This is a genomic window from Xanthomonas cassavae CFBP 4642, from assembly GCF_000454545.1.
Classification (GTDB): Bacteria; Pseudomonadota; Gammaproteobacteria; order Xanthomonadales; family Xanthomonadaceae; genus Xanthomonas; species Xanthomonas cassavae.
This window is the reverse complement of the sequence record NZ_CM002139.1, coordinates 3642723-3700393: the sequence shown is the minus strand read 5'-3', so window position 1 is coordinate 3700393 and position 57671 is coordinate 3642723. Positions and strand designations below refer to the sequence as shown.

Sequence of the window (57671 nt, the reverse complement as noted above, 5' to 3'; positions counted from 1 at the left end):
TTCGCGGGTGCGCCGGGTCGCCAGTTCGATCGCGTCGCGCCATTGCGGCTGCAGTTCGGTGCCGACGATGCGGTAGCGGTACTGCGTCTGCTCGCGTTGGATGTCCTGCGCTGACGGCGGCGATTGCCTGATGGCGGCGATCGCCTGCGCCTGCGCGGCCAATGCCGGTTGCAGCAGTGCGCGCATGGTCTCCAGCTCCAGCACGCGGTTGCCATCGGGTGGGGCGCCGTGGCTGGTCCACTGCCCATCCATGTTGCGGCAGTAGCGCTGGCCGTCCGAGGCCGTCAAGGCATCCGGGTCCGGCAGCGCCTGTTGCACGGCCGGCGACATCGGCAGGCCATCGGCCGCCCAGCCGTTGCGGTGGTGCGCCAGCTCATAGCGCGCAGCGATCGCGCCGGGACTGTTGGCGATATCTGTCTGGATATAGATGGCGCGGTTGTCGAGCAACGCGGCGGCCTTTTCGCCAGCGACACTCAAGAAATACGCATCGGCCGCGATCAGCACCATCGGCCCGGCGCCGGAGCTGCCTAATGCGTAGGCAGCGGCGGCACCACCGGCCCAGCCGCCGAGGTTGCGGCCGGCGAAGTGCGCCAGCTCCGATTGCGCGGCGAGCGGGTTGTCCTGGCCAAGAAGCTGCGTGGCGCGTTGGCCGGCAGTGCGTCGCGCTTGGCCCGCAGATCGGTCGCCGGCCAGCAACTTGGCAATGACAAAGCCGCGTTGCCAGAGCGGTATTGCGACGGACGCGAAGCTGCGCTGGCGCCTTGGCGAATTCACAGCTGTGCCTGCCCATCCCCTGCAATGACGAAGATCACATGACAGTCACCGCCGGCTGTGGTGGACTCCGGCGGTTACCCTGACCGGAAATGCCGATGCGCCGTCTTGCCTGCCTGCTTGCTCCTTCCCTTCTTGCGTTTTGCTGCGGCACGGCACTGGCGCAATCCTCCGGCGAGCCGGTGCCCAATGGCCGTCTGCCGACCTGGGCGGTGCCCGAGCGCTACAGCCTGGCGCTGAAGATCGACCCGGACCAGGCGCAGTTCAGTGGCCGCACCACCATTCGCGTGCAGCTCAAGCAGGCTTCCGACCACGTGTGGTTGCACGGCAAGGAGCTGAAGGTCAGCAAGGCCACGGTCAAGCCCGGCAAGGGCAAGGCGCTGACCGCGCGTTATGTGCAGGCCGATGCGCAGGCTGGTGTGGCGCGTCTGGAGTTCGGTCGCACGCTCAAGCCACAGACCATCACCTTGGACATCGCCTACAGCGCACCGCTCAATCAGCAGCTGCAGGGCCTGTATCAGGTGAAGTACCAGGGCAATGCCTATGCGATGACGCAGATGGAACCGATCAGTGCGCGCTACGCGTTTCCCGGGTTTGATGAGCCGGCATTCAAGACGCCGTTCGACATCAGCCTGACCGTGCCCAAGGACGACCAGGCGCTGGCCAATACCATTGCCACCTCGACCAGGCCGGCCGGCAAGGGATGGAAGACGGTGACCTTCGCGCCCACCGTGCCGTTGCCGACCTATCTGGTGGCGTACGCGGCCGGTCCGTGGGATGTGGTGGATGTGCCCGCAATGCCGGGCACGCCACAGCGGCCCGCGGCCACGCCGTTGCGCGGCATCGCCGCCAAGGGGCAGGGGCCGCGCATCACCCCCGCACTCGACCAGACGCCGGCGATCATCGCCGCGCTGGAGGATTACTACGCATTCGGCTATCCGTTCGATAAACTCGATCTGGTGGCCGCTCCGGATTTCAGCGCCGGTGCGATGGAGAACCCGGGCTTTGTCACCTTCCGCGACTGGCTGCTGTTGCTGGACAAGGACTCGCCAGCGGTGAACGTGCAGCGCTCCTTCAACACCAACGCGCATGAGCTGGCGCACCAATGGACCGGCGACACCGTGACCATGGCGTGGTGGGACGACCTGTGGCTCAACGAGGCCTTCGCCACCTGGATGCAGCAGAAGATCACCATGCAGCTGCATCCGGAATATCACGCCAACCTGGATCGTATCGACGGCGCACAGTATGCGATGGACAACGACAGCCTGATCAGCGCGCGCAAGATCCGCCAGCCGATCACCGGCAATGGCGACATCGAAACCGCTTTCGACGGCATTACCTACCAGAAGGGTGCGGCGGTGCTGGGCATGTTCGAGGCCTTCGTCGGCGAAGAGGTGTTCCGCCAGGGCATGCGCGCCTATATCGCCAAGCACAGGTTCGCCAATGCCACTGCCGATGACCTGGTCGATGCGATCGCCGAAGCAGCCGGCAAGGACGATGCGTTCAAGGCAGCCTTCCGCAGTTTCCTAGACCAGCCCGGCGTGCCGTACCTGCAGACCCAGGTGGCCCGCGCCGGTGGCAAGACCGTGGTCAACCTGCAGCAGCAGCGGTATCTGCCGCTGGGCTCGACCGGATCAACCGCGCAGCAGTGGGGCGTGCCGGTGTGCGTGAAATACGGCAAGGGCAAGAACCAGGTCGGTACTGCCTGCCAGCTGCTGGACAGCGCCAGCGGCAGCATGGTGCTGGAAGGTGCCGGCAAGAACACCTGGGTGTTCCCGAACGCGCGTGGTGCCGGCTACTACCGGTTCAGCCTGCCGAAGAAGCAGCTGGACGCACTGGGCAAGCAGATCGACCAGCTCGACGACAGCGAGAAGCTCGCCTATGCCGATGCGATCGATGCGGCCTACCGGCATGGCGATGCCGACAGCGATGCGGTGCTGGCAGCGATCAAGCAGCTGGCGCCGTCGACGTCGGCCGATGTGTCCACCGCGCTGGTGGACCGCTTCGTGTGGATCTGGCAGCACCAGGCCAGCACCGACGCGCAACGCGGCGCATTGCGCAAGGTTGCCGAGCAGGCCTACCTGCCGCGCCTGCGTCAGTTGGGTTACACGCGGCGCAGCGGCGAGTCGGTTGACGACGTCGCGCTGCGGAGCTCCCTGGCCAGCCTGTTCGGCTTGCGCCTGCACAATCCCGAAGTGCGCAAGGCCTTGCTCGCCCAGGGCGATGCCGTGCTGGCCGGCGGCAACGGCGCGCTGGGCTTTTCGGCGGCCAACCCGGACCTGCTCGGCAACGCACTGGCGGTGACCGTGCAGGAGCGTGGTGCAGCCGCGGTGGATGCCTTGATTGCGGCATTGCGCACGCATGCCGACCCGGCGCAGCGCAACGCGATGATCGACGGGCTGGGCACGGTGCAGGATCCGGCACTGCTCAAGCAGGTGCGGGACTTCGCGCTCACCGATGCGATCAAGGTCGGCGAGATGACGAGCCTGCTGCGCCGCGGCCATGCCGAGCAGGCATCGCATGCGTCGATGTGGCCGTGGTTCACCGCCAACTTCGATCGCATCGTGCAGCGCAGCGGTTCGTTCGATGGTGGCGGCTTGCCGGCACTGGGCGCGAGTGGTGGCTGCAGCAGCGAAGAGGCCGACCGCCTGGAGGCGTTCTTCAAGCCGCGTCTGGCCAGCCTCAGCGGTGCCGATCGCGGCCTGGCCCAGACCGGCGAGAGCATCCGCCTGTGCGCCGCGCTTCAACGGGCACAGACTGCCAAACGCTGAGGTTTTTCTGTGCAACAGGCCAGCAGTATTCGATGGACGACGCTGACCCTCTGTCGCCAGCATCGAGATCGGCGGCGAGCGGATCTGCTGCCGTATGCGGGTGGCGTTCGCTTCCACCTGCATGTCGCGGCACGGCGGCGGCAACACGCGCGCGGCAGCGCACTGGCTTACCATCGTCGCCACTGCGACTGCAGCGATGGCCCCGCTGGCGCTGCGGGGCGGTGAACGCCGTGAGCCCGAACGGCCAACCGGCTCGGGCGACACGGCAATACATGCGAACTTCTGGATACACCAATGACACAGCACGATGGACGCGGCCGACGGCCGCCACGCGATGGCGGCAAGCCATCAGGCGGCCCGCACACTCCCTGGGGCCGCGCCGCGCCGCGCGCACCCGCACCTAACCCGTCCGCGCAACGGTCGCCCGATGCCGGCCCGTTGGCAGCGCAGCCGCCGGGCGGCAATGCACGCGAGCTGCGCCTGTACGGCATCAATGCGGTCCAGGCCGTGTTCAATGCGCGTCCCCAGGCGCTGCGCAAGCTCTACCTGACCCAAGCGCGCATCCCGCAGTTCAAGGCCTTGCTGGCCTGGTGCGTGGCCCAGCGCATCGGTTACCGCGTGGTGGAAGAGGCCGACCTGAGCAAGCTCGCCGCCAGTGCGCACCACGAAGGCGTGGTGGCCGACGTGCTGCGCGTGCCGCCGCAGCCGCTGCAGGAATGGCTGGCCGCGCTGCCGCCAGGCCCGGTGCTGGCGCTGTGGCTGGACGGCGTGGGCAATCCGCACAACTTCGGCGCGATCCTGCGCTCCTCGGCGCACTTCGGTGTGGCCGGCCTGCTGCTGCCGGCCGGCTCCACGCTGGGGTTGTCCGGCGCGGCGGCCCGCGTGGCCGAAGGCGGAGCCGAAGCGGTGCCGCTGGTGCAATTGCCAGAGACCGCGCAGGCGCTGGCACAGTTGCGGCACGCCGGGTTTGCGGTGGCGGCCACGCTCGTTGATGGCGGCCAGGACGTGTTCGCCGCCAGCCTGCCGCAACGCCTGGTGTACGTGATGGGGGCGGAAAGCGAAGGCATGGACCGCCGGTTCGCGCGCGACTGCGATCTGCAGTTGTCCATCGGCGGCAGCGGCAAGGTCGAAAGTCTCAACGTGGCCTCGGCCACCGCTGTCTTCCAGGCCGCCTGGCGTGCCCGTGTGATCACCGGAGATCTGTAATGCGTGTGTCTGCCTGGCTATTTGCTGCTACCTGCGTTGTCACCGGCAGCGCTGCCGCTGCCACGGCGCCCATGCCCGCCGCGCTGCCGGAAGTGCGCACCGATCACGGTGCGGTGCGCGGGCAGTGGCAGGACGATGGCAGCGCAGTGTTCCGCAAGATTCCGTTTGCCGCACCGCCGCTCGGCGCGCTGCGCTGGCGACCACCGCAACCGGCCGCCGCATGGACGCAGTTGCGTGACGCCACCCAGGCAGCCACGCCGTGCGTGCAGCCTGCGCTGGGCTGGAACAACGCCATGGCCGGCCGCGGCAGCGAAGACTGCCTGTATGTGGAGGTGCAGACCCCGCAGCTGCATCCGGCCACGCCGTTGCCGGTGTTCGTGTGGATCCATGGCGGCGCCAATGTGGCCGGTGGTGCGGACGGGCATCTGCCCACCAACCTGGTTGCGCAGAACATGCTGGTGGTGACGCTGCAATACCGGCTGGGCGCGCTGGGTTTTCTGTCGCTGCCGGAGCTGCGCGATGGCGAGAACGAGGCGGCCGGCAATTACGCACTGCTCGATCAGATTGCGGCCTTGCGCTGGGTGCGCGACAACATTGCGCAGTTTGGCGGCGACCCTGCGCGGGTCACCATTGCCGGGCAATCGGCCGGTGGCCAGGACGTGGGCCTGCTGATGCTCAGCCCGTTGGCGCGCGGGCTGTTCTCGGCCGCGATCGAACAGAGCGGCACCGCCGGATTCGGCTTGCCGGCGCGCAGCCTGGAGGACAATCGCGCAGTGGGTGTGAGCATCGCCAAGCGCGCCGGCATCGACGATCCGGCCACGCGCCTGGCGCAGTTGCGTGCGCTGCCGGCAGACCAGCTGCTCAAGGCCGGACAGGGCGTGGATGTGCCGGCGCTGGACGATGATGGCTATATCTGGCTACAGGCGGTGGTCGATGGACGCGTGCTGCCGCGCGCGCCGGCCGAGTTGTTGGCAAGCGGCGCGCAAGCCAAGGTGCCGTTGTTGATCGGTTACGTGGTGCAGGAGCTCACCTATGGCGGCGAGCAGGGAGCGCAGGCGCGCTTGCGCCGCGACTATCCCGATCGTGCCGATGCTGTGCTGCAGGCGCAACGCGCGCACGCCGAACAGCGTGCGGCGCGGCAGGGCAATGCCGCCATGCAGCTGTCCACCGACCTCACCTTCCGTTGCCCGGCGGTGACGGTCGCCCAGCACCAGGCCGCGCTCGGTGTGCCGGTATGGCATTACGTGTTCGACACCGCCGCGCCAGGGGGGCAGGTGACCCATAGCGCCGAGCTGCCGTTCCTGTTCAAGAACCTGCCCATTGGCACGCCACCGGTGAGCCTGCAACGGTATTGGGCGGCATTCGTGCAGCGTGGTAATCCCAATGCCAAAGGCTTGCCCGCGTGGCCCGCCTTTGCACCGAAACATGCCGCACTGCAGTTCGATGCGCGGGGTGCGCAGCAGATCAAGGATGCCCGCCCGGCCGTGTGCGCAGGCGTGGATTTGCCCTAAGAAACACCTCCTCGCCGAGGCGAGGGGGGGGCGTCTGGTAGAGCAATTTGCGTGGCCGTCACTGCACAAAAGAAATTGATGACACTCCCTTCTCCCTTCGGGACATTGTCCTCCTTGATGGGGAGAAGGTGCCCCGACGGGGCGGATGAGGGTGCGCCTCAAGCGTCTGTCAGTGCAAGCAGTGATAAACGCGTCGCCACGCGCCTCCAGAAGTGACGTTAGGACTGCTTTGCCGCCAACTCCCACTTCCCGTCCCCAACCCGCGCTTGCAGCGCGGGCTCTCCACGGCACGCACGCCGATGGCGCACACCCCTGCCTGTTCGCCCCGGCGGGAGAGGGGCGCTAACGCTTCGGATGCTTCCAGACCTCCAGCCACGCAAGGTCCGGGGAGTGACTGGTTGCTTATGCATCGACATACGCCCTGATGGCATGGCGGTAGCCGCGATGCACCGTGGATGCTGCACGGCTACCAACATCCAGTTCCGCTGCGCCGGCGTATCGGTGGCCTGGGATACGCCGGCACGATGCCCGCGCCACTGCGGTCATCGTAGGGCGCCACGCGCACTGCAGCAGTGCGCGCAGGCACATCGTGTGGCTCAGCGCGCGCAGCCGGGGCCGCCGAAGTAGATGCCGCCGTTGCTCATTTCGGGCGACAGGCTGATGCGTGAGACGCCTGCACCCAAGGCATACGGATAGGTGTAGCCGGCAATCGCCAGGGTGTAGCAGGCGGGCTGCTCCACATTCATCGATGACAGGCGTTGCGCGGGACGGGTGGTCATGTTTGCGTCGCGGTAGAAATGATTGGCCTGGAACGCCGCCTGCCGATAGCCGGCCGAGGCGAACTTCCCACTGCCCATCGGTGCGCTGGGGCGACCGTCCCAGGTAGAGATTTCGCCACCGGCGGAAATGAAGATGTCGGCACTTCCTTCGGCGATGTCGCCCGCATAGAGCTCGGCCTTGTAGTACCCGATCCATTCGCCGTTCAAGCCGAACCACCAATAGCCCTCGGCATTGCGCTGGAATTCCACATGCAGCAGCGCCTGCTTGCCGCCGGCGGTGCTGAAGCCGCCTGCCGGCGCGGCGCCGAGCACATTCGCGCTGCTGGTCTGCACGAAGTCGGCGCAATCTAGGTTATGGCAGCCGGTGGTGAGGTAGCCGTCCTGTGTGGAGTAGATGAACAGGATGGGCGTAGTGCCCCAGCCTGCACCGGGCTGGGTCTGCCATCCGGCTTCCAGGGTCTGGATCCGACCCTGCGGCGTGTAGCCGCCCAGCCAGATCTGGCTGATCGATTGCGCATCGTTGGCGCGTACCGCTGGCACCCAGGTATTGAGATCGGCGCCGGCGCCGGTCACTGGCGAGCCGGCGGTGTCCAGAGAGATGGTGGAGTAGTAATGCACCACCGAGGCAGCGTCCTGCGCGGCGGTCATGCGGCGTGCGGTCGTCGGTTCCGGGACGCGCGGTGTGGTGCCACGCAGATAGGCCTGGAGGGTTGGGTGGCGGGTCAGTTCGGTCAGGCCAATGCGTTGCAGCGGCACACTGCCGACATCGCAACGTTGCGCCGCATCCAGTGCGGCACTGGTGCGCAGGCCAGGCGCAATGGCCGGTGGCAGGGCAGGCGTGCTTCCATCGCGCAATGCAGGCTGCTGCGCGCGCGGGATGCAGTCGAACACGGTGCTGCCTTGCCGCACGCTGCCCAGCACGGTCAAACCGTTGTAGCGATTGAACAGATAGCGCTGCATCTGAGCGAATGCTGTGGGGTCGGCAACCTTCGCCGCCGCATCGCGGTTGGCATAGCTGGCGTGCGTCTGCATCTGCAGGAACTGCTGGAATTCAGCTGTCACCTGTGGAGACGCAAGTGATGCCTCGCCGGCGAGGCGCGCGCGCGCCGCCTGCGCCTTGGCGATGCGCGGCGTGGCCGGTGTCTGCCGCAGCGGTGGCATGAGTTGGTCGATGCGCTGGTCGCTGGCTGGCGACACGGACGCTGGCAGCAGGGTGGTTGCATGAGCGGAAGCCGCCACGCAAACGACGAACGCAGCGAGGGGGCCGCGCAGCGGCAGCGATCGATGGAAACGAGTGGGCATGCAGAATGTCCTGGGGGCCGGAACGAGGCGGCGGGCACGCGGCGAACCGTGCCCGCCGCGCCATCAGGTCGTAGCGGCGCTTGCAACAGTGTTCGAACGCGCGCGTCCACGGTGAGGGCGTGCGCATCCTAAGGTTTCTCTCTCTGACATATTCAGGAGAACTGCCATTGCGTGACAGCAGACACACGCCATGCGCAACCGGCTACGCGGATGCTGTGACGTACCTGATGGTGTGCAGGGCGTGGCATGGAGGCCGTTGCGCAACAGTGCGCGTAGTCACGCGTGGAGGTTGCGCAACGAGGTGATCGTCGATCCGGTCATGTTGCTGCAGGCGGTGGGGTGCGGATGCGAGTGGGGTATCAGCGGCGGCGTTGCTACTCGCCACCGCGGCGATGGCCACCTCCCAGCGTCTGAGATCACAAGGCGCATTGATCGCTGCGCACCGATCAATGCGAACGCATCGAGTCAAGCGCACGCGATAGAGGCTTACACCTGCGTTGGCTGGACAATGCCTGTGGGCGCTGGTGGAAAAACTGACTTGCGCTTGGCTTCTATGCACGAATCCCTCGTGGCGCTCGGCGTTGTGCCGCCTGTAGGAGTCTGGGCGCGCATGGCAATTCTTGGTGACCCATTTCCGTTCGTTGGAGAACATCTCGGCCTGTGCAGCCGGTTTTTTGGTTTCGCATGTGATTCGAGACGACTTGCGCATGGGCGAACGATTGCCTTTGCGATGCCAGGCCAGTCGTTCAAAGAACAAAGGGTGCGAAGCGGCTGAATCCGGCCGCTGCGCACCCCAACATTCAGTTCTTCTGCAATCGCACCGCTGCACCGCCGTTTGCGGCCAGCGTCAGCTGCAAGGTGTCAGCGCCTTTGAGCTTGCGCGTGTCGATGCGTACCTCGGTGGGCGCTTGCCCATCCGCGTAGATTGTGGCGGTCCAGCGGCCCTTGCCGAGGAACGCCAACGGGACTTCCAGGGTACGCGCCTGTTCGTTGGTCATCGCACCCAGATACCAGTCGTTGCCGCTACGTCGCGCCAGCACGATGTGCTCGCCGATCGCGCCGTCCAGCGCACGCGTCTGGTCCCAACTTGCAGGCACATCGCGCAGGAACTGCGCCGCCGGCACGTTCTCATACTGCTCCGGGCTGTCGGACACCACCGCAAACGGGCTTTCGTACACCACATACATCGCCAGCTGTTGCGCACGCGTGGTCATTACCTGCGGGGCGATGTGCTGCATCTTGAATTCGGCCGGGCGCACGTTGCGGAAACCGCCCGGCGTGTAATCCATCGGCCCGAGCAGCATGCGCGTGAACGGCAGCGTGAGATTGTGGGTGGCGGTGATGCGGGTGGTCCACTTGTTGTACTCGGCGCCCAGGACGCCTTCCTGGGTCAGATAATTGGGATAGGTGCGGGTCAGCCCGGTCGGGTGATAGGCGCCATGCAGGTCCACCAGCAGTTTGTGCTCGGCCGCCTTGCCCAACAGGCGATGGTAGAAGTCCACCATCTGCTGGTCGTCGCGGTCCATGAAGTCGACCTTGATGCCCTTGATGCCGAGCTGCTGGTACCACGCCAGTGCTTGATCCATGTGCGCATCGAGCGCGCGCCAGTGTGCCCAGAGCCACAGGCCGACGTTGCGTTCGCGCGCGTACGCCACCAGGCCCGGCAGGTCCAGCTGCGCCACCGGGCGGCGGATATCCGCATCGGCGTTGTATTGGCCATCGCCGGTGCTGCCGTGGTACCAGCCGTCGTCGATCAGCATGTACTGCAGCTTCAACTGCTGCGCATGGTCGATGTAACGCTGAATGGTGGCGCTGTTCATGCCCGGATGCTCCACCCCGCTGGCCAGACTGCCCGACCACCAGTCCCAGGCCGATTTGCCTGGCCGCACCCAGCGCGCATCGAACGCCGGCGGCGGATTCAATGCGGAAATCAGGCTGGATTCGATCAGGCTCGCCGGGGTATCGCCCAACATGATCACGCGCCAGGGCGTGGCGAAATCGCGGCCCTTCGCATCGATGCTGACCGCCAGCTTGGGGTCGTCCAGGCGCGGCGACAGTTTTGCCGACACACCCAGCCCGCCGTCGGCGCGTCCGGCGAGGTACAGGCCGGCGTAATCGCGCAGGTTCGCCTCGCCGATCGCCAGTGTGGTGCCCTTGGCATCGGTCTGGCAGACCAGCGGCAACTCGAGCAGATTGTGCGGGCGCAACTTCGACGCCGCGATGGCGTCGTACTCGCCCTCGTGGCTGGTGCCGAAACGGCCAAGGTTCAATGTCCAGCATGCGTAATCATGCGGAAAGGCGAAGCTGGTAAGCTCATCGCGAATGCGCACATCGCCTGCATCCGGCAATACGTAACGCAGCGCCACGCCATCGTCGTAGGCGCGCAGTTCGACGTCCAGGCGTCGCTGTTGCGGGTCGGAGAGCTGCACGCGCAATGCGCGGTAATGGTCGCGCGCCTGCCGGGTCTTGCCTACCGGCAATGCAAATCGGCTGTCGTGCGTATCGGTCGTACTGCCTTGCAAGGTCATGCCGCGACCGAGCTTGCCGGCCTTGCCAAGATCCAGTCCAAGTGGCGCGTCGTCTAGCACGATCGTGTTGCGGTACAGCACGCGGTAGCTCGGCACGCCGCCCTCGGCCAGAGTGAATTCCACCTGGGTGCGCGCATCGGGCGATTGCACGCTCAGGGGCTGCGCCGATGCGGGTGCAGCGGCAAAACACAGCAAGGCGCATGCCACGGGTAGTACGGACTGGATCAGGTTTCGCATGGTTCCCTCCTCCTGGGAGCGACAACCCTAACGCAGAACGGTTGTCGTCGATATCGCCTTGGGTTAACGTTACCTCGCACCATGGCCGCTGAAACAGGGGCGGCAGCCACGGGCGGCACGACCGAACGCAACGCGCAATGCGTCTATTGGACGATTGGCGATTGCATGTTGGTGGTGTGCTCCGTTGCTTGGCAGTAGAGCTTGGGAGAGGCCTCTAATGCTGATGGTTCGCAAGGCGTTCCGCCGTGGAGCGCTGTGGGTGTTGTGCGGTTGCATGGTCTGGGCTGCAGTGGAGGCTGCGCCCGCCGATGTGCCTTCGCCCGGCCCGTACGATGTCCGCGTGTTGGCGGGCGGAATGGGGTTGGCGAAGAAACTTGCCGCCGATGCACCGTCGTTGGCCGCCGACGCAGACTGGAGCGTGTCGGGCTGGGTGCGTCCCTCGCGTGCGACTGCCGGCCCGGCATTGATCGCTGGTATCGGTGAGCCGCAAGCTGCAGGCCGCTATTTCACCATCGACAACGGCAGGCTCGGCTTCGTGCAGGATGCCGACACCGTGCTGCGCAGCACGCAGGCACTGCGTGCCGGTACCTGGACACAGGTCGCGGCGGTGGCGCAGGGCGGGCGGTTGACGCTGTACGCCAATGGCCGTCGGGTGGCCAGCGGCGCGCTACGCCAGCGTGCGGTCGCGCCGGTTCTGATGTTCGGCCCACGCGAACAACCTGCTGCATATACGCAGCACTTCGGTGGCGAGATTGCCGGTTTCGTCGTGCAGGCCGGCGCACTGGATGCTGCAGCCGTCGCGCAGCTTGCGTCCAGGGCCCCTGACGCGGCCTTGCAGCGTTTCGAAGACGCCTCGCCGGCCTGGCAGGTGCAGGTCAAGCAGATGGCCGGCCAGATTGCACCGCAGGCGCCGGCCACGCTGCCACGCAGTGCGGCGGCCTTTTCTGCACCAGTGGCCAAGCCGGTCCCACAGACGCCCGCGTTGCAGCCGCTGGATGCAGCGGCGTGGCAGGTGGGTGCGTGGCAACTGGCTGCCGCCCCGGACCTGGGGCAGGCCACCGGCGCCAGCCTGTCGCGCGGTGACGACACCGGCGGCGCTGCCTGGCGCGTGGCCACCGTGCCGGGCACGGTGCTCACCACGCTGGTCGATCGCGGCGTGTATCCGGATCCGGATATCGGCCTCAACAACATGGCCATTCCCGAATCGCTGAGCCGGCAGGATTGGTGGTATCGCAGCAGTTTCGAGCTGCCCGCGGCAGCGCGGGGCAAGCGGCTGGAACTGCTGTTCAACGGCATCAACTATGCCGGTGAGGTCTGGGTCAATGGCACGCAGGTGGGGCGCACGCGCGGTGCCTTCGCACGTGGGCGCTTCGATGTCAGCAAGCAGCTCAAGGCCGGCCGCAATGTGATTGCGGTACGCGTTTCCCCGCCGCCGCATCCGGGCATTGCGCACGAGCAGTCGATGACCGCAGGCGTGGGCGAGAACGGCGGCGTGCAGGCGCTGGATGGGCCAACCTTCATCGCCAGCGAAGGCTGGGACTGGATTCCGGCGGTACGCGATCGCAACGCCGGCTTGTGGCAGGACGTGCAGCTGCACGCTATCGGGCCGGTGGCGCTTGGAGACACCCAGGTCGTCACAACCCGGCTGGCCCCGGATCACCGGCGTGCCGAGCTTGAAATCAATGTGCCGCTGCGCAACGACAGCGCCACGGCAGTGCAGGGCACCGTGCAGCTGAGCATGGGCGATGTGCGCATCCAGCGCCAGGTCAAGGTACCGGCCGGTGGGACCACGCTCACGCTCACCGCGGCCGATACGCCGGAACTGGTCATCGCCAATCCCCGTCTGTGGTGGCCCAATGGCTATGGCGAACCGGCGCTCTATACCTTGCAGATGGGCGTGGATGTGGCCGGCACCCGCTCGGACACGCAGCAGCTGCGCTTTGGCATTCGTGAAGTCAGCTACGAACTGTCGTTGTTCGACCAGGACGGTGCGCTGCGCCGCGTGCTGGTGGATTTCAACAAGGCCCGGCAGCGTGGCGAACGCATCGTCGATGCGCGTCACAGCGCAATTCGTCCGGTGCCCGGCGGCGATGCGCAGTCGTTCTACCCGGGTGCGCAGGCCTCGCCGGCGGTGACGCCACTGAGCGATGACGCGCTGGCGCCTTACCTGGCGATCCGCATCAATGGCGTACGCATTGCCGTCAAGGGTGGCAACTGGGGCATGGACGATTGGCGCAAGCGCGTCTCGCGCGAACGGCTGGAGCCGTATTTCCGCCTGCAACGCGACGCGCATTTCAACGTGGTGCGCAACTGGGTGGGACAGAATACCGAAGCCAGTTTCTTCGAGCTGGCCGACGAATACGGCATGCTGGTCTTCAACGACTTCTGGCAATCCACCCAGAACTACAACATGGAGCCCGCCGATGCGGCGCTGTTCCTGGACAACGCCGCCGAAGTGATCAAACGCTTCCGCAATCATCCCTCCATCGTGCTGTTGTTCGGGCGCAACGAAGGCGTTCCCGCACCCATCCTCAACGAAGGCCTGGACAAGCTGGTTGCCGAGCTCGATGGCACGCGCTGGTATACCGGTAGCTCCAATCAGGTCAACCTGCAGGGGAGCGGGCCGTACAACTACCGTGAGCCGGTGGCCTATTTCAATGCCCTGGCACAAGGCTTTTCAGTGGAGGTGGGTACGCCATCGTTCTCCACCCTGGAATCGTTCAAGGCCTCGGTTCCGGCAGCGCAGGACCAGTGGCCCATCAGCGACGCCTGGGCGTATCACGACTGGCACCAGTCCGGAAATGGTGACACCGCCAGCTTCATGCGCTCGCTCACCGACAAGCTTGGTGCGCCGGCCAGCCTGGACGATTTCGAGCGCAAGGCGCAGCTGCTCAACTACGACACCCACCGCGCCATCTTCGAAGGCTTCAATGCACAGCTGTGGACCAAGAACAGTGGGCGGCTGTTGTGGATGAGCCATCCGGCATGGCCCAGCAACATGTGGCAGATCTACAGCCACGATTACGACACCCATGCGGCGTATTACGGGGTGCGCAACGCGGCAGAGACCCTGCATGTGCAGATGAACCTGCCGGACCACGAGGTAGTGGTGGTCAACAACGCCAGCACGCCGGTGCGTGGGCTGCGCGTGCGCGCAGAGGTCTATGGCAGCAATGGTGCCCTGCTGCAGCAACGCGAGCAGGCCGTGGACGCGGCGCCTGTTGCGGTCTCGGCGCCGGTGCTGCAGCTGGCGCCGTTGCTCAAGGACACCAACGGCCTGGGATTCGTGCGGCTGCAATTGCTCGACCGCGATGCGATGGTGCGCTCGCGCAATTTCTACTGGGTGGCCGGAGATGCCTCTGCCATGCGCGGCCTCAATGCGCTGGCCGCGGTGCCGGTGCAACTTGCCACGCGGCTGCAGGAGGGTGCCGAACCGGTGTTGCACGCCACCGTGCGCAATCCATCGCAGCAGGTCGCACTCAACGCCAAGTTGACCCTGGTGGATGCGCAAGGCCAACGCATCCTGCCGGCGTATTACAGCGACAACTATCTGAGCCTGGTGCCAGGCGAACAACGCGAGATCCAGATCCGCGGCCCATCGGCGGACACCTTGCGTAATGCCACGTTGCAAGTACGCGGCTGGAATGTCGAACCATCGAGCGGCGCGGTCAGCGGGTCCCCGTAACCGCGCCAGCAAGTTGCCACGCCATGCCAGTGCATGGCGTTCTGCAGTGACGCGCGATGTCGCGCGTCAGCCAACACCGCAGTGCCCCCCGGCATTGCCATTCGAAACGGTCGTGGAGTGTCGCCATCCCTGGGAGGGGACCATGAACAAGCTGCATCGCAGTACCCGTCATACGCCACTGGTCGCCGCGCTCGCGGCAGCACTCACCCTGGTGGCCGCACAGGCCGCCGCGCAGGACGCAGGCAACACCGCCGGCGTCACCGAGCTGGACAAGGTCATGGTCAAGGGCGTGCGCGGCGCGCAGGCCGAGGCCATCGAAAACAAGCGCACCGCCGCGCAGATCATCGATTCGATCTCAGCCGAAGACATCGGCAAGCTGCCCGATGTCACCATCACCGATTCGCTACAGCGCGTGCCGGGCGTGCAGATCCGGCGTTCGGCCGGCGAGGGCTCGCAGCTCAACATCCGCGGAATGCCGCAGGTGCAGACCACGATGAATGGCGAGTTGTATCTGAGCGCCGGTGGCGGCGACCAGTACGGCCAACCGAACATCGGCCGCGCGCAACCGGATTTCGTCGACATCCCGCCGACGCTATTCAGCGGCGTGGACGTGATCAAGTCGCCTACCGCCGCCGACCTGGATGGCGGCATCAGCGGTACGGTTTCGCTGAAGACCCGCCGCCCGTTCGACCTACCCGAAGGCTGGACCTTCAGTGGCCAGGCCGAAGGTTCCTACGGCGATCGTGTGCAGGAACTCAACGAGCTGTACTCTGGCCTGGCCAGCTTCCGCACCGAACGGTGGGGCGCGTTGCTGGCGGTGTCGTATTCCGATGCCACCCTGGAAAACAAGCACCCCAGCGTGTATTCCAACGGTGCGCAGAAATCCACCGAGCAGAATGTGGGCTTCGATTTCAACGGCGACGGCCGCATCGGCAGCAATACCGATCCATCCAACCTGCCGCGCGATTACTTCTACAACTGGGTTGCCACCGAACTGGATAACCGCAGTACCGACCGCCAGCGCACCGGCATCAACGGCTCGTTCCAGTTCAACATCAACGACTCCTGGACAGTGCTGGCCGACGCGGCCTATACCAAGCTCGAAGATCACGACACCTCGGTGGCCGCGCAGCTGCATACCGGTTGGGCAACCAATCAGTTGCAGCCGGGATCTGTGGTCGACTCCAACGGCGTGCTCGAATACGGCCAGTTCCGCTACAACCGCTTCCAGGCGCATTCGATGGCCGGTGTCGCCGATTCGGATTCGCTCAACACCAATCTGGAATTGCGCTTCGATGACGGCGGCCCGTTCCGTGCGTCGTTCCGCTGGGTGCACGGCGATGCGCAGCGCACCTACGACGAGGCGCGTGCCGATGCGGTGGTGACCCGCGGCGACCAGATCACGCGTGCCAATGGGGTGACCCAATGGGCAAACGCCAATGGCCTGCCGACCGTGGATGCCTCGGTGGATTTTCGCGGGAGCTACCCGGCAGTGAATCTGGGCACCGACGTGTCCAACCCGGACAACTGGCAGCTGATGTCCACCTGGGCGCAGGGCAACACGATCAAAGCGACGATGGACGCGTTCCGCGCCGACGGCACCTTCGAGTTCGATGAAGGCGTGGTGCGCGGCTTCCAGTTCGGTATCCGTTATGGCGAGCGCGAGGTCAAGCTCGATACCTATCGCTACCTGTCGCCGGTATCGACGACCTGCGCCGACCCGAACCGTTCGCTGTACTACTTCAAGGACCCGCTGATCGTGGATACCTGCAGCGGCGTCTCCGAGGCGCGGCTGCTGCCGTTCAATTCGATTCCCGGTTACTGGGCCTACTTCAACGACTTCGATCCGCTCAAGGTCACCGGCCTGGGCAGCCAGGGCTTGCCGGCGATCAACCCGCAGGTCATGAAAGACCCGGTGGCTTATCTCAATAGCCTGTACCCGGGCAACGTGGCCTACCAGCAGGCGGCAGACTCGTACAAGGTCACCGAGAAGAGCACCGCGGCGTACTTCCTGGCGAACCTGGAAGGCGGTACCGGCAGCGCGCTGCCGTGGACAGCCAATATCGGTGCACGCATCGTGCAGACCAAGCTGGCCATCGATCAGTATCTGAGCAGCGGCAATGTGTTTATCGGCAATGTCGAATGGAACGGCGTGAGCCCGGCCATCGGCACCAATCGCCTGAACCGTCAGTACACCGACGTGCTGCCCACCGCCAATCTGTCGCTGGACCTGACCGACGCGCAGAAGCTGCGCTTTGCCTACAACAAGGCGGTGGCCCGTCAGGATCTGCCTGATCTCGGCCGCGGCCTGGTGAGCTTCTATGCGGTCAACGGCACGCCACCGCGCAACCCCGCATTGCCGCCGGATGCGGTGCTGTTCCTCAACGGACGCTCAGGCAATCCGGACCTGGATCCGTACCGCGCCACCAACTACAATGCCTCGTGGGAATGGTATTTTTCCGATGCGTCGCTGATCAGCGTGGGCGCGTTCCTGATCGATGTGAAGTCGTTCCCCACCACGGTGACCAATATCGAGTTGTTGCCCGATGCCGATGGCGTGGCGCGTCTGGGTGGCCCGGTGGAACGCATCGTCAACGGCGGTGGCGGCAATATCAAGGGCTTTGAAATCGGCTATCAGCAGGCGTTCGACTTCCTGCCCGGCTGGTTGAGCGGCTTCGGTACCAACATCAACTACACCTTCTCCGACGCCGATACCGACAACACCGATATCGAAGGCAATACGCTTCCGATCGGCGACAACTCCAAGCACCAGGCCAATGCGGTGCTGTGGTACCAGAAGGACAAGTTGCAAGCACGTGTGGCTTACAACTGGCGCAGCAAGCGTTTCAGCCAGGTCAACAGCGGTGCCTGGGGCGATGAGTTGGCGATCTGGAACGACGATGTCGGCTATCTGGATGCCTCCTTGAGCTATGACGTCAATGACCATCTGACGCTGTACGCGCAGGCCACCAACCTCACCGGCGAAAGCGAGCGCCGTTACGCGCAGTGGACCAACCATTACTACGACCAGAACATCTTCGAGCGTCGTTACTACGCTGGTCTGCGCTTGCGCTTCTGATCCGATGTGCCGATATGCGACACGGCGCACTCCCGCGCCGTGTTGCACATGGTCTTCTGTCGTCCCTCTCCAAGCGGTCATTGCGCGTTCTTCCCGTCGCCGGTCTTTTCTGGCGCTGCAGTACGTCCGACGTTACGTCGGGCACCCTCCCATTCGGCCGCATCGTCGGGAAGCGATGCGGCCGTTTTTTGTGCGTAATGGCACATTCAATTGTGTCCTAATGCCTGCAGTTGAAATGTCGCCATGGACAGTGGCCGGATCTGTGCCCAACCGCAATATTTGACGATTGCTTATGGCTGATATGCGGCGTAGTTTCCGCATGGCGAACACACCACCCCGTTCGCAGGCACAGCATCCCATGCTGCTCGCTCATTCGCTCCCTGGAGATACTCCGAACATCGCAGAGGCAACCGTCGCAACGATTATCTCGACGCGACCGTGTTGGCCTCCAAGGAATCTGAGGTCTTAGGCGAATCGTCCCGGAATGCAGGCAGGCCAACGGCCTGGTGTCTGTCTGGGCGTCGCTGAATTATTGCAGCGCAACGACTCTTCGGCGGGACGCTGACGGAGCGTCATCGAGTGGCTCCAGACATCTCTGATGGGCGCTCTGAAAAAAGGACAACCGCAGGCCAAAAAAGGCAGTGCTGCAATGCGTGTCGATAAACACCATCCAATCATCAAGGTGAATCTCATGAAATCCAGCAAAGGCATCCGTCGTCACTTCAAGCGCACGATGGCGCTATCGCTGTTGGTAGTGAATCCGCTGTTCGTCGCGACGGTCTGCGCGCAGGTCCATGTCGATAATCCCTTCGTGGGCGCCACCGGCTATGTGAATCCGGATTACGCCAAGAAGGTCGATGCATCGATTGCAAAGGTGAACCTGATTAGCCCCGACTCTCAGCCATGAAAATTGCTCGCTGCACGTAAAACCGGCTCTGGGCATGGTGTGGATTGCATCATGGCCGTGGCAAGTCGTGGCAGCATCTCGCGCAAGCGGAATCGACGATTAAAACGATAGGCCGCTTCTCCCAGGTAACGCCTTGCGTATTTGCCTTGCGCGATGGCGTGATACACGCCACTGATGGCGCGTTTGAGATTGCCCAGCACCACGTTGAGCCAACGTGCACCGGCCGTTTCGGTCGCGGCACGACCACCGCCAGTGTCCAGCGTGGTGTGCGCGTGGCCGGCGTCTTCTAGCCGGCGGAAGCAGGCCAGCCCATCGGTGTAGACCTCGCATTCGGGCGCCAAGCGACGGGCAATCCAGTCCTGCAGCGAGGTGTTGTCGAAGCTGCGCACCGGCTCGATCACCACAAAGCGCGGCGCGGTGAAGGTGGCATCGGTCTGCACCGCAATCAGGAACGCTTGTTTGTTCTCCGATCCGCGTCCGGCCTTGCCACCGTTACGCTCGCCGCCGAGATAGGCATCGTCGATCTGCACGAAACCCGCCAGTTTCCGCATGGATTCGCGCTCGGCCATAACCTGCATGATCTTGTGTTTCATCCGCCAGGCCGTCTTGTAGTTGACGCCCAGATGCCGCATCAACTCCAGCGCGGCCATGTTGGTTTTGGTCGAGGTCAGCAGGTGCAACGCCAGCATCCAGGTGCGCAGCGGCAGCTTGGTGCCTTCGAACATCGTGCCTGCAATCAGGCTGGTCTGATGCCGGCACGCGCTGCATTGGTAGTAGATCGCAGCACCCCGCTTGAAACGCGAGCGCACGCGTCCGGCACAAACAGGGCAACGAAAGCCTTGCGGCCAGCGCCACTTGTAAAGCGCGCGATAGCACTTGGCTTCGGTGCCGTAGGACGCGAAGAACTCAGGCATCGACAATCCCGCTTGGAACTGCACGGCATTGATACTCATCACGCCACCTCGTTGGCTTCAGGTGACAGCAGCATCCACCCAGCGCGGCGCAGATCCTGCGACAGGCGGCTGATGGTCAGGGCTAATCAGGAAGGTGAAAGGCGTGCCGCTGAAGGCCAAAATGGGCGTGGTCAAGACCTATCCCACCGCGGTATGGCTGGATCGTATCGCCGCGATCAGTGGCGGCTCGCAGAACGCCGGGCGGCTGGGGCTGCGCGGCCACCTGGATGCCGCATTGGCGCAGAAAAAGGCCAATACGCCGATTACCGCCAGTTTCGTCATCTACGATCTGCCGGGCCGCGATTGCCATGCGTTGGCGTCCAACGGCGAGCTGCCGCTGACGCCGGCAGCGCTGGAGCGCTACAAGAAAGAATATATCGATGTGATTGCCGGGATCTTCGCCGATCCAAAGTACAAGGATATTCGCATCGTCAACGTGATCGAGCCGGACAGCCTGCCGAACCTGGTCACCAATTTGAATGACATGCGCTGCGCCCTGGCCAGTTCCACCGGCATTTACGAAGAGGGCATCAAGTACGCCCTCAATAAGCTGCATGCCATCCCCAATACCTACAATTATCTGGATATCGGTCACTCCGGGTGGTTGGGTTGGGACAGCAATCGCGGCCCATCGATTTCGCTGTATACCCGGGTCGTGCAGGGAACCAATTCCGGGTTGGCGAGCGTGGACGGGTTTGTCACCAATACCGCCAATACCACGCCGTTGAACGAGCCGAATCTTCCCAATCCCGAGCTGAGCATCAACGGGCAGCCGATCAAGTCGTCGAAATACTACGAATGGAATCCGTATTTCGACGAAACCGACTTTACCCAGGTGCTGTATAACGGCTTTGTCAGTGCAGGCTGGCCGAGCACGATCGGGTTTATTGTCGATACGGGCCGCAATGGCTGGGGTGGACCCAATCGCCCGATCGGTGCGTCCGGCAGCGATATCAATACCTATGTGAACTCTGGTCGTATCGACCGCCGCTTCCATCGCGGCAACTGGTGCAATCAAAAGGGTGCGGGGATCGGCGAATTGCCGACCGCGGCGCCGGGCCCGCATCTGGATGCCTATGCCTGGGTCAAGCCGCCGGGCGAATCCGACGGGTCCAGCTCCCTCATTCCGAACAATGAGGGCAAGGGCTTCGACCGGATGTGCGATCCCACCTACACTACGGCCGACGGCGTGTTGAGCGGAGCGTTCCCGGGCGCGCCTATTTCCGGCGCCTGGTTCCACAACCAGTTCGTCGAGCTGGTGAACAATGCGTACCCGGCGATTGCCACGGCCAGTGCCGCAGCCGTCGCGTCGACGACGCCACGCGTGGCACCGGATGCCACCCGTGGCCTCACCGCGATGGGCGGCGATGCCCGGGTCCGCCTCAGCTGGTCGCCGGTGGCAGGGGCGACTAGCTACACCGTGCAGCGGCGTGCCGGCAGCACGGGAACCTTCGTGACCGTCGACGCCAATGTGGCCTCTGCGTCCTACCTCGATCAGTCGGTCACCAATGGGTCCAGCTACGACTACGTGGTGAGCGCAAACGGCGTGGCAGGAACGAGCGCACCATCGGCGGTCGTGCGCGCGCGGCCAGGCAAGTGATGAGCTCGCAGGGTACCAGTACGGTGGTGCCCTGCGGCGGTGGCGGCTGGGCTGGCTGCGTGTCGGCCTGGTCGTTACCGTGTCGTTGATGCGCCATTCCATGGCGGCCACCTGGCCGCCATGGATGCGATGCAAGCGTGCGAGTACCAGCACTTGGTTCTTTGACGGCGTGTTCTGCCTGCGCAGCGCTCATCCCTGCAGCGGGATCTCAACGCGATACCACACGCGCTTGCCTGTCGACAAGCAGCGCGCTGAACTGGCGTACGCATTGCACGACCTAAGGTCGATCTTCGCCGGCGGCACCAGGCCCCGGAATCGCCCTTACCCAGCAGACGGCCCCGCCGTCGAGCCGCGCTTGACCACGGTGTACTTCATCACCTGATGCACGCCGGCGGCGGCATCGCCCTTGCGCCGTTGTCGAATGGCGTCTGCAAGCAACGACACAGCCGCCCGCCCCATTGCGGCCACCGGTTGATGCACGGTGGTGAGTTCGGGCCAGATGGTGGTGGCCACCGCGTATCGTCGAACCCGGCCACCGAGACGTCCTCGGGCACGCGTAATCCCAATCTGTGCGCAACGGCCGTGTAGGCGGCCATATCGTCGTTGCTGCAGAAGATCGCGGTCGGCGGTTGCGGGCGGGCGAGCAGGCCGAAGCGATAGTGATCTGTCGCAAGTCCCACGCCTGGCGACGGAGGATCATGGCCAGGCGGCTGAGGCTATGCAACTTGGCGTTGACGGAAGAGGCGGAGGTACTGACTTCTGGCAAGTGCCACCATTTCTGCGGGCTTTAGAGTCTCGCCTACAGATGAGCCCTGCAGATAATCGCACTGCATACTACGCATGCGTATTAGGTCTTCCTGAGTGTCGATTCCTTGGGCGATGACTTGCAGGCCCAGGGTGTGGGCAAGAGAGATCAGGTTATCGAGCATGACGTGTGTCGTCTTGAGTTCGCGTGCACGCTTGGTAATCAATGAGCCAATCGTCATGGCGCTGAACGGCGCGGATTTTGCAAGGTTCAATAACTCATGTGGTGTGCAGAGTTTATCGACGATGCAGTCGATGCCATTTGCGCGCAAATGCGCCACCGCAGCTTCCATGGTCCTTTGTTCGTCATGATCTGAAAGGTCGATCTTGAATGCGATCTGCCTGCAGGAAATGCCATCTTGCTGAATGCGTTTTATGAGGCTGTCAGCCCATTCGAGCGACGTGATGTGTCTGCCGGAAATGTTAATTATCAGTTGGAATGCACCGTAGCCGTCGATCTCTCGCATGATGCCGGCAGCTGAATTAAGCATGATATTGGTTAGTTTAGCTTCGAGATCGTGATCTTCCAGAATTTTAAAGAAATATTTATCTTTACGATCAATGTCGCTAAGTAATAGGTGTGGCCATTGCACCTTCATCTCGGCGCCAGCAAGTAAGCCCGAATCTGCGAAACGATATGGCTGGCATTTGATGGCTATGTCGCCAGCACGATGCGCGAGAAGGTCGCTCAGTTCGTTGAGTGCCGGAAAGTTGCTGTTTTTAACTTCAGAAGAGTGGTGACTCGTCTGTAGCATCAGATCGGCTATTTCGAAGGCCTGGACTGGATCATAAGAGAATTCAATCCTGATGCAGCGCCTGGTTCGTTCATTGCAGTATTTGCGAATCGAGTCTTTTATCTTTTGCTCTAAGATGCCGACAAAGAGGATGTTCCCTACAAAGTTGGTCTCTGCGATCATGTCCAAGAGCTGTGTTGGCGCTACGTCAAGAAACTGGGTTGATATAATTAAAAGATCGTATCGTTTATAGCCAAGTGCCGTCTTCAGGCTCGATCCCGAGTTGGCCACGACGACTGAGCATATGCCAAGGTTGTGTAGCGTTTCCCTGATGTGGCGGGTCTGCTGTTCGCTGCTGGATGCAATGAGGATATGGTCGAATCGAAGCAATTTATACTACTCCCGGCGGCATTGGTTTAGTAGTAAGGAGAGAGAGGAGGCTCAGTGGCGTTGATTATCAAGCACGTCATCTTCACTGCGAATCAGGGCTTGCTGAATTCCCCATGGGCCGATGCCTAAAAATTGCTCAAGAAGCACAGCTGGCGGTCTCAACTTGCAAGTGCAACACGTGAGTTGAATTGAGCGATCTCTTCTTCCAGCGCCTGGTTCGGCGTCTTCCAGCCAAGCGTCTGCCGTGGCCGGGCGTTCATCAGGTCGGCGACGTTGTTGAGATACTCCTGGCTCGCCTTGGACAAGTCCGCGCCTTTTGGCATGAACTGGCGCAGCAGGCCGTTGGTGTTCTCATTGCTGCCGCGCTGCCAGGGCGCATGTGGATCGGCGAACCAAAGATCGATGTTGAGCCGCTTCATCAGCTCTGGATAACACGTCATCTCGGTTCCGCGGTCATAGGTGAGGCTTCCCAGTAGGAAACGCGGCAGCTTCTTCATCTGTCGCGTGAAGCCCTCCAGCGCATCCTGTGCAGTACAGCCATCCATCTTGCACAGCACCACAAAGCGCGTCTTTCGCTCCACCAGCGTGCCTACGCACGAGCGGTTGAAAGCCCCTTTGATCAGGTCGCCTTCCCAGTGCCCAGGAATCAAGCGCTGCGCCACCTCTTCAGGCCGATGGACGATACGCAGCTCCTCCGGCACCCACGTGCGCTTGGCAGCGGTTGTACGGCGCAAGCCTCGCGTCGGCTTGTGCTGACGAAGCGCCTCCACAAGCTCTTTCTTCAAACCACCACGCGGATGCGCGTAGATAGCGGCGTAGATTGTTTCGTGACTCACGCGTTGACTTGGATCATCCGGATGCATGGCCTTGAGCTTGGCAGCAATTTGCTGGGGCGACCAACGATACAGAACCAAGTCGTCACGCACCTGCTGAAAGAGCGCACTGCCTTCAACAAGCCGGCGCCTTCGAACGCACGCTCTGCGGCGCAGCCGATAGTTGCTGGCTGCGCTGGTTGCCGCATAGACAGGTTCGCCCTGTCGCCTTATCTCGCGCGACAGGGTGGACGCACTGCGATTGAGTCGCCTTGCAATGGAGTTGATGCTCATTCCATTACCGAGTTCAATTTGAAGCAAAGCGCGTTCTTCGGAACCCAGGTGCCTGTACTGTGTGCCCATGCCGCTACCCTACGTCAAAGCGGGGTGTTGCATTTGGAAGTTGAGTCTAAGGCTTCCCGTTCTTGATTGATATGTTCTCCTGGATTTGTAGATCTAATGAGTTACTGGACTCTTGCATGCCTAGGGAAACTCTGAACAACCCATCCTGATCTGCCACAATCGATCAACGACCCGAGTGGACAATTTCGATGCAACTGACCTTCGGCGACGGGGAGTACAACGGCAAGCGCAAGCGGACGCGGGGTGAGGCGTTCTTGGCCGAGATGGACCAGGTCGTGCCGTGGAAGGATCTGCTGGCACTGATCGAGCCGCACTATCCGAAGTCTGGGCAGCCGGGGCGACAGCCGTATCGGCTGGAGACGATGCTGCGCATCCACTTTTTGCAGCAGTGGTACGCACTGAGCGATCCATCCGCGGAAGAAGCCCTCTACAACACGGTGTCGATGCGCCGTTTTGCCAAGATCGGCGGGTTGGACTCAGGGGGGGGATTTGGGCGGACGCCCATGTGAAGCGATCGAGAGCCTCTTTATGATTACCGAATCACCAATAGTGGTCTGGCTCAAGTCACAAGAGTGCCATCTTGGCGGATTGCTTTGTTCTTGGCTTGCCGGTCGAAGTCTGCTTGCTCATTCAGGGTCACGAGATTGGGCTGTGGCTGGGTGCGGAGATTGGTTATTGAGATCGCCTCGAGTGGTGAAATTTCGCTGCGGTTGGATATTGCCCTTATTGCCAACCTGAATTATGGGGCCTTTATAGATATAAGGTGTGGTTGCTATGGATCGTTCTACAGTAAATTTGATCAGGAATCGCAATCTCAAACCATGGGTGATCGCAATCAATTGCGCTTGCAAATCAATGATGCTTCTACCTATCTCGTGTGCTTTTTTGTATTCGGGTAATGTCGCGGCGCAGGCGTATAATGTCGGCGGAAATTATATTGCAATCGGCCACAATGCTGTAACCGGCGGTGGCGGGTCAATTGCGATAGGTGGTGACGTCAACAGCGCTGATGCTACATCGGCGTCGGGCGCTAGCTCAGTTGCAGTCGGCTACGGTGCGAGATCATCAGCCGCTAGGTCGGTTGCCGTGGGTTGGGCTAGTTCGGATTTAAACGCCGGCGACGTTGCGCTAGGAAATGAGTCTGTAACATCCACAGTTACCACGGTATCAGCTTTGACGATCGCTGGAAATACTTATAGTTTCGCTGGTGCAAGCCCGTTGAGTGCGGTGAGCGTGGGCGCATCGGGAAGCGAACGTGAGATTCAGAATATTGCTGCAGGAAGAATTATTGCGAATTCAACTGATGCAGTAAATGGATCGCAACTTTACGGTGCCATCAGTGAAATCACAAAAGTTTAGTAACGGCACCACGGGTGTCGTGCAGCGTGGTAATAGCACGACGGCTGAAGATGCGTTGGTGTTGACGTCCTCGTCCGGTTCGGCGGCCAGCCCGGGAGCGGCGCAGAAGCTGTCCAACCTTGCGGCAGGCAGCGTGGGCTCCGGCTCGACCGATGCGATCACTGGTGGGCAGCTGTATATCCAGCAGCAGAGTGTCAACAGCTACCTGGGTGGCGGGGCAAACATCGCAAGCAACATCGCGCCGTCCTATACGATCCAGAAGAACGTCTACAACGATGTCGGTTCGGCTTTTACTGCGTTGGACAATAAACTTACAGATTTATCTGGATCTGTCACAAGTGGGGGTAGTGGCGTCGTTCAGAGGGCGGAGGCATCCAACACACTGGTACTGACGGAGTCGGGTGGGTCGGTTGCAGACCCTGGAAGCACGCAACGATTGAGCAATCTCAGCGCCGGTGCTGTATCAGCTTCCTCCACAGATGCCATCAACGGTGCACAACTCTTTGCCATCAACCAACAGCTGAGCGAAACCAACGAGTCCCTGCTGGCCATGCAGGACGGGTTGGCTAGGGCAACGCTGATCAAGTAGTCGCAACGGCCAGCGAACTGGCCGATCCGGCTCATGACGCACTTGGATCTACGATCAGCCGTCCTTCCATGNACGGCATTGATACTCATCACGCCACCTCGTTGGCTTCAGGTGACAGCAGCATCCACCCAGCGCGGCGCAGATCCTGCGACAGGCGGCTGATGGTCAGGGCTAATCAGGAATATCTATCGGCGGTGGTGGACGCAGTGTATCGGGACAAGGCGCTAGTGCGGATGGCGCTGGTGCTGCGGCTTACGGCGATAATAGTAACGCTAGTGGCGCAGATGCTACCGCTATTGGTGAAAATACTATCGCTTCCGGCGACCAGTCCACTGCATCGGGTAGTGGTGCCCAGGCAACGGGAGACAAGGCGTCAGTCTATGGCGAATCGAGCGTCGCTTCTGGCGATAGCTCCACTGCTAGCGGTGCCGGTGCTATCGCTTCCGGCGCCAACACCACCGCAATCGGGGCGGGTTCCAATGCCAGTGCTGACAATAGTGTGGCGCTTGGCGCTGGTTCCGTTGCCGACAGGGAAAACACGGTGTCAGTTGGTTCGGCTAGCGGGGCACGCCAGATCACCAATGTCGCCGCCGGAACCCAGAGCACGGATGCAGTTAACCTCGGTCAGTTGAAGCAGGAAGTCAGCGACGCACAAGACTGGTCGCGCGGCTATATCGATGCGCGCGTCGATCGGGCAGACCGACATGCCAGCGGTGGCGTAGCGGCGGCGATGGCAATGGCGACCTTACCCCGGGCATATCAGCCTGGTCAGAACGCTGCAGGGTTTGCACTGAGTTCTTTTCGAGGCGAGCAGGCGATAGCGCTAGGTGTTTCGAAGATCAGTGAGAGCGGTCGTTACCTGCTCAATATCAATGCAAGCACCAATACTAGCGGCGATGCAGGTGTCGCGGTCGGCGCGGGTATTGTTTGGTGAGTAGGGTGAGCTGCAGGCGATAGCGCGTTGCCGCTGTTGTCAAGAAGGGCCGGGCAGGCACCGTTCGCGGTGCCTGCTTCTTCGTAAGATTTGGTAGCAGGAACTATGGTAAAGATGGTGCGACAACCACTGGAATGGTGGGCAGGCGTTGCGTTGGTTGCGATACTGCTGTGTATTTTCGGAACGATGGTCTATCTGACAAAGATCGGAACATTGTGGCGGACCATCAGTGAGCAGTGCGTGCCGGGGTTTTTGCACGGCAATAATCCGGCGCCATGCCTGGTGGTGAATCCTGAGCGCGATTACGTGGTATTGCGATCCCCAGCTGGCCCGCTTCATTTGCTATTTGTGCCGCTTACAAGAACATTGGGTTCGAATGCGCCATGGCTGAATGCATCGAATAATCCTGATTACTTCAAGTTCGCATGGCAGGCGCGTGATTTGTTGTCAAAGGAGTCGGGAAAGACGATTCCCGACACTGCCGTCGCGTTGACATTCGATGCGTATGGGTGGGGTACGCAGGATCAACTGCATCTGCACCTGGCCTGCCTACGTCCGGAGGTCCGGAATGTGTTGCATACGTTGGGGTTGGCGCTGCGCAGCGATCGCTGGATCGAGTATCGGATGTTGGGGCATGGCTACTGGTTGCGTGCGGTAAGCGCCGAAGAGTTTGCTGCCGGAAATGTGTTGCAGCAGATCTCGCATGAGGCGCCGGTTGGGACCGGTGGGCTGAATCACAGCGGAGTTGCGCTTGCCAAGCTGCAGGATGGTCGTTTCGTGGTGGCTGTGCTGCCGCGTGTTCTGTTTGGTCCGGATGCAAGCAGTGGAGCGGCCAGCGAAATGCAAGATTTCAGCTGTGTCACGTTCCCCACACAGGAACCGCCCCCTCGGCGCTCAGCTTCGAAGCTGTTGAAGACTGCTCAAAATGTTCATCTGGCGCGTCGGCAGCACCTGCCCCCGTCCTAAGGAAGTATTTCCAAGCTTTCATGTTGTCTGGACGACGGGGCATATTCCCTGTCAGGCCTTCATGCTTCCGGCAGCGGCGCAGCCGTCGAACCACGTTTGACTACGGTGTATTTCATGATCTGGTGCACGCCTTGGGCAGCATCACCCTTGCGCCGTTGGCGAATGGCGTCTGCAAGCAACGACACAGCCGCCCGCCCCATTGCGGCCACCGGTTGATGCACGGTGGTGAGTTCGGGCCAGATGGTGGTGGCCACCGGCGTATCGTCGAACCCGGCCACCGAGACGTCCTCGGGCACGCGTAATCCCAATCCGTGCGCAACGGCGACCGCGGCGGCGGCCATATCGTCGTTGCTGCAGAAGATCGCGGTCGGCGGCTGCGAACGGGCGAGCAGGCTGCGTGCGGCCAGCAGGCCGGAGCGATAGGTGAACAGTCCATCGGCGATCAGGTCGTCGGCAAGCGCTAGCCCGGCGGCTTGCAGGCTGTCGGCATAGCCGTTGGCGCGCAGTGCGCTTGGGGTATGTTTCGGATCGCCCTTGATCAGCGCAATCCGGCGATGACCGAGTTCGATCAAGAGATCGACGATGGCGCGTGCGGCCTGGTAATCGTCGATGCGCACCGAGCTGATCTGCGCCATCGGCGCGCCGCTGGCCACGGCCACCACCGGAATCCCGCGTGCGTCCAGTTCGGCGATGGTCTGACGCGAATCGCACAGTGGCGGCGGCAGGATCACGCCGTCCACGCCTGCCGCCAGCAGACGTTCGGTGGCGGCGCGCTGGCTGCGGATGGCGCCGCATTTTTCCACCAGTACCTGGCTGCCATTGAGGCTGCTCTGTTCGAGCAGCCCCAGCATGAATTGATTGAGATAGGCCGCGCTCGGGTTGCTGTACAGCACGCCGATCCGTAGCAGGCCGCTGGTACGTAATGAGCGGCCGGCCAGATTGGGCCGGTAGCCCAACGCCTGCACCGATGCTTCCACCCGTGCCCGCATGTCGTGGCCGACATGCGGGTGCCGGTTGATGACGCGCGATGCGGTCATCGGCGATACACCGGCGTGTTTGGCAACGTCCAGCAAGGTCGCCGCATTGTTCGCACTGCGTTGCCGCTTGGCCACCATCGTGTGTGCTCGTCCTGGAGTAGAAGCGCAAGCGTACGACGCGGTGCCAGCTTACTCGTTCGGCGGCTGCACGGCGCTGGCGCGGCTGCCGAAATCGCCATCGGCTTCGGCAGCCAGATACGCGAACACGGTGTAGGCGGCCACGTTTTGCGCGAGCGCCTTCGGGTCGATCTTGTCCAGCGTGTCGTCGGCGGTGTGGTGCAGGTCGAAATAGTCAGTGCCATCCTGCGCCAGCCACGCCCAGGCGCCACCCTTGGCGGAAATCGGCCCGACATCTGGGCCGGGGCCGCCCTTGCTCGGTGCGTACTCGATGCCCAGCGGGGCCAACACCTCGGCAATCTGCCTGGTCGCCGCGCGCGAGTCGTCCGGCGCCGCGGAGCCGGTGTTGAACGCGTAGATGCGCCCGGCGCCGAAGTCGCTCTCCGCGCCGATCTGATGCAGCGCCATGTCCTTGGCGTCCTTGCCGTGCACCGCGGCATACGCCTTGCCGCCGTACAGACCTTGCTCCTCGTTGGCGAAGGCCACCACGCGGATGCTGCGCTTGGGCGCCTGCTTGAGTTGCCCGATCAGGTGGCCGGCGGCCATGGTGATCGCCACGCCGGCGCCGTCGTCGATCGCGCCGGTGCCCAGATCCCACGAGTCCAGGTGCCCGCCGATCACCACCACTTCCTTGGGCTTGCTGCGCCCGGTGATCTCGCCAATCACGTTGTAGGAGGTCGCAGTACCGTCCCAGCCGCAATCCAGTGCCAGACGGATGCGCGTTGCACCCCGGGCAGCAAGGCGGGCCAGCTGGTTGGCATCGGGCACCGACAAGGCCGCCGCCGGCACCGGGGTAAGCCCTTCATCGAACCGGGTGATGCCGGTATGCGGCACGCGATGCGAATCGGTGCCGGCCGAGCGCATCACAAAGCCGATCGCGCCCTTGCGGATCGCTTCCGACGGCCCCTTGCTGCGCACCGCGCCGCCGTTGCCGTAATCCTTGCCGTCGCGCGCCTTGGTCATCTGGTAATCGACGAACGCGATCTTGCCGGCCAGCGAGCCGGCCGGTGCGGCCTGCAGTGCGGCCAGGTTTTCGAAGCGCACCACCTCGCCTTCGACGGTACCGCCCGGGCTGCCGCCCAGTGCGGTGATGGTCAGCGGTTGCGCATGCGCGCCAAGCACGGCGGCGCGCTCGTTGCGGCGTTCCCACTTGGGAAAGGTCACCGGCTCGGTCCACACCTTGTCAAAGCCCAGTGACTGGAACTTGGCTGTTGCCCAGGCCACGGCACGCGGATCGGCTTCCCCGCCGGCAATGCGCGGGCCCACTTCGGTGGTCAGCGATTCCACCACCGCAAAACCGGTGCTGTCGGCCAGCGCCTGCTCGCGCAGGTGCGCGGCGGTGCGCAGCGCGCTGTCGGGAATGGTGGTCTGTGCGGCACAGGCGGACGAGCAGGCGAGCAGGGCGGAGATGGCAACAGCGAGGCGACGCATGCAGGGCGGCTCCAGACGGCAAAGGGAACCCCGAGCTTATCAGTGCAAGGTCCCCCGTCTGCGTGCGAAGGGTCATCCTTTTTGCGCGAAGCGGGCAACGGATGGGCCCGGTCAGGGCGTGGTCGGCGGCTTGAGCGTGTCGTTCTTGAGCGAGTCGCGGATCTCGCGCAGCAACAGCACTTCTTCGCTCGGGCCCTTCGGCGCATCCGGCTTGCGATGGGTCACGCGGTTGATCAACTTGACCACCAGGAAGATGGCGAAGGCAATGATCACAAACTGCACCACGGTGTTGATGAAATCGCCATAGCCGATCGCCACGGCCGGAATTTCCTTGCCGGTGGCATCGATGCCGGCCGGTTTGAGTACCCATGCCAGCCGCGAGAAATCCACGTTTCCGACTGCCCAGCCGATCGGCGGCATGATGATCTTTTCCACCAGCGCGGTGACGATCTTGCCGAATGCCGCGCCGATGACCACACCGACCGCAAGATCGATGACGTTGCCACGCATCGCGAATTGCTTGAACTCGCTGACCATTCCCATAGTGCTCTCCAAATGCGGTTTGCGGACCCACTGCCGCTATGCCGAGCGTAGCCCGGCGAATGTCAGCCGGCGATGATGCCGTGGCGTTCGGCTACGTTTTCCAGGCGCGCACTGAACTGATCGCCCGGCAGCAACGGCCCGACGCCGGCCGGCGTGCCCATGAAGATCAGATCGCCCGCGCGCAATGCGTAGAGTTTGGACAGCTCGTGCAGGATTTCCGGCACGTTCCAGATCATCTGATCCAGCAGCGATTGCTGACGCACCTGTCCGTTGACTTCCAGCGACAGGTTCAACGCCTCCAGCGCGCCCACTTCGCCGGCGTGCACCAGCTCGCTGATCGGGGCGGAATGATCGAACCCCTTGGCGATATCCCACGGCAGCCCCTTGGCCTTGGCGGCGGACTGCAGGTCGCGACGGGTCAGGTCCAGGCCGACGCCGTAGCCATAGATCAGGCCTTCGGCCTGCTCCACCGGCAACTCACCGGCCGGCGCATCGCTGCCCAACGCTACCACCAGCTCCACTTCGTGATGCAACTCGTTGGTAGCGGGTGGGTAGGGGATGTGGTCGCCATGACCGACCACGATGGCGTCTGCGGGCTTCATGAAGAAGGTCGGCTGCCCACGTTCGGCCTTGGAAGCCGGCGCGCTGGCGCCCATCTCGCGGGCATGGTCGGCAAAGTTGCGACCGACACAATAGATGCGGTGCACCGGAAACGTACCGCCGCCAACCACCGGAATGCGCGGAACGCCGGTGGCGGGAATCACATCGTGGGTCATGCACGCATCCTCGAACAGGGGACGCGTGAGTCTAGCCGCTACGCGGTGTACGACGGAACCTTCGCTGCTGAAGCGCCAGAGGTCTCATCAGCCGGTTGCGCGCCGCCGGATGGTCAGACAGGCGCCCAAACGCAGATCGGCATGTGCGACCACATGCCGATGGGTGCTGTGCAGGTGTGGAGCCGGGCGCAGGGCGCCGCCAGGATGCAGCGGCAGTGCAGGTGCTCAGTGCGACATCGGCAGCGCGGGCTTGCGCACCACGCGGTACTCGGCCTCGACCACCCGCGTCTGCGGCGACGGACGTCGGTTCGACTTGCTCAACAGCTTCCAGGCGATGCCGCCCAGGATCATCGCCGCGCCAACGAACACGCTGAAGACGATCAGCACCGCCAGAATGGCCAGGCCTGCGAGGCCCGCTGCAACGCGCACCAACGGATGGCGCGGCTTGCGTGGCGCAAACAGGTGATGGAGATTGCCGAATTGGAAGATGCGTGCAGGCATGGCGATGGGCTGCCGGGCAGGAAACAAGCGCGCAGTATCGTTGCGGTTTCATGTCATTGAGTGAAAAGTTCGTTAATTCCATGCGCGTCGTGTTAAGCGCATCACGCCGCGTGTGCTGACCGAAGACTGCCGTAGGCGCCTGTTTCCATAGCCACACCCTGCGGTGGCACACATACGCCAGCCGCATCGCGCAGGCGTGGCAGGGCGCGCATGCCACAATCGGCGGCCCGTTCCCGACTCCGCCTTGGCCCATGTCCTCGTCCTTACCCACCACGCTTGCCAGCCTGGCGCAGATTCCCGATGCCGGATTCCTGGAGGTGGAAGCGACCTGGGAGGAGGCCTGCGAATCGCTGGTGCTGTACCGCGAGGGTGCGCAGGTCCGTGCCTGGTTGAATGTCTGCCCGCATGCCGGCAGGCGGCTGGACTGGGCGCCAGGGCAGTTCCTCAAGACCAAGGAGGGGCATCTGGTCTGCGCCGCACATGGCGCTGCCTTCGAACTGACCGCCGGCGAATGCATCAGTGGCCCATGTCGCGGCCAATCGCTGGTGGCGGTGCCGGTACGCGTCGATGGCCAACAGGTGGTGTTGGGATAACTGCGGTCGATAGCGCGGCAGCGCAGCACACAGCCGCTGCCGTCTATTCCGCGTCGACCTTGATGGCTTGATCGATACGCCGCGCAACCTCAGGCCTCACCGCGCCTGCGCTCAGCGTGCGGCCCACCAGAACATCAGGTTGATCACCGACACCATCACCACGATGTAGATCAGCGACAGCGGCGCGCCCACGCGCCACAGTTCGCGCGGTTGATAGTTGGCCGGGCCGGCCACCATCGAGATCACCGGGTTGGAGGCGGTCATCAGGTTGTTGGAGGCCGACAACGCCACGATCAGCGCAAACGCAGTGGGATTGCCGTTGGCCGCCAATGCCAGGTTGACCGCAATCGGCACCATCACGATGGTCGCGCCGACGTGGCTGATCACCAAGGAAAATGCCGTGGTCAGCAGTGCCAGGCTGATTTCCAGCGCCCACACCGGGACGCCTTCGGGCAGGCGGTCGATGGTGTGGCCTGCGACCCAGGCCGCGGTGCCACTGCTGTCCATTGCCCAGCCCAGCGGAATCAGCCCGGCCATCATGAAGATGGTCTTCCAGTTGATCGAGGCGTAGGCCTCGTCCATGCGCAGCACGCCGCTGACCAGCATGCAGGCCACGCCGGTCATCAGCGTCAGCGCCACCGGCAGGCGCGAGGTCAGCGCAATCAGGATGGTGAAAGCGAAGATCGCCATGGCGATCTTGAACTTGTGCGGGCGCTGCTCGCCTTTCGGGAAGTCGGTGACCGGCACGAAATCGCGGCTTTCCGCTGCCTGCGCCAGATCCTGCCAGATGCTGTGGAACACCAGCATGTCGCCGGCGCGCAAGGGCACGCTGCGCACGTCCTCGCGGATCACCTGCTTGTCGCGATTGATGGCAAGCAGGCTGATGCCGGCCTGCTTGCGCAGCCGCAGCTCGCCGGCGCTCTTGCCGATCAACCGCGAGTTGGGCGGGATCACCGCTTCGGAAATGCCTGCAAGGCTGGGGTTGAACAGGTCGCCCAGGTTGCGTAGCCGCGAGGACATGCGCAGGAAATGGTTCTGCGCAAAGTCGGCGACCTCCTGCCGCTGGCCCATCGCACCCAGCACACTGCCGACCCAGATGCGCATGTCCGCTGGCGGCGCAAGCCGGGTGTCGTTGCCGGTTTTCAGCGCCAGCAGCAGCGGGGCGTCGTGAATGGCCTCGGCTTCGCCCAGGGTCATGCCGACCAGCGGGCTTTCGGCGGTCACGGTGAGCTCGAACACATCGCCATCGATGCCATAGGTCTTGGCGAAATAGCTTTCGGTGCGCGAGGGGGTGACCCCTTCGTTGATCAGGCGCTCTTCTTCGATCAGCTTGCGGTCGCCGTAGAAGCGGAAGTACAGCAGTGCGGCGATCAGCAAGGCCACGCCGATCGGCAGCGGCGCGAACATCGTCAACGGCTCGATGCTGGCCATGCCCGAGGGAAGGTTGTTGTTGGCCGACACCAGCAGGTCGTTGAGCAGGATCAACGGCGAATTGCCCACCATGGTGAGCGCACCGCCCATCACGATGGCCGCGGCGATCGGCAACAACATGCGCTGCAGGGTGAGCCCGGTGCGCGCGGCCAGCCGCGAGGCGACCGGCAGGTACAAGGCCATCACCGACGGGTTCTGCATGAACGATGAGTTCAAGCCGGAGATGGCCAGCGTCATCATCATCAGGCGCTGCTCGCTGCCGTGCGACCGCCGCAACAGCCAGCTGGCCAACCGGTTCAACGCGCCGGTGCGCTCCAGCCCCGCGCCAAGGATGGTGGTGGCGATGATGCTCATCACCGCATTACCGGAAAAACCGCCGAACAGTTCTTCCGGCGCCACCAGCCCGGTGACGCCGAGCACCACCAGCACGATCAACGCCACCACATCGGCACGGATGCGCTCGAACAAAAACATCGCCATCGTGAAACCGACCAGCCCGAGGACGAGCTTCATGTCGTTGGTCAGCGTCAGCGCGGTGTCCATTGGGGGCCGGGATTCGTGATTCGGGAGTGGGGATTGGTTGAGCTGCTGCGGCGTCGAGTGTGCGGGACGGCGCCGTTACGAATCCCCAATCTCGATTCCCGACTCCCGGTCATAAACCAGATCCCACACACCGTGCCCAAGCTTCTGGCCGCGGGTTTCGAAGTGGGTCTGCGGGCGCCAGGCGGGGCGTTCGACCTGGCCGCGCGGGCCGGCGCGGTTGACCAGGCCGTCGGTGGCGTCGAGCACGTCCCACATCTGTTCGGCGTAGTCGGCCCAGTCGGTAGCGGCATGCAGGCGGCCACCATCGCGCAGCTTGCGCACCAGCAACTGCGCAAACGCCGGCTGGATCAGGCGGCGCTTGTTGTGGCGCTTCTTGTGCCACGGGTCGGGAAAGTAGATGCGCACTTCATCCAGGGCACCATCGGCAATCTCATGTTCCAGCACTTCCACCGCGTCATGGTGATACAGGCGTACATGCGTGCTGCCGTCTTCGTCCAGCGCGTTGAGCAGGCGGCCCACGCCGGGCGCATGTACCTCGATGCCGATGTAATCGCGGCTGGGATCGTGCTGGGCGGCAAAGCGCAAGGCGGCGCCATTGCCGAAACCGATCTCCAGCACCTTGGGCGCGTCGCGCCCGAATGCGGCATCCAGATCGCGCGGCGCGCCGGCATAGTCCAGCCCGAACCGCGGCCACAGTTCGTCGAAGGCGCGCTGCTGCGCGGGAGTGAAACGGCCCTGGCGCAACACGAAGCTGCGCACCTGGCGGCGCCCCGTTTCGATGGTGAAGGGTTTGGGCGGCATCTTGGCGCCGTCGCTGGTGAAAGGATCAGTCATGGATTAAGTCATCGGCGAAACGAAAGCCCCTCTCCCACCGGGGCGAGGAGGCACAGTTTGCGCGCCATGGGTGCGCGGGCCTGGGAGCGCCCGCGATGCAGGCGCGGGCCGGGGCGCGGAGCGGGGGTTGGGGTGAGGGTACGGCGTGAGGGGGCACTCGCAGCAACGCGCGATCTGGCAACGGTCATATCCGGCACGCCGCACTGCCAATCATTGCGCCTCGGCCGCAATGTCAACGCAGACCACCCACTCATCCAATCACGCCATCCACCGGGCTCGATGCCGAGGCATAGCGCTTGCGCGGAATCCGCCCGGCCAGGAACGCTTCGCGGCCGGCTTCGATCGCCTTGCGCATCGCGCTGGCCATCAGGATCGGATCGCGTGCGCCGGCAATGGCGGTGTTCATCAACACGCCGTCGCAGCCCAGCTCCATCGCAATCGCCGCATCGGAGGCGGTGCCCACGCCGGCATCGACGATGATCGGCACCTTGGCGTTTTCGATGATTTCCAGCAGGTTGTACTTGTTCTGGATGCCCAGGCCCGAGCCGATCGGCGCGGCCAGCGGCATCACCGCCACGCAGCCGATCTCTTCCAGCCGCTTGGCCAGGATCGGGTCGTCGGAGGTATAGACCATCACCTCGAAACCATCGACCACCAGCTGCTCGGCCGCCTTGAGCGTCTGCACCACGTCCGGGTATAGCGTCTTCTCGTCGCCGAGCACTTCGAGCTTGGTGAGGTTATGGCCATCCAGCAGCTCGCGCGCCAGGCGGCAGGTGCGCACCGCATCTTCGGCGGTGTAGCAGCCGGCAGTGTTGGGCAGCAGCGTGTAGCGATCCGGCGGCAGCACATCGAGCAGGCTGGGCGCGTTGGGGTCCTGGCCGATGTTCACGCGGCGGATTGCCACGGTCACGAGCTCGGCGGCAGCGGCCTCGGTGGCCAGACGGGTTTCGTCCAGATCCTTGAACTTGCCGGTGCCGGTCAGCAGGCGCGAACGGTAGCGTTTGCCGGCGATCAGCAACGCATCGGAGGGGGCGGGAGTGGTCATGGCGCAATTATCACCCATCACGCGCGGGTGCGTTGCTGCCGCGCGAGTGCGTGGTCAGGCTCAATCGTCACCGAAGGTCCTGGAACACACGACGTCGACGTAGTTGCCGCCGCGCCCCGCTGTGCTGCCCAGACGTTGGTGAGCCCCTCCAATGGAATAAAAAGCACGAGGTCCGCGGCTCCGACATCGGGCGCCAGTGCCCCGAGGGCGCCCTCGCGAATCGACAGGTACGCCCTGTCGAAAAACTGCCTCACGCCTGCGTGTGCGTTTGGCGCGGTGAGCTGGGTTGAGAACCAGTCGAGCTCGTAGCGGCCAGTGAGCGTGAAAAGTGGCACCGGTAGCGAGCCTGACCTGACAGGTCAGCCGCCGCCCAAGGCGTGCACGATCTCCACCACATCGCCCTCGTGCAGTGCGTGCTCGGCATGCCGCCCGCGCGACACGATTTCGCCGTTGACCTCCACCGCCACGCGGCGGTGTGCCAGGCCTTCCTGGTCCAGCAATGCGGCCAACGGTAGGTTGTCGGGCAGCGTACGCAGGCTGCCGTTGAGTTGAATGTTCATGTCATCATTGTCGCATCGCGTGCCGTTCGGGCGCGCGTTTTTGCGTTATGCGGCACTGCAGCGTGAGCACGGGCGGCGGGGATGAAACCATTGCCATTCGCCGGCGTACGTATGCAAGGCCGGTCCGGTCCCATCCACACCAAGCAGGCACTCCCATGGCTTCAACACTTCGCCCGATCCGCTCCCTGATGGCGATTGCCATCGCTATTGCGGCCACCCCGGCCATGGCCGAGTCGGCCTTCGACCGGACCGTGTTCTTCGGTGACAGCCTCACCGACAGTGGTTATTACAACCCGCTGCTGCCGGCCGCTTCGCGCGCTGTCACCGGCAAGTTCACCACCAACCCGGGCTGGGTGTGGGCCGAGTATGTAGCCGATCATTTCGGCACCAACGCTGCCCCGAACGGCAACGGCCAGACCGGCGACAACTACGCCGCCGGCGGCGCGCGCATCCAGGCCAGTTCGGTCAGCGCGCTGGGCGCGGCACCGTCGGTGACCAGCCAGATCACCACCTACCTCACCGCCAACGGCGGCCGCGCAGACCCCAATGCGCTGTACACCGTGTGGGGTGGTGCCAACGACCTGCTCGCCGCGGCTACTGTGCCGGCCCAGGCGCAGGCCATCATCGGCAGTGCGGTCACCGCCCAGGTCGGTGCCGTGGCCGCCTTGCAGAACGCCGGCGCACGGTACGTGATGGTGCCGACCATTCCGGATGTGGGCCTCACCCCGCGCTTCCGCGCTGGTGGCGCTGTGGGAATGGCCCAGGGCACCGGCGCTGCCACCGCCTACAACACCGCCTTGTTCAACGGCCTGCAGTCGGCCGGCCTGCGGGTGATTCCGGTCGATACCTTCCACATGCTGCAGGAAATCGTCGCCAACCCCGGCACCTACGGTTTCAGCAATGTCACCAGCACCGCCTGCAACCCGGCCGTGCCGCTGCCGGCCTGTAACCCGACCAGCCTGGTCGCCGCCAATGCGCAGAACACCTATGTGTTCGCCGACGGCATCCACCCGACCACCGCTGTGCACCAGATCCTGGGCCAGTACGCGATCTCGCTGCTGGAAGCGCCGCGTCTGCAGCAGGTGCTGACCCATTCCGCGCAGGCCGGCGGCCGCGCGCGCGCCGACCAGGTGGCCTGGCATCTGGACGGCAAGCCGGACGCCGATGGCCTGCGCTGGTGGGGGAGCGTGCGTGGCGACATGCAGCGTTACGACCACGCCGATCTGTATGACGGGATGGCGCCGGCCGGCCTGTTCGGTGTGGATTGGACTTCGGGCGACATGGTATTCGGTGGCTTTGCCGGTTTCGGTCGCATGGACGCCGACTTCGGTAACCGCAACGGCAGCTTCAAGCAGGACGACAGCACGCTGGGCGGTTTCTTTGGCTGGTACACCGGCCCGGTGTGGGTCAACGCCCAGGTCAGCTACAGCTGGCTGAGCTACGACGTGGACCGCGAAGTGCAGCTCGGGCCGGCCACCCGCGTGCACAGCGGCTCGCCGGACGGCAGCAATCTCACCGCCGCGCTCAACGCCGGGTATTCGCTGGGCGAAGGCAACGTCAAGTACGGCCCGGTGGCCGGCCTGACCTGGCAGAAGATCAAGCTCGACGGCTACACCGAAAGCAACGACAGCTCCACCGCGCTGGGCTACGCCAATCAGGACATCGACTCGCTGGTCGGCCGCGTCGGCTTCCAGGTGCGTCTGGACGGCGCCATGGTCAAGCCGTACCTGCAGGCGACCTACGACCACGAGTTCAAGGACGGCGGCGAAGCCAGCGCCTGGCTGCAGTCGATGCCGGAAGTGGGCATGTACACCGTTCCCGGCCAGAACTTCGACCGCAACTACGCCACCGTGGTGCTGGGCGCACGTACCGGCCTGTGGGGCCTGCAGAGCAACATCGGCCTGAGCACCACCACGGCCCAGCGCAGCGCCCGCGATGCCACGCTGTTCGTGAACGTCAGCGGCAGCTTCTGATCCACGCACCGCACATCACGCAGCATCCGCAAGACACGAGGGCCGGGCAACCGGCCCTCGTTGTGTGGATGGCGCAGATGCGGAGGGGGATCCAGGCGCACGGCGCCTGGCCGCCGACGGCAAGCCATGTCTCGGCATGGCCGGCCCCTTTGCCACGGCAACGAGCCAGTCATGCGGCGCATGTCACGCGCACATTGCGCCCGATGCCCGCACCCGCCTAAACTCTCCCCACGCCGTGCGGGCGTAGCTCAATGGTAGAGCTGTAGCTTCCCAAGCTACTGACGTGGGTTCGATTCCCATCGCCCGCTCCAGAGCTTCCGCCAAGTCTTTAAGTGATTGACTGGGCTGAAAATATCGGCCGATTGATGATTCCGAGCGATGCCCCTTGAGGTATCAATCGAGGTATCAATCTTGCCCAAGCCTCTGATGATGTCGCGCTCGGCCGGCCTGTATGCGCGCTTCTTTGTCCCTACCGATCTTCGAGCCATGATTGGCTCGCGTTACCTTGTCCGATCGCTGGGAAACCGTCGTGGGGACCACGCCAGGCTGGCGGCGGCCACGATGGGAATGGCACTATCGATTGCATTCGATGCCATGCGGAAAGGGATGACCGTGGATCTGGAAGAACTGCTGGAAAAGGTTCGCAGTGGGGACATCAAAGAGCTGACGCTGAAAGATGTGACGCTGCCGGACGGCACGCGCATCGCGCAGGCGCAGCTGGACAACCCCGCCGATGCCGCGATGTTCGGAGACCTGATGGAGCGGTCTCGCCGAGTGGAACCGGCCGAGGTTACGTCGGCGAGGGTGGTCAAGCGTCGGGAACAGTTGCGTAGCGCTAGCCAGGACCTTGCCAATCAAGCGCCCAACGCGCTGATGCTGTCCAAGGCGATGGCCGATCATTTGAGGGACTTGGCCGGGGCGCGCTTGCATCAGAAGACGGTCTTGGAGAGCCGTCACACCCTGCGCCTGTTTGCCGGGATCATCGGCAAGGACGTGCCCGTCGCGTCGCTGACCCAGGATCACGTGCGGGCCTTCTTTGAGGGCGTGCGTTACTGGCCGTCGAATGCCACCAAGCGGCCAGCCTATCGGGACCTGTCGGTGCCTGAGGTCATCAAGTTGGCGAAAAAGAACCAGGAGCCGGAGCCGGCGGCGTGGACCATGGCCAAGCACCGGCAACGTTTGAGCGTCTTTCTGGTGTCGCTGGTCGAGGGCAAGCACCTGGCGGTGAATCCGCTGGCGGGCATTCGTGCGATCGCCACCCCTGATTCGGAAGACACGGGCTCGCCTTTCACGGACGCCGAGTTGAAGGCGATCTTTGACCCGGTGGAGTTCCCGAAGTGGGCGTCGAAGTATCCGCATCGATGGTTCGGGCCGATCCTGGGCCTCTACTCAGGCGCTCGCGTCAATGAGATCGCGCAGCTCAGGCTGGAGGACATCGACACCATCGACGGCGTGCCCGGCTTCTTCGTCCGCAAGATCGGGAAGCAGCAGAGCATCAAGAACAAGCACAGCCGGCGGTTCATCCCGCTGGCCCAGCCGGTGATCGATTGCGGCTTCCTGACCTACGTGGAAGAGGCCCGACAGGCTGGAGTGGAGCGGCTATTCCCGGACCTGCCCAACTCGACCGGGCTGGGCTATGGGCGGCAGCTGAGCCGTCAGTTCTCGGTCTACATCAAGCGGCAAGGCGTCTCGGAGAAGGGGCAGGGATTCCACGGGTTCCGCCACACCATCGCTTCAAAGCTCGACGAGGCGGGGGTGTCTGCTTCGGCAATCGGGGCACTAACCGGGCACGGAACTGGTCAGACCGTGCTGGAGAAGTTCTACATCGATCGACGGAGCCTGCCGGACCGGGTGGCAACCCTTGCGAAGTTCAGTCCGCCTATCTTGCTTCCTGGTTACAGTTCAGGCCTTTTCAAAAAGCTGTGCGATAAAAAAAGGTAAAATTCAATTATGGATACATTGACGAGAGAGGAAGTAGTTTCGGCTAAAAGGGGGGTAATAGTCGTTCGCTACACTGTCTGCGATAGTTACGGTGAGCCTGTTCCTCACTTTATTCAGCCTTACGGACGGTTCATAGTCATTGATACCAATGGGCCGCCTCAGGTGCTAGCGCAAACGGACTCCCTCGACGAAGCTTGGGGATTCGTAAACGAAAGGGCAGATCTGGTGCCTGCCCAGCAGCCGTTGCCAAAAGAATTCCTGAGCAAGGCGTTTGCTCCAGGCGTCGCTGGGGATCCACCCATCGGCGACTTACACGGATCGATCGATATAGTCGGGGAGGATGGTGAGCCGACAAAGGATCAATTTGAGAACAGATGGGTCGCTGCCTCTGAACACGGGGACGGCGAGGATATGACCGGGCTTACCATCTTAGCCGGTTATCCATCACTGAAGTCACTGAACGAGGCATTGGCGGCTTCGACTTCAGCAAGCCTTGCTAAACCCCATGAGAGCCGTTATCGCCGGAGCTAGAATCCGGCGCCGCTCCATATGTTTTAGGAACAGCGCAGATATTCTGATGCTGCCACCTGGGGGTGATGGATGGGCCCCATGAGTAAATGTGTTCCTGCCAATGCGAAATCGCAATCTGGACGGCCCGATCTGCGTCCAGCTTTGCCTGCTCTGGGTCAACGCGCGCGAGGGACGTCAAAAAGGCCTGATTCCAAAATTCTTCGATTCTCATGTCGTTTGATTCGCTGCGATAGGTTTCGCTTCTTAAGGGAGCCTCTAAAAACCCCAGTATCCTGTCATCATTGACGTAATGCGATGCTAGCGGAGGGTGCTACAGATGATCAGTTTGTTCGCCGGTGAAGAACGTNTCGGCGAGCTGAGAGCTTGGCCAACCATGTCAGAGTGCTGATGTTTCGAAAGCATCGTCACCTCCATGCACGCGCTACATCGGCTCCGGCATGGTTATTCGAGGTGCCCTTAACAGACTAGGAAAGGATGTCAAGGATGGAGCAGATGTTTTAACTAACAAAGAAGCCCGGTATTGGCGCCGTCTCGCCTTTTCTTGCTGCGGTGCTTCGCACCTATCGCTGTCCGCCGCTGCTTGGTGGCTTTGGGTGGCCCAGCGTTAATGCAGTCTTGGGCTTAGCGAACTCAGGAGGGCGCAAAACCGTATCCTCTGCGCTTAGCGGGCAAGCGCGGCGAACAAACTGAACTCCATCATCAGTAACGCGGCCGACGATGACCAGGCTATCGTTAAGTCTCAGAACTCGGTCCTCCTTAAATTCACTACAAAATTTGTCCTGATTAGCCCTGACCATCAGCCGCCTGTCGCAGGATCTGCGCCGCGCTGGGTGGATGCTGCTGTCACCTGAAGCCAACGAGGTGGCGTGATGAGTATCAATGCCGTGCAGTTCCAAGCGGGATTGTCGATGCCTGAGTTCTTCGCGTCCTACGGCACCGAAGCCAAGTGCTATCGCGCGCTTTACAAGTGGCGCTGGCCGCAAGGCTTTCGTTGCCCTGTTTGTGCCGGACGCGTGCGCTCGCGTTTCAAGCGGGGTGCTGCGATCTACTACCAATGCAGCGCGTGCCGGCATCAGACCAGCCTGATTGCAGGCACGATGTTCGAAGGCACCAAGCTGCCGCTGCGCACCTGGATGCTGGCGTTGCACCTGCTGACCTCGACCAAAACCAACATGGCCGCGCTGGAGTTGATGCGGCATCTGGGCGTCAACTACAAGACGGCCTGGCGGATGAAACACAAGATCATGCAGGTTATGGCCGAGCGCGAATCCATGCGGAAACTGGCGGGTTTCGTGCAGATCGACGATGCCTATCTCGGCGGCGAGCGTAACGGTGGCAAGGCCGGACGCGGATCGGAGAACAAACAAGCGTTCCTGATTGCGGTGCAGACCGATGCCACCTTCACCGCGCCGCGCTTTGTGGTGATCGAGCCGGTGCGCAGCTTCGACAACACCTCGCTGCAGGACTGGATTGCCCGTCGCTTGGCGCCCGAATGCGAGGTCTACACCGATGGGCTGGCCTGCTTCCGCCGGCTAGAAGACGCCGGCCACGCGCACACCACGCTGGACACTGGCGGTGGTCGTGCCGCGACCGAAACGGCCGGTGCACGTTGGCTCAACGTGGTGCTGGGCAATCTCAAACGCGCCATCAGTGGCGTGTATCACGCCATCGCGCAAGGCAAATACGCAAGGCGTTACCTGGGAGAAGCGGCCTATCGTTTTAATCGTCGATTCCGCTTGCGCGAGATGCTGCCACGACTTGCCACGGCCATGATGCAATCCACACCATGCCCAGAGCCGGTTTTACGTGCAGCGAGCAATTTTCATGGCTGAGAGTCGGGGCTAATCAGGAAATTTGTTGGGTTGGAGATCGAACATTAGGGCGCTGTGGCCTGCCAGCCACTCCATCGTCGGGAAAAGAACGGATTTTGCGCTGAGCACAGATGCGGCACTAGTGATAACTGCCAAACAGCCAATAATGCGAGCTAAACTTAAAATTACATCCAGATCTGCTGGTTTGGACCAAGTGATCATGGCTTTACCAAGGCTGCCAAGAATTGTCCCCGGAATGACCAAAACGCCAGCTATCGCAATCAGGGCGGCCAGGACGGGCACGAATGAAATGGGAACCAGCAAAGCCACTGTTGTAGCGAAAGCTGCCGGGTCTTGCCCAGTTGCTTCATTCACCGCCATTCGGCTGACGCCGGTCGCAGCCGCTGCTGCGGTCACGCTTCCCGCTGCGACTAGCAACTTCACAAGTGGCAGCTGCAACTTGGGAAGAATCCAGACGTAGGCTTCCCTCAAAAATCCCGCAGCGAAGAGGAAAAATGATAGGTAGCAACCTATCCGCGCGGCGTCATGGTTCAGGTGCACTGAGAATACCGTCACACTAATAACAAAGCAGGCTAGCGCGATCAGGTATACCTGAGCTGTCGGTCGTATGCCTGCCCACCAAGTTTTGAACCTTGCGAGTAGACCTGGCTTTATTGAGGTCGCCGAAGAATCCATAAGAGTCCCTGTTCTTTTGCGAAGGGACTTTAACTCGTCTGGATCTCACAACCTGATATCAGTGGCCATACCTACACCGAGGTAGCCTAGGCGACGTCGATTCAATCGTTGGCGCGCCGGTATCTCGATCGCGGCGTTCTTCCAGCGCGATGTTAAGCGGCCTAATCAAGTCCAGACGTCCTAGGCTTTCGAGCCAGCTCATTCACTCTGTAAGTTGCGCATACAGCACAAACAGAACCATGGGGAGCCCGCTGATCACGGGATGACTCAGAAGCCACCCTGATGGTCACGCAGTCATGAGCCGCCACTGGGCAGCCGTAAACCGCTGGTCGCGCCACCGAGCTGCGTAAGCCTCCTGCGGATGCAGCCGCTCCGCCCTCCTCAGGCCCCGCCGAGCCATCTGCGGCCTAACGATGAAGCCCAGTGGGCCCAGAGAGAGCGGGCTGAGGGAGAAGTAGAAGAGCCGATCGCGCGGGGATATCCGCTTGCGGAGCCTCCTGGAACGACCAAGCGAGAAGGGTGGGGAGCGCTCACTGCGCAGTCGGCTTCCACCGGAGGTGGTCCCGCGCTCGACTCGCAACTTCTTATGTCAGAAAATCACCCATAACCTTGTCAGGATTGTCTGATTTCAGTGTAGGCCAGGCACGTCGCATCGCCATTGTGCGAAACCGAACTCTTGCGCCGTCAGTATCTTGGCATTGCCGTGGTCGTCTGCCAGCCCGCTTACAGGCGTGACAGCGTGTTGACAAGCCCATGGCTCTGAGCAACCTTCGTCTGCGCGAGAGCATTGGGGAATGACCGCTGGTCGCGCTTCGCGCGCTCTCGAAACCTTCTACCTAGGGCTGGCCATTGCCTGCGTGAGCGAGCGCTGCTGCTTGCTGTGCGGAGCATTGGCCTGCCTATGGATACCGATGAGCTTCGTGCTGGCCTTGGTCAGTCGTCAACTTGGAAGATGCTATGGAATCGGGCAGGACCTCGCGTCAGATACGCGTGTTTGGATTGGCGCTGGCCGCGTTGGTCGGACTGTCGCCTGCACTGGGTGCGGCCGAGGATGTCTACGACGACTACGGCAAGTTGATCCAATCGGGCGCAGTGGTGAAGAGCCCCGGCGACAAGCTCTTCGGGGACAACATCAACCTCTATACGGGCTCAATGGAGATCGTCCAGACCGATGTGGATCTGAAGGGCAACAATGCGCTCCAAGTCCGTGTAGGTCGTCGGTTCACGGTGGGGAGCCCGACGAAGGGCCACTTCAAACTTTGGGATTTGGATATTCCCTACATGCATGGTGTCTTCGGCTTTCCGGGTGGGAACATCGCGCCCGATGGCTGGGTGGTCAACGGAACGAGGGACACGGCTTACAGCCGCTGCAGCCGTTATGAGGTTCCCCCCGCTTTTGAAAATCAAGGAGGCTACTTTGATCCTTCAGAGTTTTGGAGGGGAAGCTTTCTTTATCGGCCAGAGAGCGGAGACCAAGAGCTTTTGCAGACCTCCGCTCAGGCGCTGCGGCCGAACGATGGCAGAACCTATCCCATCGTCTTGAAGGATGGTTCTGCTGTCCGCTGCCTGGCATCGCTCGATGGCGCCAGTGAGTCGGGTGCTCGTGGCGAAGGTTTTGAACTGGTCGATACACAGGGCAGCGTGTATGCGTTCAACCACATGGTTTCGCGCACGTATCCAGCCTTGAGCAAGTCGTCGCCTGCGCCTCAAGCCAAGTCAGTTGGCACAGCATCCGCCGGCGGAACGGGCATGACAACAGCAGGTATCGGGAACATTGTTCCCATGGTGGCCAACAACTACATTTTGGTTCGCAAAGAGGTCTTGATCTATCCCACGCGAGTGACCGATCGCTTCGGCAACACCGTGACTTACAACTGGAATCCTGGCGCCCCTTGGCAACTGCTAAGCATCGTTGCCAGTGACGGCCGTCGAATCGACCTGTCGTATGCCGGGGGAGACGGCAACACCATCACGTCGGTGACTACCGGAGGGCGGACATGGTCCTACGGCTACAGCGACACTGTGGATACGGTGACGTTGCCTGACGGGAGTGGCTGGACGTTCGATTTGCTCGCTTTATCCCGTGCACGTGTGACTTACGGCCAGCCACCAGGCTGCGACAACATCCGCCCATGGTCACGCACCAATGTGGCCGGAAGCATCACGGCGCCCACGGGCGCTCGCAGCGATTACACGCTCAACTCCATGCTGATGGGGCGGTCCTGGGTGCCCAGGGCTTGCCGGATCCAGGAGGCCTACTCGGACATCCCCTACCAGTTCTACGTCATGGCCGTCACCAGTCGTCGCATCTCCGGCCCGGGACTGCCGGCTCAGGGGCTCACCTGGACGTATGACTACGGCACACCCAACAACTGCTGGCAGCCAAGCCCCTACCCGAATCCCAGCGACCCTGCCAAATACGTCGAGTGCAATGCCGGTTCCCCCATCACGCGGGACATCACGGTCAAAGATCCCGCGGGGCAGGCCACGCGCTACCGGTTTGGCAATCGCTACTGGTCCAACGAGGGTCTGCTTTTGCAGCAGGACTTCGGATGGAACGGGTCGACGGCCACGCGCAGCAAGGTGAGCGACTACGCCGCGTTTGACGCGGCTCCGTATGCAGCCAGGACCATGTATCCAGCCGGTAACTACGGCGACAACACCGTGGCTGCCAGGCAGCGACCTATGCGCCAGGTGATCACGATCGACAACGGCGACCAATTCGTTTGGCGCATCGCGGACTGCAATGGGCAGCCGTGCTTCGATGAGTTCGCGAGGCCAACGCGCACTGAGCGGTTCAGTCCTTGGCACAGCCGCACCGACGAAACCACGTATTACGACGAACGCGGCGCTTGGGTGTTGGGACAAACTGCCATGGCTCGCAACGTCAACACAGGCATCGCGACCTCTCAGATTGACTATGGCGCCAATGCGTTGCCCCAGACGGAGCGGCGCAACGGAAAGGTGGTTGCGACTTATACCTACAATCCCGATGGGACCCTGGCCCAGGTCAAGGATGGCCTAGGAAATGCAACGACCCTGTCCGGTTGGAAGCGTGGCATTCCCCAGACGGTTGCAAATCCCGATGGCACTGCCAAGTCCGCGTCGGTAGACGACAACGGGTGGATTCGTCAGACCACCGACGAGAATGGATTTGCGACCACGTATGGTTACGACGCGATGGGGCGGCTGAATGCCACGAACTACCCATCGGGCGACAGCACAGCGTGGAACTCGACCGCACAGACGTTCGAGCGGGTGGGTAGCGACGAATATGGCATCGGCGCTGGCCACTGGCGCCAGACCGTGACTACCGGGAACGCCCAGACGATCACTTACGGGCACCTCGAATAACCATGCCGGAGTCGATGTGGCGCATGCATGGAGGTGACGATGCTTGGAAACATCAGCACTCTGACATGGTCGGCCAAGCTCTCAGCTCGCCGACGCTGCGCGCGAGGCGTTCTTCTGGCCTGCGGCATTCATACCGGCCGCATCCCGGCCTGCTGCAATCGTGCCAGACGCAGCAGGTTATGGCCGGCAACCTTCAATCCGATGACCACCTTCGCACGTGCCAAGCCGAGCGTGCGTAGACACTTGCCACCTCCTGATTAGCCCCGACTCTCAGCCATGAAAATTGCTCGCTGCACGTAAAACCGGCTCTGGGCATGGTGTGGATTGCATCATGGCCGTGGCAAGTCGTGGCAGCATCTCGCGCAAGCGGAATCGACGATTAAAACGATAGGCCGCTTCTCCCAGGTAACGCCTTGCGTATTTGCCTTGCGCGATGGCGTGATACACGCCACTGATGGCGCGTTTGAGATTGCCCAGCACCACGTTGAGCCAACGTGCACCGGCCGTTTCGGTCGCGGCACGACCACCGCCAGTGTCCAGCGTGGTGTGCGCGTGGCCGGCGTCTTCTAGCCGGCGGAAGCAGGCCAGCCCATCGGTGTAGACCTCGCATTCGGGCGCCAAGCGACGGGCAATCCAGTCCTGCAGCGAGGTGTTGTCGAAGCTGCGCACCGGCTCGATCACCACAAAGCGCGGCGCGGTGAAGGTGGCATCGGTCTGCACCGCAATCAGGAACGCTTGTTTGTTCTCCGATCCGCGTCCGGCCTTGCCACCGTTACGCTCGCCGCCGAGATAGGCATCGTCGATCTGCACGAAACCCGCCAGTTTCCGCATGGATTCGCGCTCGGCCATAACCTGCATGATCTTGTGTTTCATCCGCCAGGCCGTCTTGTAGTTGACGCCCAGATGCCGCATCAACTCCAGCGCGGCCATGTTGGTTTTGGTCGAGGTCAGCAGGTGCAACGCCAGCATCCAGGTGCGCAGCGGCAGCTTGGTGCCTTCGAACATCGTGCCTGCAATCAGGCTGGTCTGATGCCGGCACGCGCTGCATTGGTAGTAGATCGCAGCACCCCGCTTGAAACGCGAGCGCACGCGTCCGGCACAAACAGGGCAACGAAAGCCTTGCGGCCAGCGCCACTTGTAAAGCGCGCGATAGCACTTGGCTTCGGTGCCGTAGGACGCGAAGAACTCAGGCATCGACAATCCCGCTTGGAACTGCACGGCATTGATACTCATCACGCCACCTCGTTGGCTTCAGGTGACAGCAGCATCCACCCAGCGCGGCGCAGATCCTGCGACAGGCGGCTGATGGTCAGGGCTAATCAGGAAAGATCAAGGAAAATATGGCTTGACGAACAACTGTGGTTCCCCGCTTCAGAATTGCTTACGGGAGATGGGGATGCCATTATCTCCATTGAATGCCATTTTTCCGGAGACTCTGAACATGATGCTGTATATCAATCCGGCTGTAACAAAGTCACATTCACTCTTCCGGGCTAGGCCATGATTGCGCGGGTCCGGACATTGTTTATTTCTCTTCTGCTGGCGTCGACCATTACGGGTTGTGCTCCAGATATGGAGATCATTCCCGTTGGCGAAGTGACGATTTATAAAAAATCAGATGGTCCGGAAGTGCTGGGGGTGGCTTCGAGCCCCCTGCCAGTTAAGAAAGTGGTTTATTTGAATAAGGCGGATTATGTGGTTGAGGTTGAGTATCAAGGTGGGCGCGGTTACGTAAGGGGTGGAGCTTTCCACCTTTCGCGTAAATAACTGAGATATAAAATCTTTCAGGCTCCGGTTGCATGTGGCCTTCTTTCCTAGTGCTCTCGGCAAATAGCGATAAGAGTTGCGAAAATCTCAAGAGCCTGGATAATAAATTTATTTTAACGCTCGTTTTGGCGTGACAGCTTCTTACGGCAATTTTGCTTTGGGTCAAGAAGCTTCGTATGCATATCGTGTGGCACCGGAAAATCTTCAGTGGGAAAGAGCCAATCAATGCAGGGCGGTCTCAACTTGCAAGTGCAACACGTGAGTTGAATTGAGCGATCTCTTCTTCCAGCGCCTGGTTCGGCGTCTTCCAGCCAAGCGTCTGCCGTGGCCGGGCGTTCATCAGGTCGGCGACGTTGTTGAGATACTCCTGGCTCGCCTTGGACAAGTCCGCGCCTTTTGGCATGAACTGGCGCAGCAGGCCGTTGGTGTTCTCATTGCTGCCGCGCTGCCAGGGCGCATGTGGATCGGCGAACCAAAGATCGATGTTGAGCCGCTTCATCAGCTCTGGATAACACGTCATCTCGGTTCCGCGGTCATAGGTGAGGCTTCCCAGTAGGAAACGCGGCAGCTTCTTCATCTGTCGCGTGAAGCCCTCCAGCGCATCCTGTGCAGTACAGCCATCCATCTTGCACAGCACCACAAAGCGCGTCTTTCGCTCCACCAGCGTGCCTACGCACGAGCGGTTGAAAGCCCCTTTGATCAGGTCGCCTTCCCAGTGCCCAGGAATCAAGCGCTGCGCCACCTCTTCAGGCCGATGGACGATACGCAGCTCCTCCGGCACCCACGTGCGCTTGGCAGCGGTTGTACGGCGCAAGCCTCGCGTCGGCTTGTGCTGACGAAGCGCCTCCACAAGCTCTTTCTTCAAACCACCACGCGGATGCGCGTAGATAGCGGCGTAGATTGTTTCGTGACTCACGCGTTGACTTGGATCATCCGGATGCATGGCCTTGAGCTTGGCAGCAATTTGCTGGGGCGACCAACGATACAGAACCAAGTCGTCACGCACCTGCTGAAAGAGCGCACTGCCTTCAACAAGCCGGCGCCTTCGAACGCACGCTCTGCGGCGCAGCCGATAGTTGCTGGCTGCGCTGGTTGCCGCATAGACAGGTTCGCCCTGTCGCCTTATCTCGCGCGACAGGGTGGACGCACTGCGATTGAGTCGCCTTGCAATGGAGTTGATGCTCATTCCATTACCGAGTTCAATTTGAAGCAAAGCGCGTTCTTCGGAACCCAGGTGCCTGTACTGTGTGCCCATGCCGCTACCCTACGTCAAAGCGGGGTGTTGCACTTGGAAGTTGAGTCTAAGGTGTGAGCCCTGATATTTACAGGAGGCTTTGTTCAAATCGAGCGGCAGGAGCTTAATTTGGTCGCAGATGATGCCCTTCGTTCGATTGCTTGCAGCCATTAGGGCGCAGTCTGTTGATGCAACAGATGCGCCTTGGCTGTGGCCTGTGGATGCCTGACGTTACTCAAGGAATGTAGAGGATATTTTCGCTCGTTGTCAGTCGACGCTTTCGCTGAGGTCATCTAGCTCTCAGAGCGTTGCTTTTCAAGGAAACGACCGACGTTGTCTGATTCATCAAGGCCGACAGGGAATCGAGGCTTAGGCCGTAGGCAAGCACGGACAGACCCGGCGACACGCCTCGTAACCCGTCAAGCTTCTCCTTGGCGGTGAAGGCTCGACTGTAGGTCACGTGGTGCTCGTCGTCCAACTCGTGGCCGACCAACTGAGCCCGGAGCTCCGATACCACACCCGCGCCCTGCAACTCTTGAATCAGGGTTTTGCGCAACGAGTGAAAGCCGCGCTTGGCCGTGGGCCAGTTCTTGCCCACCTCGGCCAGGTGCCGGCTGAAGGCTTTGGAGATCCAGTTGCCTTGGCCGTTCTTGGCATCGGCCTTGGCTGCTGGGAACAAGCGTTCCTGGCCTTTGGCGCGCGCCTGCTCGACCCAGCCCAGAAAGCCCAAGGCAAGCAGGTCGGGATGAATCGGCACGGTCCTCAAGCTCACGTCCGTCTTCACTTTCTGGTGCTCGCCCTCATCCGAAACCTGGATACAGGGGATGCCGCCGTCCTCGATCACGTCGGCGGTCAGCAGTTGGCCGACCTCCGAAGCACGGGCGCCGGTATACAGACCAATGAGGGAGGCCCATCGCGCGGCAAGGGGCAGGGACTCAAAGGCCGCAGGCGCAAACAAGGCCTGGACCTGGTGGGCGTCGTAAGCCTTGAAGCCAAACTTCCGCCTGGCTCGCTTCTCCCTGGTGGAGTAGCTCACGTGCCCGGACGCAGGGTTGTCGCCCCGAGGGTAGTGGCCGGAGGCTTGGGCCCACTCGAAGAAGCCGCCCTTGCCGCCGATGTAGGACTGCTTGTTGGTCAGGGTCGGGGTGGAGGCGCCTTTGTCGCGCACGTCTTGATACCACCGGGCCAGGTCCGAACGGGTGACCGTGTGCAGCTTGGTCTTATCGCCGAGAAAGCTGGTCAGCAGTTCGACAGCGGTCCGCTTGATGGTCCAGGTCTTGGGCAAGGTGCTGCCCTTGAGGCTATTCAGCCAGGCGTCTCTGGCCTTCCCGAGCGTGATTGATTCGAGGGAGGGTTTGGTTACCCGCCTCGGCGTGGGGAGAGGCGGCACATGCTGGTGAATCAGCTCTCCCAACGCGCTGGGCTGCGGGGCCGTGAGCGCCATGAGTTGCTGGTAGAGCGTGACGTCCTCGGGGGTGTCGATCTGCCATTGCTCGGTAATCGACCCATCCGGCGAGCGCGTCCGATTCAGCGTCAGCTCCTGCGGACGAGTGCCGGTCAAGCGCGCCAGGAGCGCGTCCAAGTCGTCGTCTCGGTTTTGCATGCGTCGGTCCCTCAACACAGTGAAGACCTGAGCATAGCGGGCAGCCAGGGTCAGCGCGCGCAGCAGGGCCTCGCGCATGTCGTAGGTGTGCAGGGTGCGTTTGAAGGTCTGGCGACCGACGATGGGCTGCAAATCGACCGGAACACGCTGGCGGTAGGACCAGAGGCCGGAGGGGGCCCGAACGAGATGATGAGGGATGCGCATGGGCGTCGTGTGTTCCGACTTGCGCAGCTGCAGCCAGTTTTTACGCTAACAAAAAACCCCTGATTTCTCAGGGGTTTGCGTAATCTGGCGGAGAGAGGGGGATTCGAACCCCCGAAGCGCGGTTTAGACGCTTACACACTTTCCAGGCGTGCTCCTTCAACCACTCGGACACCTCTCCGTACCTGCCGGACGACCAGGTCGAAGGCAGGAGCGGGATTCTAGCCGCCACGCGCGCCGTTAACAAGGACAAGCATGCACGCGCCACACCGCATGCGTGCCAGGGAGGGGCCGGCAGGGCGGGGCGGTCAGCTGCGTGAAGGCGGGCGGAGGCGACACCCGCTGAACGATCGGCTTGACACGGCATGGCACAATATCGGTTCAGAAGAAGCTGGTTACCCGATGTCCTATCTCGTTCTCGCCCGCAAGTGGCGCCCGAAGCGTTTTGCCGAACTGGTGGGCCAGGAACACGTGGTCCGCGCGCTCAGCAATGCGCTCGACAGTGGGCGCGTGCACCATGCGTTTCTGTTCACCGGCACCCGCGGGGTGGGCAAGACCACCATTGCGCGCATCTTCGCCAAGTCGCTGAACTGCGAGACCGGCACCAGCGCCGACCCGTGCGGCACCTGCCCGGCCTGCCTGGACATCGATGCCGGCCGCTACATCGACCTGCTGGAGATCGACGCGGCGTCCAACACCGGTGTGGACGACGTGCGCGAGGTGATCGAGAACGCGCAGTACATGCCCTCGCGCGGCAAGTTCAAGGTCTACCTGATCGACGAAGTGCACATGCTCTCCAAGGCGGCCTTCAATGCGTTGCTGAAGACGCTGGAAGAGCCGCCCGAGCACGTGAAGTTCCTGCTGGCCACCACCGACCCGCAGAAGCTGCCGGTGACGGTGCTGTCGCGCTGCCTGCAGTTCAACCTCAAGCGCCTGGACGAGGACCAGATCCAGGGCCAGATGACCCGCATCCTGGCCGCCGAACAGATCGAATCGGACCCGTCGGCGATCGTGCAACTGTCCAAGGCGGCCGACGGCTCGCTGCGCGATGGCCTGTCGCTGCTGGACCAGGCGATTGCCTACGCCGGCGGTGCGCTGCGCGAGGATGTGGTGCGCACGATGCTCGGCACGGTGGACCGCACCCAGGTCGGCGCCATGCTGCAATCGCTGGCCGATGGCAATGGCGCGCAGTTGCTCAAGGTCGTGGCCGCGCTGGCCGAATTCTCGCCGGACTGGAGTGGCGTGCTGGAAGCGCTGGCCGAGGCCTTGCACCGCGTGCAGGTGCAACAGCTGGTGCCGTCGGTGGCATTTGTCGGCGACGGTATCGACCCAACGCCGTTTGCCGCCCAGCTGCGCCCGGAAGTGGTGCAGCTGTGGTACCAGATGGCGCTCGACGGACGCCGCGATCTGTATCTGGCGCCCAGCCCGCGCGCCGGTTTCGAAATGGCGGTGCTGCGCATGCTGGCCTTCCGGCCGGCGGCAGCGGTGCCGGCCGGAAGCAGCGACGATGGCCGTGGAGCCGCGGTTGGCGGCGGCGCGCGCGCGACGGGTGCCGGCATGCAGGCGGCCACGCCGGCTGTTGCCGCATCCATGCCTGCAACGAAGCCGGCGCAGGCCATGGAAGCGGCATTTGCGCCAACTGCGCCTGCTGTTGCACCGCCAGTTGCGGTTGCGGCATCGCCGGTGGTCTCGCTGGCGCCCTCGGCAGCGCCTGTCGGCGCAGCGCCGGCGCGCACCGACGACACCCCGCCCTGGGCGGTGGACGATGCACCGGTAAGGACGCCTGCAGTGCCGTCGACCGTCGTCTCTGCGTCCGAATCCACATCGGCCACTGCGCCGGCGATCCCGTCAGCATCGATGGTTCTCGCGCCGGAAGCGGCCATGGCGCCTCCGGTCGAGGCCGCAGATCCTGCCCCTGCGCCCGACGCGGTGGCCGTGCCGCTGGCGGCAGCGTCGCCGGTCTCCACGCCGGCCTTCGCCGCACCGGCCGGCTCCCCGCCGCCGTTGCTCGATGACGGCCGTATTGCCGATGCCGAGCAGTGGCTGGGCCTGGTCACCCGCAGTGGTCTGAACGGCCCGTCGCGGCAGCTCGCGGCCAACGCGGCCTTTATCGGTCACCGCGATGGTGTGCTGCGGCTGGCGCTGGCACCGGGCTTTGAATACCTGACTTCCGAGCGCTCCGTCGCCAACCTGGCGCAGGCGCTGGCACCGGTGCTGGGCAACACGCCGCGCATCGTCATCGAGACCGGCAGTGCCGATGTCGAGACCTTGCACGAGCGCGCCAACCGGCAGAAAGGCGAGCGCCAGAGCGCTGCCGAAGACGCTTTCATGAACGACCCGAATGTGCAGCAGCTGATCCAGCAGCAGGGCGCGCGGGTGGTTCCCGATTCCATCCGCCCTTACGACGAGTAACGACCCATGCGTGGAAACATTGCCCAACTGATGCAGCAGGCGCAGAAGATGCAGGAAAACCTGCAGCGCGCCCAGGAAGAACTGGCCAAGCTGGAAGTCACCGGCACTGCCGGCGGCGGCATGGTCAGCGTGACGCTGACCGGCGCCAAGGAGTGCCGCAAGGTGCGCATCGACCCGAGCATCCTCTCCGACCAGGAAATGGCCGAGGACCTGATCGCCGCCGCCTTCAACGACGCTTCCAACAAGATCGATGCCGAATCCAAGGACCGCATGGGCTCGGCCACTGCCGGCATGCAGCTGCCGCCCGGCATGAAGCTGCCGTTCTAAGCGAGGGGATTCGGGAGTCGGGATTGGGGATTCGCCAGAAGCGGGATTTGCTTCTGCATTTGCGAATCCCAAATCCCGAATTTCCAATCCCGGCCATCCAATGTCCACTCTGCTCGAACAACTGATCGAGGCCTTCCGGGTGTTGCCGGGTGTGGGCCAGAAATCTGCACAGCGCATGGCGTACCACGTGCTCGAGCGCGAGCGCGAGGGTGGCCGCCGCCTGGCTGCGGCGCTAGCCAATGCGGTGGAAAAGGTCGGGCATTGCGTGCAGTGCCGCGACTTCACCGAGTCGGACATCTGCACCATTTGCGCCAGCAGCAGTCGCGATCGGCAGCAGCTATGCGTGGTGGAATCGCCGGCCGACCGCCTGGCGATCGAACACGCCACCGGCTACCGCGGGCTGTATTTCATCTTGCAGGGACGGCTGTCGCCGCTGGACGGCATCGGCCCGCGCGAACTGGGGCTGGACCGGCTCGGCGAGCGCCTGGCCGCCGGCGAGGTCACCGAAATGATCATCGCCACCAATGCCACCGTGGAAGGCGAGGCGACCGCGCATTACCTGGCACAGCTGGCCCGCCAGCATGCGGTACGCCCGAGCCGGCTCGCCCAGGGCATGCCGCTGGGCGGCGAGCTGGAATACGTTGACCGCGGCACCCTGTCGCATGCCTTCGGCACGCGCAGTGAGGTGCTTTGAGGGCGGGGATTGGAGAGTCGGGATTGGGGATTGGCAAAAGCCGGTCGGCGCGCGCGGTAAGCTTTGGTCAATCCCAAATCCCGAATCCCGTCTATGACCGACACCATCTTCGGCAAGATCATTCGCCGCGAAATTCCCGCCACCATCGTTTATGAAGACGACGACGTGCTGGGCTTCGAAGACATCGCGCCGCAGGCACCGGTGCATGTGCTGTTCATCCCCAAGCAGCAGGCGATTCCCACCCTGGACGATGTGCCGCCGGAGCAGGCGCTGCTGGTCGGCAAGCTGGCGCTCGCCGCCGCCGCGTACGCACGAGAGCAAGGCCTGGCGCAGGACGGCTACCGCATCGTGATGAATTGCCGCGAGCATGCCGGGCAGACGGTGTTCCATATCCATCTGCATCTGCTGGCCGGGGCGCCGTTGGGGCGATTCGGCACGCCTTGACGGGTCGCGGCACCTTGCCACCGATATGGTCGAACAGGCGGTCCAGCGTCATGCGCTGGTCAAGGTTGGGCATGGCCGATTGTCACTGCTGGGGTTGCCAGGCCATGCACCTCAGTGCGCGCTCACGCGGCAGCCGCGCCGTCGCAGGTCCAGCAGGGGGCGTTGCGCCCGCGCAGCGCCGGGATAGGCGAAATGGCGAATAAGGATCCAGCAGGAACGCGCTGATGCAGACGGTTTGACCCGCACACATCAAAACGCCGCTCCTTCAAGAGCGGCGTTTTGCATCACGGCTGGCTCAGCGGTGGATTACCACCAGCCGCGGCCCCAGCCCCAGCCGCCACCCCAGCGCGGACCCCACGGGTCGCCCCACGGGCCGTACGGGTAGGCCGGAATCACGTCGACGTCGCGTACTTCCGGCCATAGGTAGACCACGTCGGCCGCCACCTTGGGCAGCTTGTAGTCGTACTCGCCGATCTTGGTGGTTTCATACCCCTCGATCTTGCCGATGAAGGTGACTTCGCGGCCGGGTTCGAAGACTGCCGGATCGTAGAAGCCTGCGCGGCAGGCCAGGAAGCGGCCATCGCTGGCATCCACGGCATTGCGATCCGGACGCCCGCTGGCGTTGAGCGGACGCGAAATCAGCTCGAAGCAGGTCTGGCCCTGGCTGGGCTTGGTCTGGATGATCTTGCCGCCCCAACGCACCGAGGTGCCGAGTTGTGCATTGGCAGTGGAATCGTTCGGGCTGACCGTGGGGAACTGGCCCTGCAGCGGTTTGGGCGCGGTAGCGCAGGCGGCGAGCCCGAGCGCGGCGACAATGGGAATCAGAAAACGGGTACTCATGAGGAAGCTCCGGTTCGCGGGCGATGCTGCAGCAAGTCTTTCAGAAGTGAGGCGCTGTCCGAATCAGCGCCAGCGTATCGCGCGGCAGCGAAACGTTGGCTGAGTGCCAACAGTGTCGTGTCGGGGTGTGTACGGGCGACGCGTTGTGC

Annotated in this window: 38 protein-coding genes, 2 tRNA genes and 7 pseudogenes (2 of these 47 cut by a window edge); 24 read left to right on the top strand and 23 right to left on the bottom strand. The window is 62.8% G+C overall.

The window, feature by feature from the left end; translation table 11 throughout:
- Positions 1–804: pseudogene (locus XCSCFBP4642_RS0116290) on the bottom strand (hypothetical protein); its annotated part reaches 96 nt to the left of the window's first position; the annotation flags it as partial.
- A 65-nt stretch (positions 805–869) separates the two neighbouring features.
- On the opposite strand from XCSCFBP4642_RS0116290, the gene XCSCFBP4642_RS0116285 reads away from it, so the two are divergent.
- The 3 genes from XCSCFBP4642_RS0116285 to XCSCFBP4642_RS0116275 all read left to right on the top strand — a co-directional run bounded on the left by XCSCFBP4642_RS0116285 (position 870) and on the right by XCSCFBP4642_RS0116275 (position 6262).
- The gene (locus XCSCFBP4642_RS0116285; RefSeq protein ID WP_029220723.1) at positions 870–3545 is read left to right on the top strand and encodes a M1 family metallopeptidase; all 2676 of its coding nucleotides are present in this window, start codon (positions 870–872) and stop codon (positions 3543–3545) included.
- Between the two features lie 294 nt (positions 3546–3839).
- Positions 3840–4751 carry a TrmH family RNA methyltransferase gene (locus tag XCSCFBP4642_RS0116280; protein WP_029220722.1) on the top strand — a complete coding sequence of 304 codons (912 nt, stop codon included), beginning with the start codon at positions 3840–3842 and terminating at the stop codon, positions 4749–4751.
- Entirely contained in the window at positions 4751–6262 is a 1512-nt protein-coding gene (locus XCSCFBP4642_RS0116275; protein WP_029220721.1) for a carboxylesterase/lipase family protein, read from the top strand. The genes XCSCFBP4642_RS0116280 and XCSCFBP4642_RS0116275 overlap by 1 nt, the downstream gene beginning before the upstream one ends.
- 596 nt (positions 6263–6858) lie before the next feature.
- Here XCSCFBP4642_RS0116275 and XCSCFBP4642_RS0116270 read toward each other — a convergent pair.
- Positions 6859–8238, bottom strand: coding sequence for a neprosin family prolyl endopeptidase (locus XCSCFBP4642_RS0116270; protein WP_228325796.1), 1380 nt, complete (start codon positions 8236–8238; stop codon positions 6859–6861).
- Between the two features lie 905 nt (positions 8239–9143).
- A complete protein-coding gene (locus XCSCFBP4642_RS0116265) occupies positions 9144–11108 on the bottom strand; it encodes a glycoside hydrolase family 97 protein (RefSeq protein WP_029220719.1) in 1965 nt (654 codons plus the stop codon).
- A gap of 217 nt (positions 11109–11325) precedes the next feature.
- On the opposite strand from XCSCFBP4642_RS0116265, the gene XCSCFBP4642_RS0116260 reads away from it, so the two are divergent.
- The 3 genes and pseudogenes from XCSCFBP4642_RS0116260 to XCSCFBP4642_RS30090 form a co-directional block, all read left to right on the top strand.
- Positions 11326–14793, top strand: a complete 3468-nt coding sequence (locus tag XCSCFBP4642_RS0116260) for a glycoside hydrolase family 2 (RefSeq protein ID WP_029220718.1) — start codon at positions 11326–11328, stop codon at positions 14791–14793.
- Positions 14794–14935: 142 nt separating this feature from the next.
- Complete coding sequence (locus tag XCSCFBP4642_RS0116255; RefSeq protein ID WP_029220717.1) at positions 14936–17872, top strand: TonB-dependent receptor; 2937 nt, start codon at positions 14936–14938, stop codon at positions 17870–17872.
- Between the two features lie 531 nt (positions 17873–18403).
- Positions 18404–18749: pseudogene (locus XCSCFBP4642_RS30090) on the top strand (glycoside hydrolase family 6 protein); the annotation flags it as partial.
- A 20-nt stretch (positions 18750–18769) separates the two neighbouring features.
- Here the strand turns inward: XCSCFBP4642_RS30090 and XCSCFBP4642_RS0116245 are convergent.
- A complete protein-coding gene (locus XCSCFBP4642_RS0116245) occupies positions 18770–19732 on the bottom strand; it encodes an IS1595 family transposase (protein ID WP_006448937.1) in 963 nt (320 codons plus the stop codon).
- Positions 19733–19817: 85 nt separating this feature from the next.
- Here XCSCFBP4642_RS0116245 and XCSCFBP4642_RS0116240 point away from each other — a divergent pair.
- Positions 19818–21332: pseudogene (locus tag XCSCFBP4642_RS0116240) on the top strand (glycoside hydrolase family 6 protein); the annotation flags it as partial.
- Between the two features lie 321 nt (positions 21333–21653).
- On the opposite strand, the pseudogene XCSCFBP4642_RS27325 reads toward XCSCFBP4642_RS0116240, so the two are convergent.
- The 3 genes and pseudogenes from XCSCFBP4642_RS27325 to XCSCFBP4642_RS0116225 all read right to left on the bottom strand — a co-directional run.
- Positions 21654–21979, bottom strand: a pseudogene (locus tag XCSCFBP4642_RS27325) (substrate-binding domain-containing protein); the annotation flags it as partial.
- Between the two features lie 69 nt (positions 21980–22048).
- Positions 22049–23260 (bottom strand): EAL domain-containing protein, encoded by a 1212-nt coding sequence (locus XCSCFBP4642_RS0116230; RefSeq protein WP_029220487.1) that lies wholly within the window; start codon positions 23258–23260, stop codon positions 22049–22051.
- 158 nt (positions 23261–23418) lie between these two features.
- Positions 23419–24435 (bottom strand): IS30 family transposase, encoded by a 1017-nt coding sequence (locus XCSCFBP4642_RS0116225; protein ID WP_029218148.1) that lies wholly within the window; start codon positions 24433–24435, stop codon positions 23419–23421.
- A gap of 188 nt (positions 24436–24623) precedes the next feature.
- Here XCSCFBP4642_RS0116225 and XCSCFBP4642_RS0116220 point away from each other — a divergent pair.
- From XCSCFBP4642_RS0116220 to XCSCFBP4642_RS25065, 6 genes and pseudogenes are all read left to right on the top strand, one after another.
- Positions 24624–24911: pseudogene (locus XCSCFBP4642_RS0116220) on the top strand (transposase); the annotation flags it as partial.
- Between the two features lie 298 nt (positions 24912–25209).
- The gene (locus XCSCFBP4642_RS27320) at positions 25210–25794 is read left to right on the top strand and encodes a hypothetical protein (protein ID WP_084624846.1); all 585 of its coding nucleotides are present in this window, start codon (positions 25210–25212) and stop codon (positions 25792–25794) included.
- Complete coding sequence (locus tag XCSCFBP4642_RS0116215; protein WP_029220714.1) at positions 25748–26383, top strand: hypothetical protein; 636 nt, start codon at positions 25748–25750, stop codon at positions 26381–26383. Before XCSCFBP4642_RS27320 ends, XCSCFBP4642_RS0116215 begins: the two co-directional genes overlap by 47 nt.
- A 181-nt stretch (positions 26384–26564) precedes the next feature.
- Positions 26565–26906, top strand: a pseudogene (locus tag XCSCFBP4642_RS30815) (hypothetical protein); the annotation flags it as partial.
- An 18-nt stretch (positions 26907–26924) separates the two neighbouring features.
- On the top strand, positions 26925–27317 hold the full coding sequence (locus XCSCFBP4642_RS27315; RefSeq protein ID WP_152527285.1) for a YadA family autotransporter adhesin: 393 nt from the start codon (positions 26925–26927) through the stop codon (positions 27315–27317).
- A gap of 114 nt (positions 27318–27431) precedes the next feature.
- Positions 27432–28283, top strand: coding sequence for a CDP-diacylglycerol diphosphatase (locus XCSCFBP4642_RS25065; protein ID WP_228325809.1), 852 nt, complete (start codon positions 27432–27434; stop codon positions 28281–28283).
- Positions 28284–28342: 59 nt separating this feature from the next.
- Here the strand turns inward: XCSCFBP4642_RS25065 and XCSCFBP4642_RS0116205 are convergent, their stop codons facing one another.
- The 5 genes from XCSCFBP4642_RS0116205 to XCSCFBP4642_RS0116185 form a co-directional block, all read right to left on the bottom strand.
- On the bottom strand, positions 28343–29398 hold the full coding sequence (locus tag XCSCFBP4642_RS0116205; RefSeq protein WP_029220712.1) for a LacI family DNA-binding transcriptional regulator: 1056 nt from the start codon (positions 29396–29398) through the stop codon (positions 28343–28345).
- A gap of 51 nt (positions 29399–29449) precedes the next feature.
- Positions 29450–30868, bottom strand: a complete 1419-nt coding sequence (locus XCSCFBP4642_RS0116200; RefSeq protein ID WP_029220711.1) for a M28 family peptidase — start codon at positions 30866–30868, stop codon at positions 29450–29452.
- Positions 30869–30979: 111 nt separating this feature from the next.
- A complete protein-coding gene (mscL, locus tag XCSCFBP4642_RS0116195) occupies positions 30980–31411 on the bottom strand; it encodes a large-conductance mechanosensitive channel protein MscL (RefSeq protein WP_029220710.1) in 432 nt (143 codons plus the stop codon).
- A gap of 62 nt (positions 31412–31473) precedes the next feature.
- Positions 31474–32187 carry a fumarylacetoacetate hydrolase family protein gene (locus tag XCSCFBP4642_RS0116190; protein WP_029220709.1) on the bottom strand — a complete coding sequence of 238 codons (714 nt, stop codon included), beginning with the start codon at positions 32185–32187 and terminating at the stop codon, positions 31474–31476.
- 225 nt (positions 32188–32412) lie between these two features.
- On the bottom strand, positions 32413–32688 hold the full coding sequence (locus XCSCFBP4642_RS0116185) for a hypothetical protein (RefSeq protein WP_029220708.1): 276 nt from the start codon (positions 32686–32688) through the stop codon (positions 32413–32415).
- Positions 32689–32939: 251 nt separating this feature from the next.
- On the opposite strand from XCSCFBP4642_RS0116185, the gene XCSCFBP4642_RS0116180 reads away from it, so the two are divergent.
- Positions 32940–33281 (top strand): Rieske (2Fe-2S) protein, encoded by a 342-nt coding sequence (locus XCSCFBP4642_RS0116180; RefSeq protein ID WP_029220707.1) that lies wholly within the window; start codon positions 32940–32942, stop codon positions 33279–33281.
- Positions 33282–33392: 111 nt separating this feature from the next.
- Here XCSCFBP4642_RS0116180 and XCSCFBP4642_RS0116175 read toward each other — a convergent pair whose 3' ends face one another.
- From XCSCFBP4642_RS0116175 to thiS, 4 genes are all read right to left on the bottom strand, one after another.
- On the bottom strand, positions 33393–35255 hold the full coding sequence (locus XCSCFBP4642_RS0116175; RefSeq protein WP_029220706.1) for an SLC13 family permease: 1863 nt from the start codon (positions 35253–35255) through the stop codon (positions 33393–33395).
- A 75-nt stretch (positions 35256–35330) separates the two neighbouring features.
- Positions 35331–36089, bottom strand: a complete 759-nt coding sequence (trmB, locus tag XCSCFBP4642_RS0116170; RefSeq protein WP_029220705.1) for a tRNA (guanosine(46)-N7)-methyltransferase TrmB — start codon at positions 36087–36089, stop codon at positions 35331–35333.
- A gap of 250 nt (positions 36090–36339) precedes the next feature.
- Positions 36340–37134: a thiazole synthase gene (locus XCSCFBP4642_RS0116165; RefSeq protein WP_029220704.1), complete on the bottom strand. Its 795-nt coding sequence runs from the start codon at positions 37132–37134 to the stop codon at positions 36340–36342.
- 359 nt (positions 37135–37493) lie between these two features.
- Positions 37494–37694, bottom strand: a complete 201-nt coding sequence (gene thiS / locus XCSCFBP4642_RS0116155) for a sulfur carrier protein ThiS (protein WP_029220702.1) — start codon at positions 37692–37694, stop codon at positions 37494–37496.
- Between the two features lie 188 nt (positions 37695–37882).
- Here thiS and XCSCFBP4642_RS0116150 point away from each other — a divergent pair, with 188 nt between their 5' ends.
- The 4 genes from XCSCFBP4642_RS0116150 (at position 37883) to XCSCFBP4642_RS0116135 (ending at position 43971) form a co-directional block, all read left to right on the top strand.
- Complete coding sequence (locus tag XCSCFBP4642_RS0116150; RefSeq protein ID WP_029220701.1) at positions 37883–39667, top strand: autotransporter domain-containing esterase; 1785 nt, start codon at positions 37883–37885, stop codon at positions 39665–39667.
- A gap of 237 nt (positions 39668–39904) precedes the next feature.
- Positions 39905–39978 (top strand) — tRNA-Gly (locus tag XCSCFBP4642_RS0116145).
- Between the two features lie 67 nt (positions 39979–40045).
- Positions 40046–41608 (top strand): site-specific integrase, encoded by a 1563-nt coding sequence (locus XCSCFBP4642_RS0116140; protein WP_029220700.1) that lies wholly within the window; start codon positions 40046–40048, stop codon positions 41606–41608.
- A 1400-nt stretch (positions 41609–43008) separates the two neighbouring features.
- Positions 43009–43971: an IS1595 family transposase gene (locus XCSCFBP4642_RS0116135; RefSeq protein ID WP_006448937.1), complete on the top strand. Its 963-nt coding sequence runs from the start codon at positions 43009–43011 to the stop codon at positions 43969–43971.
- A gap of 9 nt (positions 43972–43980) precedes the next feature.
- On the opposite strand, the gene XCSCFBP4642_RS25060 is transcribed toward XCSCFBP4642_RS0116135, so the two are convergent.
- Positions 43981–44511, bottom strand: a complete 531-nt coding sequence (locus XCSCFBP4642_RS25060; protein WP_235048233.1) for a hypothetical protein — start codon at positions 44509–44511, stop codon at positions 43981–43983.
- Positions 44512–45591: 1080 nt separating this feature from the next.
- Between XCSCFBP4642_RS25060 and XCSCFBP4642_RS25055 the strand changes: the two are divergent.
- Positions 45592–47985 (top strand): annotated as a pseudogene (locus XCSCFBP4642_RS25055) (RHS repeat protein); the annotation flags it as partial.
- A gap of 285 nt (positions 47986–48270) precedes the next feature.
- On the opposite strand, the gene XCSCFBP4642_RS0116125 reads toward XCSCFBP4642_RS25055, so the two are convergent.
- Entirely contained in the window at positions 48271–49233 is a 963-nt protein-coding gene (locus tag XCSCFBP4642_RS0116125) for an IS1595 family transposase (protein WP_006448937.1), read from the bottom strand.
- 339 nt (positions 49234–49572) lie between these two features.
- Between XCSCFBP4642_RS0116125 and XCSCFBP4642_RS28715 the strand changes: the two genes are divergently transcribed.
- Positions 49573–49767, top strand: a complete 195-nt coding sequence (locus XCSCFBP4642_RS28715) for a hypothetical protein (RefSeq protein WP_235048232.1) — start codon at positions 49573–49575, stop codon at positions 49765–49767.
- 238 nt (positions 49768–50005) lie between these two features.
- Here XCSCFBP4642_RS28715 and XCSCFBP4642_RS0116120 read toward each other — a convergent pair whose 3' ends face one another.
- The 3 genes from XCSCFBP4642_RS0116120 to XCSCFBP4642_RS0116110 all read right to left on the bottom strand — a co-directional run bounded on the left by XCSCFBP4642_RS0116120 (position 50006) and on the right by XCSCFBP4642_RS0116110 (position 52986).
- Positions 50006–51022: an IS30 family transposase gene (locus XCSCFBP4642_RS0116120; protein WP_029218148.1), complete on the bottom strand. Its 1017-nt coding sequence runs from the start codon at positions 51020–51022 to the stop codon at positions 50006–50008.
- 268 nt (positions 51023–51290) lie between these two features.
- A complete protein-coding gene (locus XCSCFBP4642_RS28710) occupies positions 51291–52808 on the bottom strand; it encodes a site-specific integrase (RefSeq protein ID WP_029220699.1) in 1518 nt (505 codons plus the stop codon).
- A gap of 85 nt (positions 52809–52893) precedes the next feature.
- Positions 52894–52986 (bottom strand) — tRNA-Ser (locus tag XCSCFBP4642_RS0116110).
- Positions 52987–53207: 221 nt separating this feature from the next.
- Between XCSCFBP4642_RS0116110 and dnaX the strand changes: the two genes are divergently transcribed.
- The 4 genes from dnaX to XCSCFBP4642_RS0116090 all read left to right on the top strand — a co-directional run bounded on the left by dnaX (position 53208) and on the right by XCSCFBP4642_RS0116090 (position 56682).
- Positions 53208–55217, top strand: coding sequence for a DNA polymerase III subunit gamma/tau (gene dnaX / locus XCSCFBP4642_RS0116105; RefSeq protein WP_029220698.1), 2010 nt, complete (start codon positions 53208–53210; stop codon positions 55215–55217).
- 6 nt (positions 55218–55223) lie between these two features.
- On the top strand, positions 55224–55544 hold the full coding sequence (locus XCSCFBP4642_RS0116100) for a YbaB/EbfC family nucleoid-associated protein (RefSeq protein ID WP_005913896.1): 321 nt from the start codon (positions 55224–55226) through the stop codon (positions 55542–55544).
- A 100-nt stretch (positions 55545–55644) separates the two neighbouring features.
- Positions 55645–56238, top strand: coding sequence for a recombination mediator RecR (gene recR, locus XCSCFBP4642_RS0116095; protein WP_029220697.1), 594 nt, complete (start codon positions 55645–55647; stop codon positions 56236–56238).
- Positions 56239–56331: 93 nt separating this feature from the next.
- Positions 56332–56682, top strand: coding sequence for a histidine triad nucleotide-binding protein (locus tag XCSCFBP4642_RS0116090; protein WP_029220696.1), 351 nt, complete (start codon positions 56332–56334; stop codon positions 56680–56682).
- A 306-nt stretch (positions 56683–56988) separates the two neighbouring features.
- Here XCSCFBP4642_RS0116090 and XCSCFBP4642_RS0116085 read toward each other — a convergent pair whose 3' ends face one another.
- Positions 56989–57522, bottom strand: a complete 534-nt coding sequence (locus XCSCFBP4642_RS0116085) for a Slp family lipoprotein (RefSeq protein WP_029220695.1) — start codon at positions 57520–57522, stop codon at positions 56989–56991.
- Positions 57519–57671: the final stretch of a transglutaminase TgpA family protein gene (locus XCSCFBP4642_RS0116080; RefSeq protein ID WP_029220694.1), read on the bottom strand. 1800 nt of this gene lie beyond the right edge of the window; the window shows 153 of its 1953 coding nt (coding positions 1801–1953); its start codon lies beyond the right edge, outside the window; it ends in the stop codon at positions 57519–57521. Before XCSCFBP4642_RS0116080 ends, XCSCFBP4642_RS0116085 begins: the two co-directional genes overlap by 4 nt.

Excerpts from the sequence above, each read along its gene's own strand:
- XCSCFBP4642_RS0116180 (WP_029220707.1), top strand. The coding sequence starts at position 32,940 with ATGTCCTCGTCCTTACCCACCACGCTTGCCAGCCTGGCGCAGATTCCC.
- XCSCFBP4642_RS0116255 (WP_029220717.1), top strand. The coding sequence starts at position 14,936 with ATGAACAAGCTGCATCGCAGTACCCGTCATACGCCACTGGTCGCCGCG.
- XCSCFBP4642_RS25065 (WP_228325809.1), top strand. The coding sequence starts at position 27,432 with ATGGTGCGACAACCACTGGAATGGTGGGCAGGCGTTGCGTTGGTTGCG.
- XCSCFBP4642_RS0116135 (WP_006448937.1), top strand. The coding sequence starts at position 43,009 with ATGAGTATCAATGCCGTGCAGTTCCAAGCGGGATTGTCGATGCCTGAG.
- recR (WP_029220697.1), top strand. The coding sequence starts at position 55,645 with ATGTCCACTCTGCTCGAACAACTGATCGAGGCCTTCCGGGTGTTGCCG.
- XCSCFBP4642_RS0116190 (WP_029220709.1), bottom strand. The coding sequence starts at position 32,187 with ATGACCCACGATGTGATTCCCGCCACCGGCGTTCCGCGCATTCCGGTG.
- thiS (WP_029220702.1), bottom strand. The coding sequence starts at position 37,694 with ATGAACATTCAACTCAACGGCAGCCTGCGTACGCTGCCCGACAACCTA.
- XCSCFBP4642_RS0116175 (WP_029220706.1), bottom strand. The coding sequence starts at position 35,255 with ATGGACACCGCGCTGACGCTGACCAACGACATGAAGCTCGTCCTCGGG.
- XCSCFBP4642_RS0116285 (WP_029220723.1), top strand. The coding sequence starts at position 870 with ATGCGCCGTCTTGCCTGCCTGCTTGCTCCTTCCCTTCTTGCGTTTTGC.
- XCSCFBP4642_RS0116120 (WP_029218148.1), bottom strand. The coding sequence starts at position 51,022 with ATGGGCACACAGTACAGGCACCTGGGTTCCGAAGAACGCGCTTTGCTT.
- XCSCFBP4642_RS0116200 (WP_029220711.1), bottom strand. The coding sequence starts at position 30,868 with ATGCGTCGCCTCGCTGTTGCCATCTCCGCCCTGCTCGCCTGCTCGTCC.
- XCSCFBP4642_RS27320 (WP_084624846.1), top strand. The coding sequence starts at position 25,210 with ATGGATCGTTCTACAGTAAATTTGATCAGGAATCGCAATCTCAAACCA.
- XCSCFBP4642_RS0116140 (WP_029220700.1), top strand. The coding sequence starts at position 40,046 with ATGCCCCTTGAGGTATCAATCGAGGTATCAATCTTGCCCAAGCCTCTG.
- XCSCFBP4642_RS0116100 (WP_005913896.1), top strand. The coding sequence starts at position 55,224 with ATGCGTGGAAACATTGCCCAACTGATGCAGCAGGCGCAGAAGATGCAG.
- XCSCFBP4642_RS0116260 (WP_029220718.1), top strand. The coding sequence starts at position 11,326 with ATGCTGATGGTTCGCAAGGCGTTCCGCCGTGGAGCGCTGTGGGTGTTG.
- XCSCFBP4642_RS28710 (WP_029220699.1), bottom strand. The coding sequence starts at position 52,808 with ATGCGCATCCCTCATCATCTCGTTCGGGCCCCCTCCGGCCTCTGGTCC.
- XCSCFBP4642_RS0116090 (WP_029220696.1), top strand. The coding sequence starts at position 56,332 with ATGACCGACACCATCTTCGGCAAGATCATTCGCCGCGAAATTCCCGCC.
- XCSCFBP4642_RS0116275 (WP_029220721.1), top strand. The coding sequence starts at position 4,751 with ATGCGTGTGTCTGCCTGGCTATTTGCTGCTACCTGCGTTGTCACCGGC.
- XCSCFBP4642_RS0116185 (WP_029220708.1), bottom strand. The coding sequence starts at position 32,688 with ATGCCTGCACGCATCTTCCAATTCGGCAATCTCCATCACCTGTTTGCG.
- XCSCFBP4642_RS0116125 (WP_006448937.1), bottom strand. The coding sequence starts at position 49,233 with ATGAGTATCAATGCCGTGCAGTTCCAAGCGGGATTGTCGATGCCTGAG.
- XCSCFBP4642_RS0116165 (WP_029220704.1), bottom strand. The coding sequence starts at position 37,134 with ATGACCACTCCCGCCCCCTCCGATGCGTTGCTGATCGCCGGCAAACGC.
- trmB (WP_029220705.1), bottom strand. The coding sequence starts at position 36,089 with ATGACTGATCCTTTCACCAGCGACGGCGCCAAGATGCCGCCCAAACCC.
- XCSCFBP4642_RS0116265 (WP_029220719.1), bottom strand. The coding sequence starts at position 11,108 with ATGCGAAACCTGATCCAGTCCGTACTACCCGTGGCATGCGCCTTGCTG.
- XCSCFBP4642_RS0116085 (WP_029220695.1), bottom strand. The coding sequence starts at position 57,522 with ATGAGTACCCGTTTTCTGATTCCCATTGTCGCCGCGCTCGGGCTCGCC.
- XCSCFBP4642_RS0116205 (WP_029220712.1), bottom strand. The coding sequence starts at position 29,398 with ATGGTGGCCAAGCGGCAACGCAGTGCGAACAATGCGGCGACCTTGCTG.
- XCSCFBP4642_RS0116280 (WP_029220722.1), top strand. The coding sequence starts at position 3,840 with ATGACACAGCACGATGGACGCGGCCGACGGCCGCCACGCGATGGCGGC.
- XCSCFBP4642_RS28715 (WP_235048232.1), top strand. The coding sequence starts at position 49,573 with ATGGAGATCATTCCCGTTGGCGAAGTGACGATTTATAAAAAATCAGAT.
- XCSCFBP4642_RS0116150 (WP_029220701.1), top strand. The coding sequence starts at position 37,883 with ATGGCGATTGCCATCGCTATTGCGGCCACCCCGGCCATGGCCGAGTCG.
- dnaX (WP_029220698.1), top strand. The coding sequence starts at position 53,208 with ATGTCCTATCTCGTTCTCGCCCGCAAGTGGCGCCCGAAGCGTTTTGCC.
- XCSCFBP4642_RS0116245 (WP_006448937.1), bottom strand. The coding sequence starts at position 19,732 with ATGAGTATCAATGCCGTGCAGTTCCAAGCGGGATTGTCGATGCCTGAG.
- XCSCFBP4642_RS0116225 (WP_029218148.1), bottom strand. The coding sequence starts at position 24,435 with ATGGGCACACAGTACAGGCACCTGGGTTCCGAAGAACGCGCTTTGCTT.
- mscL (WP_029220710.1), bottom strand. The coding sequence starts at position 31,411 with ATGGGAATGGTCAGCGAGTTCAAGCAATTCGCGATGCGTGGCAACGTC.
- XCSCFBP4642_RS0116215 (WP_029220714.1), top strand. The coding sequence starts at position 25,748 with ATGGATCGCAACTTTACGGTGCCATCAGTGAAATCACAAAAGTTTAGT.